Source organism: Facklamia languida CCUG 37842, assembly GCF_000245795.1.
In the GTDB taxonomy this organism is placed as follows: domain Bacteria; phylum Bacillota; class Bacilli; order Lactobacillales; family Aerococcaceae; genus Facklamia; species Facklamia languida.
This window is the reverse complement of sequence record NZ_JH601133.1, coordinates 1,071,387-1,129,057: the sequence shown is the minus strand read 5'-3', so window position 1 is coordinate 1,129,057 and position 57,671 is coordinate 1,071,387. Positions and strand designations below refer to the sequence as shown.

Annotated in this window: 55 protein-coding genes and 2 pseudogenes (1 of these 57 only partly in view); 17 read left to right on the top strand and 40 right to left on the bottom strand. The window is 39.2% G+C overall.

Annotation, left to right across the window (positions count from 1 at the left end; all coding sequences use genetic code 11):
- The 3 genes from HMPREF9708_RS05190 to HMPREF9708_RS05180 all read right to left on the bottom strand — a co-directional run.
- Positions 1–649, bottom strand: partial view of an ABC transporter ATP-binding protein gene (locus HMPREF9708_RS05190; protein ID WP_006309166.1) — the 5' portion only. 149 nt of this gene lie to the left of the window's left edge; 649 of the gene's 798 nt are visible here — the first part of the coding sequence; its start codon is at positions 647–649; its stop codon lies beyond the left edge, outside the window.
- A gap of 90 nt (positions 650–739) precedes the next feature.
- A complete protein-coding gene (locus tag HMPREF9708_RS05185; protein ID WP_006309164.1) occupies positions 740–1,789 on the bottom strand; it encodes an ABC transporter substrate-binding protein in 1,050 nt (349 codons plus the stop codon).
- A 156-nt stretch (positions 1,790–1,945) separates the two neighbouring features.
- Complete coding sequence (locus HMPREF9708_RS05180) at positions 1,946–3,064, bottom strand: acyl-CoA dehydrogenase family protein (protein WP_006309162.1); 1,119 nt, start codon at positions 3,062–3,064, stop codon at positions 1,946–1,948.
- Between the two features lie 362 nt (positions 3,065–3,426).
- Here HMPREF9708_RS05180 and HMPREF9708_RS05175 point away from each other — a divergent pair, with 362 nt between their 5' ends.
- Complete coding sequence (locus HMPREF9708_RS05175) at positions 3,427–4,236, top strand: phosphate/phosphite/phosphonate ABC transporter substrate-binding protein (protein ID WP_006309161.1); 810 nt, start codon at positions 3,427–3,429, stop codon at positions 4,234–4,236.
- A gap of 43 nt (positions 4,237–4,279) precedes the next feature.
- On the opposite strand, the gene HMPREF9708_RS05170 is transcribed toward HMPREF9708_RS05175, so the two are convergent.
- The 4 genes from HMPREF9708_RS05170 to HMPREF9708_RS05155 form a co-directional block, all read right to left on the bottom strand.
- A complete protein-coding gene (locus HMPREF9708_RS05170; protein WP_006309160.1) occupies positions 4,280–5,428 on the bottom strand; it encodes a trans-sulfuration enzyme family protein in 1,149 nt (382 codons plus the stop codon).
- A 13-nt stretch (positions 5,429–5,441) separates the two neighbouring features.
- On the bottom strand, positions 5,442–6,374 hold the full coding sequence (locus tag HMPREF9708_RS05165) for a PLP-dependent cysteine synthase family protein (protein ID WP_006309158.1): 933 nt from the start codon (positions 6,372–6,374) through the stop codon (positions 5,442–5,444).
- A 227-nt stretch (positions 6,375–6,601) separates the two neighbouring features.
- Positions 6,602–7,597, bottom strand: a complete 996-nt coding sequence (locus tag HMPREF9708_RS05160; protein WP_006309154.1) for an aromatic acid exporter family protein — start codon at positions 7,595–7,597, stop codon at positions 6,602–6,604.
- 39 nt (positions 7,598–7,636) lie between these two features.
- Positions 7,637–7,897: a glycine zipper family protein gene (locus HMPREF9708_RS05155; RefSeq protein WP_006309153.1), complete on the bottom strand. Its 261-nt coding sequence runs from the start codon at positions 7,895–7,897 to the stop codon at positions 7,637–7,639.
- Positions 7,898–8,244: 347 nt separating this feature from the next.
- On the opposite strand from HMPREF9708_RS05155, the gene HMPREF9708_RS05150 reads away from it, so the two are divergent.
- Positions 8,245–8,979 carry a MerR family transcriptional regulator gene (locus HMPREF9708_RS05150; protein WP_006309152.1) on the top strand — a complete coding sequence of 245 codons (735 nt, stop codon included), beginning with the start codon at positions 8,245–8,247 and terminating at the stop codon, positions 8,977–8,979.
- A gap of 383 nt (positions 8,980–9,362) precedes the next feature.
- Here HMPREF9708_RS05150 and HMPREF9708_RS05145 read toward each other — a convergent pair whose 3' ends face one another.
- The 9 genes from HMPREF9708_RS05145 to HMPREF9708_RS05105 form a co-directional block, all read right to left on the bottom strand.
- Complete coding sequence (locus HMPREF9708_RS05145; RefSeq protein WP_006309151.1) at positions 9,363–10,064, bottom strand: response regulator transcription factor; 702 nt, start codon at positions 10,062–10,064, stop codon at positions 9,363–9,365.
- Positions 10,057–12,759: a sensor histidine kinase gene (locus tag HMPREF9708_RS05140; protein WP_006309150.1), complete on the bottom strand. Its 2,703-nt coding sequence runs from the start codon at positions 12,757–12,759 to the stop codon at positions 10,057–10,059. Before HMPREF9708_RS05140 ends, HMPREF9708_RS05145 begins: the two co-directional genes overlap by 8 nt.
- Before the next feature lie 207 nt (positions 12,760–12,966).
- Positions 12,967–13,383, bottom strand: a complete 417-nt coding sequence (locus HMPREF9708_RS05135) for a CBS domain-containing protein (protein ID WP_006309149.1) — start codon at positions 13,381–13,383, stop codon at positions 12,967–12,969.
- Positions 13,384–13,642: 259 nt separating this feature from the next.
- The gene (locus HMPREF9708_RS05130; RefSeq protein ID WP_006309148.1) at positions 13,643–14,536 is read right to left on the bottom strand and encodes a hypothetical protein; all 894 of its coding nucleotides are present in this window, start codon (positions 14,534–14,536) and stop codon (positions 13,643–13,645) included.
- A gap of 33 nt (positions 14,537–14,569) precedes the next feature.
- Positions 14,570–15,232 carry a K(+)-transporting ATPase subunit C gene (kdpC, locus tag HMPREF9708_RS05125; protein WP_006309147.1) on the bottom strand — a complete coding sequence of 221 codons (663 nt, stop codon included), beginning with the start codon at positions 15,230–15,232 and terminating at the stop codon, positions 14,570–14,572.
- Between the two features lie 14 nt (positions 15,233–15,246).
- Positions 15,247–17,304 carry a potassium-transporting ATPase subunit KdpB gene (gene kdpB, locus HMPREF9708_RS05120; RefSeq protein ID WP_006309146.1) on the bottom strand — a complete coding sequence of 686 codons (2,058 nt, stop codon included), beginning with the start codon at positions 17,302–17,304 and terminating at the stop codon, positions 15,247–15,249.
- Positions 17,305–17,316: 12 nt separating this feature from the next.
- On the bottom strand, positions 17,317–19,080 hold the full coding sequence (locus tag HMPREF9708_RS05115; protein WP_006309145.1) for a potassium-transporting ATPase subunit KdpA: 1,764 nt from the start codon (positions 19,078–19,080) through the stop codon (positions 17,317–17,319).
- 17 nt (positions 19,081–19,097) lie between these two features.
- The gene (gene kdpF / locus HMPREF9708_RS08685; protein ID WP_083826862.1) at positions 19,098–19,178 is read right to left on the bottom strand and encodes a K(+)-transporting ATPase subunit F; all 81 of its coding nucleotides are present in this window, start codon (positions 19,176–19,178) and stop codon (positions 19,098–19,100) included.
- 635 nt (positions 19,179–19,813) lie between these two features.
- Positions 19,814–20,347, bottom strand: coding sequence for a GNAT family N-acetyltransferase (locus HMPREF9708_RS05105; RefSeq protein WP_006309142.1), 534 nt, complete (start codon positions 20,345–20,347; stop codon positions 19,814–19,816).
- Positions 20,348–20,745: 398 nt separating this feature from the next.
- Between HMPREF9708_RS05105 and HMPREF9708_RS05100 the strand changes: the two genes are divergently transcribed.
- The 8 genes from HMPREF9708_RS05100 (at position 20,746) to HMPREF9708_RS05065 (ending at position 26,467) form a co-directional block, all read left to right on the top strand.
- The gene (locus HMPREF9708_RS05100; RefSeq protein ID WP_006309141.1) at positions 20,746–21,147 is read left to right on the top strand and encodes a DUF2712 domain-containing protein; all 402 of its coding nucleotides are present in this window, start codon (positions 20,746–20,748) and stop codon (positions 21,145–21,147) included.
- 84 nt (positions 21,148–21,231) lie between these two features.
- Positions 21,232–22,038: a hypothetical protein gene (locus tag HMPREF9708_RS05095; protein ID WP_006309140.1), complete on the top strand. Its 807-nt coding sequence runs from the start codon at positions 21,232–21,234 to the stop codon at positions 22,036–22,038.
- A 15-nt stretch (positions 22,039–22,053) separates the two neighbouring features.
- Positions 22,054–22,695, top strand: a complete 642-nt coding sequence (locus tag HMPREF9708_RS05090) for an ABC transporter ATP-binding protein (protein WP_006309139.1) — start codon at positions 22,054–22,056, stop codon at positions 22,693–22,695.
- Positions 22,692–23,186: a hypothetical protein gene (locus tag HMPREF9708_RS05085; RefSeq protein WP_006309138.1), complete on the top strand. Its 495-nt coding sequence runs from the start codon at positions 22,692–22,694 to the stop codon at positions 23,184–23,186. Before HMPREF9708_RS05090 ends, HMPREF9708_RS05085 begins: the two co-directional genes overlap by 4 nt.
- The gene (locus HMPREF9708_RS05080) at positions 23,179–23,856 is read left to right on the top strand and encodes a hypothetical protein (RefSeq protein ID WP_006309137.1); all 678 of its coding nucleotides are present in this window, start codon (positions 23,179–23,181) and stop codon (positions 23,854–23,856) included. The genes HMPREF9708_RS05085 and HMPREF9708_RS05080 overlap by 8 nt, the downstream gene beginning before the upstream one ends.
- Before the next feature lie 40 nt (positions 23,857–23,896).
- Positions 23,897–24,580 carry a hypothetical protein gene (locus HMPREF9708_RS05075; protein WP_006309136.1) on the top strand — a complete coding sequence of 228 codons (684 nt, stop codon included), beginning with the start codon at positions 23,897–23,899 and terminating at the stop codon, positions 24,578–24,580.
- A 32-nt stretch (positions 24,581–24,612) separates the two neighbouring features.
- Entirely contained in the window at positions 24,613–25,410 is a 798-nt protein-coding gene (locus HMPREF9708_RS05070; RefSeq protein ID WP_006309135.1) for a hypothetical protein, read from the top strand.
- Positions 25,411–25,717: 307 nt separating this feature from the next.
- A complete protein-coding gene (locus HMPREF9708_RS05065) occupies positions 25,718–26,467 on the top strand; it encodes a hypothetical protein (RefSeq protein ID WP_006309134.1) in 750 nt (249 codons plus the stop codon).
- A gap of 502 nt (positions 26,468–26,969) precedes the next feature.
- On the opposite strand, the gene HMPREF9708_RS05060 is transcribed toward HMPREF9708_RS05065, so the two are convergent.
- From HMPREF9708_RS05060 to HMPREF9708_RS05040, 5 genes are all read right to left on the bottom strand, one after another.
- The gene (locus HMPREF9708_RS05060) at positions 26,970–27,515 is read right to left on the bottom strand and encodes a DUF1697 domain-containing protein (RefSeq protein ID WP_006309133.1); all 546 of its coding nucleotides are present in this window, start codon (positions 27,513–27,515) and stop codon (positions 26,970–26,972) included.
- A 396-nt stretch (positions 27,516–27,911) separates the two neighbouring features.
- Complete coding sequence (locus tag HMPREF9708_RS05055) at positions 27,912–28,220, bottom strand: putative quinol monooxygenase (protein ID WP_006309132.1); 309 nt, start codon at positions 28,218–28,220, stop codon at positions 27,912–27,914.
- Between the two features lie 163 nt (positions 28,221–28,383).
- On the bottom strand, positions 28,384–29,487 hold the full coding sequence (locus HMPREF9708_RS05050; protein WP_006309131.1) for a serine hydrolase domain-containing protein: 1,104 nt from the start codon (positions 29,485–29,487) through the stop codon (positions 28,384–28,386).
- A 3-nt stretch (positions 29,488–29,490) separates the two neighbouring features.
- Positions 29,491–30,078, bottom strand: a complete 588-nt coding sequence (locus tag HMPREF9708_RS05045) for a TetR/AcrR family transcriptional regulator (protein WP_006309130.1) — start codon at positions 30,076–30,078, stop codon at positions 29,491–29,493.
- 734 nt (positions 30,079–30,812) lie between these two features.
- Positions 30,813–31,274, bottom strand: coding sequence for an HIT family protein (locus HMPREF9708_RS05040; RefSeq protein ID WP_040448124.1), 462 nt, complete (start codon positions 31,272–31,274; stop codon positions 30,813–30,815).
- Between the two features lie 117 nt (positions 31,275–31,391).
- On the opposite strand from HMPREF9708_RS05040, the pseudogene HMPREF9708_RS05035 reads away from it, so the two are divergent.
- The 5 genes and pseudogenes from HMPREF9708_RS05035 to HMPREF9708_RS05015 all read left to right on the top strand — a co-directional run bounded on the left by HMPREF9708_RS05035 (position 31,392) and on the right by HMPREF9708_RS05015 (position 37,069).
- Positions 31,392–32,626 (top strand): annotated as a pseudogene (locus HMPREF9708_RS05035) (IS256 family transposase).
- 441 nt (positions 32,627–33,067) lie between these two features.
- Positions 33,068–35,200, top strand: coding sequence for an anaerobic ribonucleoside-triphosphate reductase (nrdD, locus tag HMPREF9708_RS05030; RefSeq protein ID WP_156798779.1), 2,133 nt, complete (start codon positions 33,068–33,070; stop codon positions 35,198–35,200).
- Positions 35,200–35,784, top strand: coding sequence for an anaerobic ribonucleoside-triphosphate reductase activating protein (gene nrdG, locus HMPREF9708_RS05025; RefSeq protein WP_006309126.1), 585 nt, complete (start codon positions 35,200–35,202; stop codon positions 35,782–35,784). The genes nrdD and nrdG overlap by 1 nt, the downstream gene beginning before the upstream one ends.
- A 720-nt stretch (positions 35,785–36,504) precedes the next feature.
- Positions 36,505–36,768 carry a type II toxin-antitoxin system Phd/YefM family antitoxin gene (locus tag HMPREF9708_RS05020; protein ID WP_006309125.1) on the top strand — a complete coding sequence of 88 codons (264 nt, stop codon included), beginning with the start codon at positions 36,505–36,507 and terminating at the stop codon, positions 36,766–36,768.
- Complete coding sequence (locus tag HMPREF9708_RS05015) at positions 36,761–37,069, top strand: type II toxin-antitoxin system RelE/ParE family toxin (RefSeq protein ID WP_006309124.1); 309 nt, start codon at positions 36,761–36,763, stop codon at positions 37,067–37,069. The genes HMPREF9708_RS05020 and HMPREF9708_RS05015 overlap by 8 nt, the downstream gene beginning before the upstream one ends.
- 129 nt (positions 37,070–37,198) lie before the next feature.
- On the opposite strand, the gene HMPREF9708_RS08420 is transcribed toward HMPREF9708_RS05015, so the two are convergent.
- From HMPREF9708_RS08420 to HMPREF9708_RS04980, 7 genes are all read right to left on the bottom strand, one after another.
- The gene (locus HMPREF9708_RS08420; RefSeq protein WP_198004232.1) at positions 37,199–37,342 is read right to left on the bottom strand and encodes a hypothetical protein; all 144 of its coding nucleotides are present in this window, start codon (positions 37,340–37,342) and stop codon (positions 37,199–37,201) included.
- A 459-nt stretch (positions 37,343–37,801) separates the two neighbouring features.
- Positions 37,802–39,646, bottom strand: a complete 1,845-nt coding sequence (locus tag HMPREF9708_RS05005; RefSeq protein ID WP_006309123.1) for a heavy metal translocating P-type ATPase — start codon at positions 39,644–39,646, stop codon at positions 37,802–37,804.
- Positions 39,647–39,661: 15 nt separating this feature from the next.
- Entirely contained in the window at positions 39,662–39,883 is a 222-nt protein-coding gene (locus tag HMPREF9708_RS08625) for a cation transporter (protein ID WP_006309122.1), read from the bottom strand.
- A 144-nt stretch (positions 39,884–40,027) separates the two neighbouring features.
- Positions 40,028–40,396, bottom strand: a complete 369-nt coding sequence (locus tag HMPREF9708_RS04995) for an ArsR/SmtB family transcription factor (RefSeq protein WP_006309121.1) — start codon at positions 40,394–40,396, stop codon at positions 40,028–40,030.
- A 1,163-nt stretch (positions 40,397–41,559) separates the two neighbouring features.
- Complete coding sequence (gene pcp / locus HMPREF9708_RS04990) at positions 41,560–42,201, bottom strand: pyroglutamyl-peptidase I (protein WP_006309120.1); 642 nt, start codon at positions 42,199–42,201, stop codon at positions 41,560–41,562.
- 16 nt (positions 42,202–42,217) lie between these two features.
- On the bottom strand, positions 42,218–43,213 hold the full coding sequence (locus tag HMPREF9708_RS04985) for a DUF979 domain-containing protein (protein ID WP_006309119.1): 996 nt from the start codon (positions 43,211–43,213) through the stop codon (positions 42,218–42,220).
- Positions 43,206–43,877, bottom strand: coding sequence for a DUF969 domain-containing protein (locus HMPREF9708_RS04980; RefSeq protein WP_006309118.1), 672 nt, complete (start codon positions 43,875–43,877; stop codon positions 43,206–43,208). Before HMPREF9708_RS04980 ends, HMPREF9708_RS04985 begins: the two co-directional genes overlap by 8 nt.
- 1,099 nt (positions 43,878–44,976) lie before the next feature.
- Here HMPREF9708_RS04980 and HMPREF9708_RS04975 point away from each other — a divergent pair.
- Positions 44,977–45,243 carry a hypothetical protein gene (locus tag HMPREF9708_RS04975; RefSeq protein WP_006309117.1) on the top strand — a complete coding sequence of 89 codons (267 nt, stop codon included), beginning with the start codon at positions 44,977–44,979 and terminating at the stop codon, positions 45,241–45,243.
- Positions 45,244–45,271: 28 nt separating this feature from the next.
- Here the strand turns inward: HMPREF9708_RS04975 and HMPREF9708_RS04970 are convergent, their stop codons facing one another.
- The 3 genes from HMPREF9708_RS04970 to HMPREF9708_RS04960 all read right to left on the bottom strand — a co-directional run bounded on the left by HMPREF9708_RS04970 (position 45,272) and on the right by HMPREF9708_RS04960 (position 48,030).
- Positions 45,272–45,859, bottom strand: a complete 588-nt coding sequence (locus HMPREF9708_RS04970; RefSeq protein WP_006309116.1) for a DJ-1/PfpI family protein — start codon at positions 45,857–45,859, stop codon at positions 45,272–45,274.
- Between the two features lie 195 nt (positions 45,860–46,054).
- Entirely contained in the window at positions 46,055–47,149 is a 1,095-nt protein-coding gene (locus HMPREF9708_RS04965; protein ID WP_006309115.1) for an IS30 family transposase, read from the bottom strand.
- A gap of 119 nt (positions 47,150–47,268) precedes the next feature.
- Complete coding sequence (locus HMPREF9708_RS04960; protein WP_006309114.1) at positions 47,269–48,030, bottom strand: GNAT family N-acetyltransferase; 762 nt, start codon at positions 48,028–48,030, stop codon at positions 47,269–47,271.
- A gap of 525 nt (positions 48,031–48,555) precedes the next feature.
- On the opposite strand from HMPREF9708_RS04960, the gene HMPREF9708_RS04955 reads away from it, so the two are divergent.
- Positions 48,556–49,854 carry an ISL3 family transposase gene (locus HMPREF9708_RS04955; protein ID WP_006309113.1) on the top strand — a complete coding sequence of 433 codons (1,299 nt, stop codon included), beginning with the start codon at positions 48,556–48,558 and terminating at the stop codon, positions 49,852–49,854.
- A gap of 57 nt (positions 49,855–49,911) precedes the next feature.
- Here the strand turns inward: HMPREF9708_RS04955 and HMPREF9708_RS04950 are convergent, their stop codons facing one another.
- From HMPREF9708_RS04950 to HMPREF9708_RS08145, 9 genes and pseudogenes are all read right to left on the bottom strand, one after another.
- Positions 49,912–51,900: an FtsX-like permease family protein gene (locus HMPREF9708_RS04950; protein WP_006309112.1), complete on the bottom strand. Its 1,989-nt coding sequence runs from the start codon at positions 51,898–51,900 to the stop codon at positions 49,912–49,914.
- Entirely contained in the window at positions 51,890–52,654 is a 765-nt protein-coding gene (locus tag HMPREF9708_RS04945) for an ABC transporter ATP-binding protein (RefSeq protein ID WP_006309111.1), read from the bottom strand. Before HMPREF9708_RS04945 ends, HMPREF9708_RS04950 begins: the two co-directional genes overlap by 11 nt.
- A gap of 1 nt (position 52,655) precedes the next feature.
- Complete coding sequence (locus HMPREF9708_RS08680) at positions 52,656–52,865, bottom strand: DUF3955 domain-containing protein (protein WP_040447788.1); 210 nt, start codon at positions 52,863–52,865, stop codon at positions 52,656–52,658.
- A 21-nt stretch (positions 52,866–52,886) separates the two neighbouring features.
- Positions 52,887–53,642, bottom strand: a complete 756-nt coding sequence (locus HMPREF9708_RS04935; protein ID WP_040447786.1) for a TraX family protein — start codon at positions 53,640–53,642, stop codon at positions 52,887–52,889.
- Between the two features lie 7 nt (positions 53,643–53,649).
- Positions 53,650–54,015, bottom strand: a complete 366-nt coding sequence (locus tag HMPREF9708_RS04930; protein WP_006309109.1) for a hypothetical protein — start codon at positions 54,013–54,015, stop codon at positions 53,650–53,652.
- Between the two features lie 192 nt (positions 54,016–54,207).
- Entirely contained in the window at positions 54,208–55,218 is a 1,011-nt protein-coding gene (locus HMPREF9708_RS04925; RefSeq protein ID WP_006309108.1) for a sensor histidine kinase, read from the bottom strand.
- A complete protein-coding gene (locus HMPREF9708_RS04920; protein WP_006309107.1) occupies positions 55,215–55,877 on the bottom strand; it encodes a response regulator transcription factor in 663 nt (220 codons plus the stop codon). The genes HMPREF9708_RS04925 and HMPREF9708_RS04920 overlap by 4 nt, the downstream gene beginning before the upstream one ends.
- A 168-nt stretch (positions 55,878–56,045) precedes the next feature.
- Entirely contained in the window at positions 56,046–56,645 is a 600-nt protein-coding gene (locus HMPREF9708_RS08525) for a hypothetical protein (protein WP_006309106.1), read from the bottom strand.
- A gap of 96 nt (positions 56,646–56,741) precedes the next feature.
- Positions 56,742–57,237: pseudogene (locus HMPREF9708_RS08145) on the bottom strand (CatA-like O-acetyltransferase); the annotation flags it as partial.
- Positions 57,238–57,671: the final 434 nt, after the last annotated feature.

Genomic DNA, 57,671 nt, shown 5'->3' with positions numbered 1-57,671 from the left:
TAGAGGGTTTCTGACCTAAGACGATTGTCCGGGTGCCAAGAAGAATTGCCTCATCAACATCATGAGTGACAAAGAAAACCGTCTTCTCTTGCTCAAATTCTTCCATCAGATCGAGCAACAAGTCTTGAAGTTTAGCGCGTGTAATAGCATCCAAAGCGCCGAATGGTTCATCCATAAGAAGTACAGGTGAATCGATACCCAAGGCACGAGCAATTGAACAACGTTGCTGCATTCCCCCTGATAATTCTTTCGGAAGCTTATGAGCGACTTCCTCTCCAAGTCCTACTTGTGATAATAAATGAAACATCCGCTTTTTAACCTCATCCTTTGAAAGTTTCGGAAACTTTTGTTTTAGAGCCAGTTCAATATTCTCGCCAGCCTTCATCCAAGGAAAGAGACCATAATTTTGAAACACAAAAGCACGATCTAAACTGGCAGACTTGATGTCTTGACCATTCATTTGAATACGACCTTGACTAGGAATTTGAAGTCCTGCTAAGAGCTTTAAGAGCGTGCTCTTACCGCATCCAGAAGGTCCAAGGATCGTTATGATCTCTCCCTTTTCCGCTGTAAAGTTAATATCTTTCAGGATAATTTCATCGCTTCCCTTGTAGGAGAACACGAGATTATCAACTTGAATATAACTCATATGTCACCTCTCATCATAAAATATCATAAACGAGCCAAAGAAATTGAATAAATCGATTCAATTTCTTTGGCTTTTCATCCGTTATCGCCATTAGTCTTGGTTGTTTTCCTCAAAGTATGCCATCTGTTCTTGATACCAAGCCTTTTGATCTTCAGGTACTTCATCGATTAACTCCGTCAAGGCTTGAAGGTAGACCTCATTATCTAAGTGATCTTCAATATTAACATCTTTAGATCGTGCATCTAGGATTCCTAATTGACCTAACCAATCCCAAGCTCGTAGGACAGGTTTTTTTAGTGGGTCTGGATGAATGATATAGTGCTCACTCTTAATATATGCCTCTACATATTCTCTGTTTGCACCTAATTTATCCATGGTCATTTGAACGACTTCATCTTTGTTTTCATAGAAATATTTTGTTGCTTTTAGTAGAGCCTTGTGTAGGTTTTTGAATTCTTCTTTATTGTCATTAAAGAAATCACGACGAGTCACCATGCGGCAGCAAGAATAGTTAGGGAGTACATCATCTAAATAAGCCATTACTTCAACTTCATTTGATAATGAGATAGCATAGTTTTGGTTGGTGCCGATTACACCATAATCTGCTTCTCCTGTTGCAACAGCCATTACTTTATCCTTGTCATCATCGAATTCTAACCAAGTGATTTCATTTGCTGGATCATATCCCTTATCAAGTAAAGGACCTGAGATGTAGTATCCAGTTGGACTTCCTGCTACTTTCTTACCTAATAAGTCTTCTACACCATTCCACTTAGTTCCTGCTGGTGCAATAATTGGCATCGCACCCGCCACCATGTGACCGCCAAAAATCATCAAATCATTTCCCGCAGAAATATTTTGAAGTGGAGCGTTTGTCCCTTCATTGGAGACAATATCACATTGACCGTTATTTAGAGCAGAAAAAGTATCTGACGGCCCTTCTAGTGGAATCTCTTGAATTTCGAGTCCATATTCATCAAAGTATCCCTGTTCTTTGGCAATCGTCACCATTGCATTACCACTCAAGCCTTGTGCCCAGCGAATCTTAAACTTTTCTTCCGCATGAATTTGATTGGGTGCAATCGTTACAACAATGTTTAACAAGATAACTGCTAAAATAAATTGACATGCTTTTTTCATCTTTATCCTCCTTAAATTTACAAAGCGTCTAACCGAATTATGTATTCCAAGTGACTATAGAGCAATCGTAATCATTTATATAACAATATAAACAGATCTTAAAGTGCTAATCTCGAAAAGATTTGTTACCAACAAGATTCTATGGATCCAACAGGTTTAGTCAATTCCTTTCAAGTAAGGTAAACCAACTAGCTGGCGACCAAGCCAAACTCTCAAGACATCATAGCCGGGCGCCATAACTTGAGCGCCTAAAGAATCCCGCATTAAGCGTTCCATTGGATTCTTACCCCGCACATATCCAATACCACCTACTAATCGCATCCCTTGACTACCATTTTTGACAGCAGCCGAAGTCGTTACAATGCGTGCAGCATTCACATTCTGAAAACCATCCTCAGCTCCAGATTGAACATTATAAGCCGCTGCAAAAAGTGTCTCTCTCGCTGCATAAGCACGGGCATAAAGCTCAGCTAAATTGGTTTCAACTGTTTCAATCTCTCCCAATGAACGTCCATTGGAGTAAGTTCGTTCTTTAACATAGCGAGTCGCTTCTCTAGCAATCGCCATCGCAATTCCAGCTGAAGATGAAGCTAAGCCTACTAAAAAGATTAATCGATCTCCATCACCATTTCCTTGGATCCGATAGAAGTGGTCAATTTTGGCATCCTTTAAAACCATTGGGTCTGATACATTTCCACGTAGACCCACTCCATCGTAATTAGATTCAAAAGATAGACCCTCTGTATTAGATGGTACAACCCATAAGTTCGTCGAACCATCTTCTACATTACGACTGATTGTCAAATAATAATCAGCCTCTCTAGCTGTTGTTACAAAGCTTTTGCGTCCATTTAAAATCGAATAGCCGTCCTCGGTTACTTCTTCCATTTCTGGTAAATAGAAGTGTGTCCCATTTCCTGTCTCTGAATAGGCTAAGGCTAAAATAGCTTCCCCTGAAGCTACTTTTGGCAAAATTTCCTGCTTTAACTTTTCTCCAGCATAGAGCGATAAACAATAGGCCCCTACATTCGACATCATATAGCAAAGAGAAGCCGAAGCATCCCATTCTGCTAGTGCCGTACAAACTTCTGCATGAGCACCGATATCTTGGCCTTGACCACCATAAGCTTCTGGTATCACCAAACCAAAATAACCATTCTCTCTAAGCGCTTGGATCGCTTCCCGTGGAAATGCACCCTTCTGGTCTGCCTCTCTAGCAAAAGGTGCGAGATACTTCTCACCGAAACTTCTGGCCTCGTCATAATACTTTGACAATCTTTTTCCTCCTTTAATCTTTTATAAGCTTGTCTCTAGGTTGACTCGCCAGTAAGGTTGGACCTATAGACAACAGCTTTATCCTACCTAGACAATGGTAAAGGGTCAACCGCATTTGATATTCGACCATAATATTTATTATCTTATTCAATCAATCAAAAATAACCTATTGGTTCATCCATGGTTTGTGATTAATTGATCAATCATCGGATGATAAGTTTTTTTTGCTGCTTAAAAAGTAGATATCTTTCATAATTCCCCTCTATTCATTTAAAAATTTCATAAATAAATCTCAAATTTACTTAGCTGAACCTTATTCTTTTGACTATGATAAGGTTAGATTGAATAAGGAGGTTTAAATTTTGAATAAACTAACGATTACAATGGATGCTTCAGCTGCTTATGTCGAGATCTTTGATGCTTATCTTGCTTACTTTGCTAAGAATGGACTTGAAATTGAGGTACTTCACCTCTCACCTGCTAATACCGCTTTAAATTATTTTCTCGATGGTAAAGCTGATCTCTTCTGGGGTGGTCCCTTAAATTATGCGATTATAAATCATCACCTTGATGGCAAACAACTAGCTCCGCTCGCTGAAGACACAGACATTGATTGCCATTCTGTTTTTATTACACGGTCTGACAGCCCTATCCAGTCAATTGAAGACCTCAGAGGGAAGACCATCTCGACTGGCCCCAAATATTCTGCTGAGTCTCGAATCATTCCAGCACAATATTTGCGAGAAGCTGGCTTAGAAATCAACAAAGACTATCAAGAAGTGAATTTTCCTACTCAAAACGAGGGGATACGTGCGATGTATGAAGGCCAAATTGACTGTGCAGTCTCTTTCTACCGTAACTTTTTAAAAGAGCTCGCTTTTGGTGTCTATATGGACTGGGAGCTAAAAGTTATTGGACGCACACCTGTCTGGGACCACTGTATCTTCCTTGGTCAACCCAATTTAGACAAAGAAAAATCTGAAGACTATCATAAGCTGATCGACTTAATGCTAAAAATGGATAAAGATGACCCCCTTGTTGCCAAAGAAATGCGGATGGAAGGGGTCAATAAATGGGTCGAGGGAAGACCTGATCGTTATCAGCTCTTATTAGATGGTGCAGATTACCTCAATATCTATGAAGCTTACAATCAAGAAATTCTCAAACGTTAAACAAAAAACTGCTCCAATCAAAGGAGCAGTTTTGTTTTTTTGACTAAATCTTGGCTGCTTCAAAGGCTTGTCTCAGATCTTCTTTCAGATCTTCAATTCCCTCGATACCGATCGCTATCCGCAAGAGGTTTGACTTAATTCCAATCTGATGGAGTAGCTCTGGCGCATAATCTTCGTGTGTCATCGTAGCTGGCAAACAAATTAAAGACTCAACTCCGCCTAAAGAAACTGCCAAATCAAAGACCTTCAGAGCTTTAAAGAAGGCTTCCAAATGATATGATTCATTGAGTTCAAAAGAGATTAATGAGCCAAATCCTTTTGCTTGTTTGACTTGGATTGCGTATGAATCCGATTCAGGGTCCAATCCAGTGTAATAGATACGGTCACAAGCGGGGTGATCCTTTAGAAAGGAAACAATCGCTTGAGTATTTGACTCTTGACGATCGATCCGCAGAGGCATTGTCTTAATCCCTCGACTTAACAAGAAACAGTCAAAAGGAGCAAGCGGTGATCCATAGAGCTTGCGTTGTTTCTTGTAAATGTCAAATAATGTTGAATCATTGAGCGCAATCAAACCTGCAATCAAATCAGAGTGCCCACCATAATACTTGGTTGCAGAATAAACGACCACATCTGCCCCCAACTTTAATGGCTCTTGAAGGTAAGCTGTCATAAATGTATTATCTACAATTACTTTGATCCCTTTTTGCTTAGCAGCCTGGGCAACATACGCAATATCCGTCACTTCGACCAAAGGATTTGAAGGTGTTTCGATGAAAACTGCTTTGACCGAAGGATCAAGCTCGTCAAATTGATAGACATTAAAGTCTGTTACTATCTCATAATGAACTCCTTTCTGCTTCAAGAAGTCAGAAACATAGGTCCAAGTCCCACCATAGACATTTGAATTCAACAGGATCTTATCTCCGGCCTGTAGGAAAGATAGGGCAATTGCGGTTGCGGCCATCCCAGATGAAGTAGCTAATACATGTTGGCAGTCCTCAATACTTGCCACTTGCTCTTCCAAGTGAGACCTGGTTGGGTTCCCTGAGCGAGAGTACATAAATTCACCAAAGCTATCGATACCCGCTTGGTTATAAGTTGAAGACAAATAAATTGGATAGGAAGGCCCCGGGTATTGGCTATCTTCTAAGCGGCCGCTGTGTATTGCGCGTGTTAAAAAATCATTCATAATATCCCTCTTTCTATTGATCATCCATCACATGGTTCGGCAACAATTCCATTGATAAGTAGCGCTCTCCTGAGTCAGGGCAAATCACGACTAAGTTCTGGTCACTTTCAAATTGATCAATCACCTGATTGACTGCGGCTATAGCAGCAGCAGAGGAGGCTCCTAGGAAGAGTCCTTCTTCCTGTGCTAACCGCTTAACCCAGTCGATTGCAGTTTCGGAATTAACCGTTAGTTCTTTATCAATCAGACTCTGATCCAGAATTCCAGGCAAAATAGACACCCCTATACCGGATATTTGGTGTTCACCATCCTCTCCACCCAATAAGACAGCAGCTTCACTCGGTTCAATCGCATAGACCTGGCAACTAGGATTACATTCTTTTAGATAACTTCCTGTACCTGTCAAGGTTCCACCCGTACCGACTCCTGCAAATAGTGCATCCGGAGCTTGGCCCAAATCTTTCACAATTTCCGGACCGGTTGATTCGTAGTGAGATCGAGGATTCTCCCTATTCCAGAATTGCGACATAAAAAAATATCCCTTGTCCTTAGCAATTTGTCGATAACGGTCGACATCTTCTGCAATTCCTCCTGGACTTGATGATAAAATCACCTGCCCCCCATAGGCCGAAATTAACTGCTGTCGCTCTCGACTAGCCTTCTTAGACATCACGATAATCACAGGATATCCCTTTAAAGCTCCAACCATGGCTAATCCAACTCCTGTATTCCCGGAGGTACACTCCAGGATCGTCTGACCTGGTTTTAATTCACCTGATTGTTCAGCGGCTTCAATCATCCTCAGAGCGACTCGATCTTTAACAGACCCTGCTGCATTGAACATTTCCAACTTGACGTAGACATTTGCCTGCTCTTGTTTAAATACGCGATTTAATTTCAGCAATGGCGTATTTCCAATAAGATCTATAGCAGAATTGTATTGCACTGATTACCCTTCTTTCTGGATCATACTTCTCCTTCCCTATTGTAGGAATGAGTCCTACCAGTCTTCAAATAAGGTTCTTCGATAAATAAATAGACAAAAAACGACCATCCTAACCTAAAGATGGTCTCTTCATTATTAACTGTTATCAGAAAATTTAATAATTAGCTTTCGAATGAACTAGAGAACACGATCCTTCTTCATCCACCTTCAGCTAGTTCGTAAGCCCTTTACTTCGTCTTAATCAACAACCCAGCCAGAATTCCTTTAGATTTTGCCTTTAGATTAATCCGATTGCTAATTTCGATGAACTGGTCCAGGTCACGGAAGACTTGGAAGATCGCAGCACGAATCGCAAATTCCTCATGAGTTTGAGGGAGTTGCATCATATGGAAGTGGTCTTTGAGATAGGCCACTCGGTCTTTCATCTTTTGAATATCGGCTTCCTTATTTAAGCTATTTGCCGTTTGAATGAGAATATCGGAGACCAGCTGACCATCCGAATATTCGGGTGGGATGGTTTTGAGATTATCATACATGTCCTGAAGAAGGTCGAGTTCCATCTCCCTCAAACGCAAGATATAGAGGAGGTCACTGCTATGCTCAATTAGGTTGTCCTGTTCAGTCACAGCCAAGACAATCGCATCCGATAGATCTTTCTCCAAGGTATCGATCAAGTCCTCATAGGCTTGGACATCCAAGGAATCCACTAAGGACTGACCATAGAGCTTAAGTAAGGATTCAATTTCTCGGTCAATTCCTTCAATCAAGCGGATCAACTCAGATTGACTATTGGGCGCATAATAATTGGTCAACATGGCAAATGACGTCCCAATGATGACGAGTCCCATTTCATTTAGAATAATTCCTAGGTTAATTTCGCCAAAGGCCAAAAGATGGGTCAAAAGGACACTTGAGGGACCCAGGCCGATTTCAACTTTTAATAAGAAGGAGACCGGAACAAAAATTAATAAATATAAGCCAAAGACCCAAGTATCATAGCCAATCAGCTCAAAGAGAACCCCTCCAACAAATAAAGCAATCACAGCCGACACAGTTCGCTTCAAGCCACCTTGCATCGTGGCTTTTCGGGTCTCAAAAATATTTAAGATCGCAATAATCCCCGCGGCTGACGAGAATTCAAGGCCTAGCCATTGGGCTAAAAAAATGGCCAAGAGGGCTGCTAGCGCAATCTTGACGGTTCGAATCATAATCGCTTTATTCATGTAGCATTCCTTTCACCTGTATCCATCATTCATCAACCTCTATTTAGGACGACTCATCCCCACAATCATGCCCAACAACATGCCAATGGACATGCCGATGGCGATATTCTCTGAGCCGAGTGCCACACCGACTGCTGTACCCAGACACATCCCAACTGCCATGCCTTCCGTCATGTGATTCTCTTCTTTTTGTTCTTCCTCACTTGATTTTGCTTTTCCCTTCTTCACTGTGTAATAGATGATATAAACAACAAGCACACAGATTAAAATTACAGGTAATAATACTCTTAGAAGATCCATTCCGATCCTACTCTCCTTTAATTAAAGGATGTAGATAGCTTCTGTTCTGACTTACACCCTTATTTTTTTATTTGATAACCACTATGAACTAGTCTTAACCATGCTACCATCCATTATCTTCATCAATTATACTCCAGGCAGTCGTCTTTTTCTAATCATAGGGGGAAACTCGACCAATCCAATGCCTATATCGACCTGGTTACTTGCCCTAAACAATAGTGTGCCCATTGGAAGCTATTTTATGGCTTTCATCACCCAGCTTGGTCAGTAGCGACACTTAAGTAAAAAGAAGGTTGACCCTCCCCTTACGTCATAGTTTATACTGAAAAATGTTAGGAGGAAATTGAATGTATCAGATTAAAGAAGTGAGTGAAATGAGTGGTGTATCGGTGCGCACTTTACACCATTATGATGCGATTGGCTTATTGTCTCCTCAGAAGAAGGAAAATGGCTACCGCTACTACTCTGAAGAAGACCTATCTTTTCTTCAGATGATCTTGTTCTACAAATACCTAGGCTTTCCCTTGAAGAAGATCAAAGTCCTGCTTAGAGAAGAGGATACAAAAGTACTCTCACACCTTCAAAATCAGCTTCAGTTAATGCTCAAAGAGAAAGAAAAACTCCTAACACTGATCGACACTTTAGAAAAAACGATCTCAGCTCATGAAAGGAGAATCACCATGTCCACTCAAGATAAGTTTGCTGGGTTTACTTACCAGGATCATTCAAAATATAAGCAGACGGCCATCGATCGCTACGGAAAAGAAGTGGTTGAACAAGCGTTTAAAAAGCAAGAAGGAAAAGAACAGGAAACAACAGATGAATTTAATGATGTTTTCTTTGCTTTCGCTCAAAATAAGACTGATGGATTCAATCCAACAAGTCAAGAAAACGTTGATTTGGCAGGAAGATTGCATCACTACTTATGCACTTACGCTTTTGACTGTAGCCTAGAAGTCTTCTCATCGATCGGTTACGGTTACATTCAAGACCCTGAGTTCAAAAAGAACATCGACCAATTCGGTGAAGGCACGGCTCAATATGTCTGCGATGCCATTCAAGCCTACGTCAAATGTCAATAAAGTAAAGATGCTTTAAAATAAAAAACAGTCGATCCATCAGCAGCCCCCTAAAAGGTCATTCAAAACCTTTAATCGGCAGCGAGTAGCGGATTGACTGTTTTTTGGTTAGTAGAAGCATGGCAGAGACCGGATGCCCTAATCGATCGGATCTCCTCGAATAAGATTGGAATGGGGCCATCCTACTCCAATCTTAAAGAGCACAACTCAGCCAACCAATCATAAGGTTCTAGTTTTCTTAAGCTTGCTCAAATTTTTTATAGCCCCAAATTAAAAAGCGTTTTGGGAAAAAATAGGAAATCATCCTAGCTTCAACTGATTCGGTGAATGACTAATTATAAATTCAGATAGGGTCACCTGAAAAACTTTCCTTAATATGGGAGCCATTATTCTACCTTCATCATGCGGTAGCCGACACCAATATGGGTTTGGATATATTGCGGCGAATTCGCCTGGTTTTCAATTTTTTTGCGCAGTGTGGCCATAAATACCCGCAAAGAAGCAATATCATTATCCCAACTTCTCCCCCAAATCGCTTGCGTAATAAAGGTATGCGTCAAGACCTTCCCAACATGTTTGGCCAGCAAGCAAAGTAATTTGTACTCAATCGGTGTCAAGTGCAATTCTTCTTCATTAAGGAAGACACATCCAGCGGCATAGTCTAATCGCAAGTCTCCATTCACAAAGACAGACGTTTCTTCTGAGGAACTCCGTTGCATTATGGGAAGACGTCTCTGAGTGACACGGATCCTGGCCAGTAATTCTTCCACAGAAAAAGGTTTTGTTAGATAGTCGTCCGCCCCTGCATCAAGTGCATTGATCTTATCACTATCCTCACTACGTGCACTGATCACGATAATTGGCATGTTCGACCAGGACCGAATCGTTTGAATAATTTCAACCCCATCCATATCGGGTAGACCTAGATCTAGCAAGACGATATCGGGATTGTGAGAAGAAGCTTCAGCGATTGCTGAGGAGCCATTATAGGCGGTCAAAAAACGATAATTATGCGCTTTGAGGGTTGTTGTGATCAAATTTCTCACTGATGTATCATCTTCTACAACTAGGATCAATGAGTTATTCATGAATTTGCACCTCCCCTGTGGGTAATGTAAAGGTAAACACTGTACCATGTGGCTGATTGTCCCTCACAAAGATTTCTCCACCATGAGCATTGACAATCGACTGACAAAGTGACAAGCCTAACCCAAGACTTCTGCGGCTATCAGCCAGAGTGTTCGATCCATTATAGAACCGGTCAAACACTCTTTTCTTACTTTCATCTGAGAGACCTTCACCATCATCTGCGATGGATATGACTGCTTTATCGCCGTGTTTTTCTGTTTTAATCACGATATGGGAATCTTTGGGCGTATATTTAATAGCATTATCCAAAATATTAATGATCACTTGTACAATCAATCGGATATCCATTTTAGCCAGTAGGTAATCTTCTTTGTGTTCAACTCGAATCGAGTGGCCTTCACTCTTTCGATTGATAAATTGAAGCGCTTCTGCGACTGCGTCCTCAACCAAATCCTCAGTGATTCGAAGGTTCATCCGCCCTTCTTCAATCCGAGTCACAGTCAGCAAGTTTTCAACCAGATTGATGAGCCACATGGAATCGTCATAAATATCTTTGTATAACTGCTTTTTCGTTTCATCATCAAAGCCTTCACTATTCGAAATCAGATTACTTGCATTTCCAGAAATAGAAGTTAGAGGTGTTCTCAAATCATGAGAGATGGTCCGAAGAATATTGGCTCGCAACTGCTCATTCTTGGCGAGAATCTTAGCAGCTTCTTTTTCCCTAGCATTGTGTTCATTCTCTAATGATAGAGCGAACTCACCTAAAAGAGAGAGTAGGATACTATTCTCAAAGGTGTCTAAAGGCTCTTCCCTCATCACAATACCCACTACACCATAGACCCGATCATTCACCCGGACGGCTAAATATCTGGCCAGAGCATTGGAGAAGGTCCTCGTCGTCGTTCCAGCATGCTTGTTATTTTTAAGGACCCAACTGGCGACCGCCTTTTCGTTATTCGATATCAATTCGGGAGTCACTGGCTTTTCCTGTAAGGAAAAAAACATCGGTGCCCCAAGCATGTTGTTATCTACTAAATAAATAATAATGTCTTTACCGAGTAATTTATTTAACTGGCTAGCCGCTGTTGATACAATTTCCTCCTTATCAGATGCCTTCTGGAGGAGTTGGTTGGTATCAAATAACACTTTGATCCGATAAGCAGCCTTAGCAGACTGCAAAGTGTTCCGCTGCAATTGTAGGGCTAAAGAGCTGGTTATAAAAGCAGCTAAAAACATAATGATAAAGGTTACCGGATAACCCTGGCCAGTGGCTTGAAAGGTATATTTGGGATCAGTGAAAAGGAAATTAAACAAGAGAACACTGACAACTGAGGAAATTAAACTGTAAACCCGATTCTTGGTGACCACCGAGATGAGGAGGACCCCAAGCACATACACAATGATAATGTTTGCTTCGACAAAGCCAAACCTCTGAAACACGAAGCCGATCAAGCTACTTGCTAATAAAATTACGACACTTTTAAGTAGGTCTAAAGGCGAAAAGTGAAGATCAACCTTCATTCTTATCTTTAATAGGCGATAAAAGGAATCAGCCGAAATGATGTCTGGAATAATATGAACATCCATATTGGGGACATCAGATATTAGTTTTTCGACCAGTGTTTTTTGGCCAAGAAATTTCTTTTTTATAGCGGCACTACGTCCGATGACAATCTGAGAGACACCGGATAGCCGGGCAAACTCTGCAATTTGAAAAGGAATGTCTTCCCCATAAACCGTCTCAATGGTAGCGCCTAGCTGTTCTGCCAGGTGCATATTGGCACGAAAGCGCTTTTGATTCTGATCACTCATATCAGCAAATTCAGGTGTTTCGACATAGAGCGCTGTAAAAATGCCTTTGAAAGCATTTGCCATGCGAGCAGCCGTTCGAATGACTTTGGCATTCGATGGTGAAGGCGACAGGCATACAAGGATATGCTCATCCGTATGATAATCCGAGAGGTTCGTGATATTGGCACTTTCGGTCAACCGATTGACCTTATCGGCACACCGCCGCATTGCGATTTCTCTTAAGGCAGTTAAATTCTTAATTGAAAAGAAATTTTGAAGAGCCTGTCTCGCCTGGTGTTCTTTATAGACGTCTCCCTCTTGAAAACGGTCAATCAAATCTTGGGGCTCAATATCGACCAATTCCACCTGGTCCGCACGGTCAAAAACAAAATCCGGTATTCGTTCTCGCACCCTGACACCTGTGATGGATGAGACCGTATCATTCAAACTTTCAATATGTTGAACATTAATGGTTGTATAAACATCGATGCCTGCATTTAATAATTCTTCAATATCTTGATACCGCTTCTCATGACGACAGCCAACCGCATTGGTATGAGCCAATTCATCGACAATCACAATTTCAGGTTTTCTTTGAAGTGCCGCATCTAGGTCAAATTCACGAAGGCGGATCCCATTGTAGGCTATCTGCAAATTGGGCAGCTGTTCGAGTCCTCGCAGGAGGGCCATAGTTTTGGGGCGGGTATGGGGTTCGATATACCCAATCACCACATCCATTCCACGCTCTTTTGCCAAATGAGCTGCTTCAAGCATTGCGTACGTCTTTCCAACTCCAGCAGCATAACCAAAAAAAATTTTTAACTGGCCCAGTTCTTTATTCTTTTCTTCCTCCTGAATAACCTTGAGCAATTGCTCTGGCGTATGATTCGAATGTTCCAAATAATCCCCCCCTAAAAAGCGATATGTGATGCCAATCTGTCATGACATTAAAACACTTGAGCCAACCCTTTAAATGCGACCTGCCTTATAAACCCATTTGAAAGATCACTTCACCAAAGCCTGTCACCCTCTTCAATCAAAGAAGCAAGATGAACCAAACAGAAAGCTCATTAAATAAAGCTTGTTTAGATAATTTGTCCCAGAGAATTAAAATTCATCCAGATATAAGGCTTCAATAAGAGACCTTCTCGTCACAATCCCACAAAAACTATTGCGATCATCGACAATTGGAATAAAATTTTGTTCGAAGGATACTGAAACCAGCTCATTGAGAGGGGCGTAAATAGGGAGAGGTTTACAAAAATCTTTTCGAAAGATTTCCCCTATCCGGTATTGCTCGTGACTCTTTAAATCGGACTTACCTGTTGTAAGAATATGGCGGAGAAAATCCCCCTCGGTCACGCTACCTAAGTAGCCCTCCTTGTCATCCACAACAGGTATGGCTGTGTATCCATGATAACGCATCACCTCTAACCCCTGGCGCACCGTATCATTTACATGTAACAAAGCAATTGAGACTTTTGGAATCATCATTTTAACGATATTAACTTGAGACGGCTTCACCTTTTGTCTCCTTTCTTTTAGACCTTTATTGTATACAGAATATCGACTCAATGATCCCTTTTCAAGCCAGTTACCATGAAATTCTACAGTTAAATGTCAAGGGACAGACCAAGGAGACTAATAAACGGAGAAAGTGGAAGGCAGGTAGAAAATATCCTTTTAACAAGGATTTCACTGGGAAATTCTTATTATTTTGAGACGATCATACACGTATTTGTCCCGTTTGCCTAGTCATGTTGTACCAACCTGGACAAGAGGTTTAATCATTGATTGGAAACAGAATTTTGATAAAAGCCCATTCAGCAGGTCGCTGGCTATTCGCACCGAAGTAGCATCTTTCACCTGTTTGGTCATAGAGCTCAAACTGATGATTTTGATTGGTCATATGAAAGCCTAGCTGCTTCATGGATTCATGCAAGGAGAGTTCCCATTCCATCCGGTTGTTTAGGCAATCTTGACCAATTGAATGTTGTAACCATTCAAACTCAGTAGTTTCGATGCCATCTCGCAAAAAACTCTTCCAAAGGTCTATCTTTTGGTTGAAGCTCAAAGACTCCAATAAATCTTTTGAATCAAGATAATTTTGCAAGCCCGCATAGCAAAAATAGGTGCGACTTTGGGGCAACAAGACCAAATCTTGCTGCTTAACAAAGTTTGTTTTTTCCCAACGCATAGCAGCAACACCTAGCGACCAGTTGAGCGTCTCAAGTAATTCCATCAGCCCCTCAGCAGTCTCTTTGTCATTGCAAAGGACTTGAAAACAAGGTGTCCAAACCACCTCCGACCGATTCCCAGAGATAGTCTGTTGTCCCAGTTCCAGAGATGATCCTACTAAGTCAGCAAATAATCGAATCGAGTCTTGACGGTCTGTTGTTCCAAAGACACATAAACCCCAAATCTGGTTAATCTTGGCCATTCGTAAGGCAAAGAGATCCCAAAAATCTGCAATGTCAAAGGCAACATCCCGATAAAAAATATAGAGCGTTGTCTCATCGGTCGATTCGCAGATACAAGCTTGTGTGTCGGTAATTCCTAGCCACTCATTGAAATCACATAAGATAGCCAATAGTTCCTGACCAGGGCTTATTGTATCATCTGCTCTCTTTATTTGAATCACCGTCTTAGAGGCTTCTTGATAGGGTCGCAACAACATCTCTTTCACCTCCTTTTTGGTCAAAGAATGCCTCTATTCATCCTGAATTAAGCCCATTTCCTTAGCAATCTCAATATTTACCTTCACGACATTGACACTTTCTTCTCCCATAACCCCTAATAATTTTTCATCTGTATGCTTCTTGATAATGTTTTGAACAAGTGCTTTGCTTAATCCAGAAGCCTCCACGATCCGAGGGATTTGAATCCTTGCTGATTCAGGTGAAATATGCGGATCTAGTCCAGACCCAGAAGCTGTCAACAGATCCGTCGGGATATCCTCAGGCTGAATCCCTTTGTTCTTATCTAGGAAGTCCTGCATATCTGCTTCAACGCGCTTGATTAAGTCAGGATTAGAAGGGGCATAGTTGTTCGATCCTGAAGCGATTCCCGGAAATTCACTCCCATCTTGATACCTTTTATCGCCTTCTTTATTTTCCGTATACACATTATAGTGGTAGGCCGACGGACGACTCCACATATAATAATCCTCCAAAAATTCTTGTCCCACATTTTCGGATGCAACAGCCTTATCTTTAACCTTCAATAGGCTTCCTTCTGCTTGGTAAGGGAAAAAGATTGCCGAAAGTCCTGTCAAAAGAATTGGGAAAAGAAATCCACAAATGACCATTAGGACAAGAGAGACCGAGAATGCTTGACGGCCCCCATGAAATAAAGTTTTAATTTTTTTATTCATCACGATTTCCTCCTTTACATACCCAATGAACCCAATAAGGGATAAAGGAGCATGTCGATTAATTTAATCCCGATAAATGGGGTAATGATCCCACCCACACCGAAAATCATCATGTTACGTAGTAGTAATTTGCCCGAAGACATAGGACGGTACTGAACACCCTTCATAGCCAATGGGATTAAGCAAGGAATGATCAAGGCATTAAAAATCAAAGCGGATAGTATCGCTGTGTTTGGAGTCGCAAGGTTCATGATATTCAAGACATTTAACTCCGGAATTGCTTGCATGAACATGGCAGGGATAATCGCAAAGTATTTTGCAATATCATTTGCAATCGAAAATGTCGTGAGACTGCCGCGGGTGATGAGCAACTGCTTACCGATTTCCACGACCTCCAGAATCTTAGTCGGATCCGAATCAAGATCGACCATATTGGCCGCTTCCTTAGCAGCTGTTGTTCCACTGTTCATGGCTAATCCGACATTGGCTTGAGCAAGTGCTGGAGCATCATTTGTCCCGTCTCCCGTCATGGCAACCACTTTGCCTTCTGCTTGTTCCTTCTTGATGACTTCAATCTTATCTTCCGGTTTACATTCTGCAATGAATCCATCAACACCCGCTTCTTTTGCTATTGTTGCAGCTGTTAAGGGATTATCACCCGTACACATAATGGTCTTTATTCCTATCGCATGTAGGCGTTCAAAGCGCTCTGCCATACCTTCTTTTACCGTATCCTTCAAATAAATGACACCTAAAACACGATTATTTTCACAAACGGTCAGTGGTGTACCACCTAAACTTGAAACTCTTTCGACCGCTTCTCTTAGATCATTTGGAAGCTTCCCTCCTAATTCCGTTACAAACTTTTCAATTGCATCCGAAGCCCCTTTACGAATTTTTGTTCCGTCAGGCAAGTCCACACCACTCATTCTTGTCTGAGCTGTAAATTCGATAAAGCGAGTCCCAGGAATTTCATTACTACTGTCTCCCATTCGACGAGCAAGTTCCAAGGTGGACTTTCCTTCTGGGGTATCATCATGAAAACAAGTTAAAGCTGCATGATGGATGAGTTCCTTACGGTCTGCACCCTCTACTGGAATAAAATCAGCCGCTAGACGATTCCCATAAGTAATGGTTCCAGTCTTATCCAGAATCATCGTGTCGACATCCCCACAAGCCTCTACTGCCTTTCCAGACATCGCGATGACATTGAAACGGGTCACTCGGTCCATCCCCGCAATCCCAATTGCCGAAAGTAAGCCACCGATCGTTGTTGGGATCAAGCAGACTGCTAAGGCAATCAAGGTCGAAACATAAAGCTGAACACCCGAGTACTGACCAATTGGATAAAGGGTCACAATAACAATTAAGAAAATAATCGTCAACGAAACCAGCAAAGTATTCAACGCAATTTCATTGGGTGTTTTCTTTCGAGAAGCGCCTTCAACCAGAGCAATCATCCGTTCCAAGAAACTGTTACCAGGATCAGATGTAATCCGAATTTTTAACCAGTCCGAGATCACCATCGTCCCTCCTGTAACTGAACTGAAGTCTCCTCCAGACTCTCTAACAACGGGAGCGGATTCACCTGTTATGGCGGATTCATCGACGGAAGCAATTCCTTCAATCACTTCACCATCACCCGGAATGATTTCGCCCGCAGAAACCATCACGAGGTCCCCTTTTTTCAATTCGCCTGAATGAATTTCACGCATCTTTCCATCTTCACCCAAGAGATGTGCAATGGTATCCTTTTGTGTTCTCTTCAAATTCGCTGCCTGGGCTTTTCCTCTTCCTTCTGCTACAGATTCTGCAAAATTAGCAAACAAGACTGTGACAAATAATACAGCGCAAACAATCATATTGTAGATTTGTTGATCATCCGTTGCCGCGTCACCAAATAGGCCTGGGAAGAAAGATAAAAGCAGGGTAATGAAACATCCTACTTCTACCACAAACATCACAGGATTCTTCATCATGTATCGCGGATTTAACTTTATAAAGGAGCCAATTATCGCCTGCTTCAAAATTTGGGGAGAAATCAACTTCTTATTGTGTTTTTTGGTCATCATAACTTTCCCTTCCTACATCCAAAGCGTTAAATGTTCTGCAATCGGTCCGAGTGCAAGCACTGGGAAGAACGTTAGTGCAGCAAAAATATAGACAACAACAACAAGTATCATTGGGAATGCCACTGTATCGGTATGCAGAGCCCCTACGGAGTCATTAACAAAATTCTTCTTCATCATGGATCCCGCTATCGCAAGCTGAATCACGATCGACAAATAACGTCCAAAGAACATAGCTAGACCGGTGGTAATATTCCAAAAGATTGTATTATCAGCCAATCCCTCAAAACCCGATCCGTTATTTGCAGCCGAAGATGAAAACTCATAAAGCACTTGGGAAAGTCCGTGGAAGCCCGAATTGGTAATGCCTTCTAAACCGCCCGTCGTGGCGATAGCCAAAGCAGAAAAAGCTAGAATTAAAAATGGATGAATGATGATACAGAGCGCAGTCAGTTTCATCTCACGTCCTTCAATCTTCTTACCAAGATATTCTGGTGTACGTCCTATCATCAGTCCACAAATGAAGACAGCCAGAACCGCATACATAATCATGTTCATCAAGCCGACTCCCTTGCCCCCGAATACCACATTGAGCATCATATGTAAAAGCGGAACCATCCCACCAATCGGTGTTAAAGTATCATGCATGTTATTGACTGTACCGGTTGTAAACGATGTCGTAGTGGTTGTAAATAAGGCTGATTGTGCGACTCCAAAACGGACTTCTTTCCCCTCCATGCTTCCCATCGATTGTGAAAGACCTAAATCAGCAAGTAACGGATTCCCTTGTGACTCTGCCCAAAAGCACACACCCAATCCAATTAGAAAGATCACTCCCATCGTTGCGAATATGGTCCGACCTTCACTTCCAAATAAACGAACCGTCAAACTTCTCTGTAAATCTTGTCTATCTGCTGATAAGAGACCACTCTTCAATTTCTTTTCTAATTTCCGGTCACGGACCATCTTACCGAAAGTAATCACACAAGCACCCGGCAGCAACATCATTGAATATAATTCGATTAAATTTGTCAGCATTGTTGGATTCTCGATCGGAGTTGAAGAATTCGCTCCAATGAACCCTCCACCATTCGTACCGAGATGTTTAATAATTTCAACAGCAGCAACTGGGCCCATTGCAATAACCTGTTTAGCCCCCTCTATCGTATCGACAATCACATTCCCATTAAAGTTTTGAGGCACTCCTTGCCAAACTAGCATTAATCCTCCAATCAATGAGAATGGAAGGAGTACGCGCGTTGTAATCCGTACAAGGTCTGAAAAAAAGTTCCCTACGTTGTACTTAGTCTTACCTGCAAGACCACGGATAAATGCAATACAAGCAGCATAACCACTCGCTGCTGAGACAAACATCATAAAAGTAATCACCAACATCTGAGAAAGATAGCTCAGACCCGATTCACCTGAGTAATGCTGTAAGTTGGTGTTTGTCATAAAACTAATAATCGTATTGAATGAAAGTGAGGCTTCCATCGCTCCAATCCCGTTAGGATTAAACAGCGAAATGCTTTGTATCCTTAAGACGATATATCCTAGCAGCACCATAACAGCATTGGTCCCAATGAGAGCTAGAGCATATTGACTCCAGTTCATTTCTTTACCCGGATCAATGCCACTCACCTTATAAATAAGACGGTCTATTCGATCAAAGACCGGGTCGAAAAATGTCTTTTTACCAGCTGCAATATGGTACAAATAAGACCCAACCGGAATCACCATCACCATATAAAACAAAAGAGTTAACGCAAGTTGTAACATGTTTCTTCTTCCTTTTTTTAGAATTTTTCAGGATGAACCAAAGCATAGATCAGGTAGACACCCAAAATTAAAACGACACCGCCAAGAACGTAAATCATTTTTAAACCCCTTTCTATTCTTTCGACTCGACTTGTTTATCGCACCAATCCACAAAAAGTAAAAGGATAGCGAAACAAATCACTAAAAGAATTAACATCACAATATCAGACATCATGACTTTTCCTCCTAACTTCATTTTTTGCTATTATAAATCGATTTATATTAAGACGGTCTAAGGGTTTAGACGACGGTATAAAGTTTGCATAAAGATGGTTAAAAACTTCCTTGCTTCTTCAGTCTTATCTAAATGAAATGAACTTCGCTCATTTGGATTGTTCTTCATGCAGCCAGTCATCATTATTCACAGACTGCTCTCTTTACATAAATAAACCAATAAAAAAAGAACCCTTTGGCAAGCAAAGGTGTTCTGTATTGATATGGTTGAAGGATCATTAGACGATCTTCAATCCAGTAATTCCATTCATTACGAAAAATGCCGAGTGGAACGATCAGTAAAAATCTGAACGACTTAAAGCCTTCTATTCACTTTATAAAACCGTCCTCTCCAACAGAAAGACTCGGTATAAGAGACTCGCCATTAACCGACTTGCCCTCAACAATCCCTTTTCCGAAAGAGGCAGATTGACCAAGAAAGCCTGCACGATGACCAAACCCCGCCAGGATCATAAGACCATTAAACGACTGACTGATCCGACAACCCATTGAAGTAGTCTTCCTTAGTCAAATAGAGATGGACAATCCCATCTTCCTCATGCCCTTCTTTAAAGCCATTTAATGTATGGAGATGGTAGGCTGCCTGTCTCCCTCTTTCAAAATGATTATGCAACAAGGAGAGGTGATTCACTTCAAAGGCTCTTTGTAAGAGTAATCTTAGACCTTGTTTGGCATAGCCCTTGCCCCGTTCTTCAGCTAAGATGACAATACCCATATCCCACCAATTGTCTTCCGGATTATAATGAAAATTAACATCCCCCACAAAAGCCTTGTCACGCGAACGCTGCAGGTAGGCATAAAAACGCTCAGGCTCTTGATTCACCCATCGTTCATACCATGGTGCCCATTTTTCTTTTGGAAAGGGAATGCATCCATTAGGCGGAAACCAAGGGGCATTGTAAGACATCGTATCCGGATCAAATAGACGCGATTGGTAAAAATCGAGCTCTTCCAATGTTGGGATATAGAGCTGTACGGCTTCTGGATTGTTCATTCTAACCCTCCTCAACTTCTGATCAAAACCAGGACTTTCAAGTAATGAATACCACTTCATTCATTGTTACTATGCTAATGCGATTCACTCAATGCGTCAAGAAGGAAACCATGTCGACCTTTAAGACATCTTATTCCTCTATCAGCTGATAGTAGATAAAAGTCACTAACTTTCAACCAAACTGACGATAAATTATCCGTTCTTCCTATAAAAATTCCTTTCGCGGCCAAAATTTGTGATTTGGCGGCCAATTTTCAAAAAACTATTGTCCCCCCCCCCAGTATTTAGTATAATGGAAGCGTAAACAAGATGGCTGTTCTAGTAAAGAAAGGAGAGATAATTAAACAAATAAATAGGATCCGTTGGCCGTTGCAGCATATTAGAAAGGAAGAGACATATTGAAAAATAAACTCATTAAATCTTTGTTAATTATTATTTCTCTCCTAGGTTTAGGTGCAACTAGTTTGGTATCTGCTAATAATCATAGCGATACTGGTTTCCATTTTGCTTTAGGAGGAATTAAACCTCAATATACGTACTCAAGACCCAAGACGGATGCAACCTCATCATACGTGAAAGTACTTAGTCTTCATAATATTAGTACTGTTACTTGCTTCATGGTAGGGCCCAACGGTCAAAATGTGAATTCTGCTTACGTTGATATTGGAGCAGGTCAATCCTCATATATTTCTCAATATATTAATGAGATGGGATATACCTCCTGTAAATTAGGTGTCAAAAATCCCTATTGGGTAAATAAATCAACTGTATCTGGTGTATGGAGTCCAGATAGTATTTAATAATAAAAATGTCAACGAGGAGGCTGTGCGTTCTAATTTTTAATTTTATCTGCGTATGGCCTCCTTCCTATTGAGGAGGAGTCGATGTCCGTGGCTTTATTTAAGGAAAATATGAAGCGCATGTTCCTGCAGCGAAATGGTCTTATTCTCTTAACTTATATTTTGGGGATCAGTGCCATTCAATTTTACACCTATAATCGACCTAATTATTTATTTGAACCGTCTGCCTTTGTGCGGTTACTCTGCTTTGACCATACGGGTTATGGCTCTGAAGTCTATGCGATCACCTTACCGATTATGGTCGCCTTCTTTGGAGCTGGCCTTTACCGAGAAGATGTAAGGCGGTCGATCATTCTCAACCAATCCGTCCGGTTTGGTCGGAAGTCTTACTATTATCAACAATTATTGACGGCCTTTATCGGTGGTGGGATAGCCGGGGTCAGTCCCTATCTAGTCAGTTCGGTGCTATTCTTCATGCTACACCCCATGACCTTACCCGATCCGATTGTCACTCAGCTGAATAGTCTTTCGCCAGGTTGGATGTATACCTTGTATTCCCTCCATCCTTTCACCTTATGGTTACTTCTCAGCCTGTGGATCTTTCTGATTTCGGGGATTTTAACCTGTTTAGGCCTGGTCGTCTCATACTTCATATCTTATAAGTATTTTGAATATTTCTTTGCTTTTGCTGTTATTTTTTTAACCCCCCTTGTCTTTGGCGTGTTTGGGATTTATTACTTGAACTTAGTTCCGATGATGCTCCTCTCTCATTTATCGATGCTGGATGGCCCTCTATGGATGCAGACACTTGCCTATTGGATCGTCATCGTGCTAGTGATTGGGATCTTATTTCATTGGAAGGTATCCGATCGCAACTTAGGTGTCGACTAGGAAGGAGTGAAGAAGATGGTTTTATTAGAAGTTAATAAAGTCTCCAAGTCTTTTGGTTCAAAGCAAGTCCTAGACCAAGTTGACCTGGTAGTGAACGAAGGTGAAGTGGTGGGCTTGGTTGGCCATAATGGATCAGGCAAGACAATGTTATTAAGAACGATTATCGCCAGCATGCGGTTGAATAGTGGCCAAGTTTATCTAAAAGACCACCCCGTTGTCTTTAACCAACCCTTGCCCATTGATGTCGGGGTTATTATTGAGAATCCTGATTTCATTCCTCATTTTACTGGCTTAGAGAATCTGAAATACCTTGCATCTATAAAAGATAATTACCAAGAAAACCAGGTCCTATCGTTGTTAAAAGACTTAGACCTCTACCAACACAAAGATATCAAAGTATCCAACTATTCCCTTGGCATGCGGCAAAAACTGGCCATCGTTCAAGCCCTCATGGAAGACCAAGCCTTGATCTTGCTTGATGAACCAACCAACGGTCTGGATAAGGATTCCGTCAAGGTCTTTATTGGTTTCGTCCAAAAGATTAAATCCCTCGGTAAAGGCTTCTTAATAGCTAGCCATGATGATCAACTGATTCAAGCAGTCTCCGACCATATCTACGAGATTGCGGATGGGCGGATTGTAGGAGGTCAACGATGAAAAAATATAAAATCATCTTGCCGATTCTACTTCTTGCCCTCGTCCTAACTCGGATCATTTATGTGAATCGAACACAATCCGGTGTGACCGCTCGTTTATATGCAGCAGATGAGATCATTACCCTGCAAGGGGACCCCTATCAGCTGCACTCAATTAGGCAATTAGATGAGCAGGAAACAGAACAGTTCCAAGAAGAATACGCTAGCTTTCTCAACCCAGGTGAAGATTTCATCTTCCAAGTAGAGCTAGAGGGCCCTCTCTCTAATACAAAAGAAAAGCATATGGGCTTTGGCCTCATATTTAACCGGCAATACCGGACCTTGCCGATCTTCTCAGCGAGTGAAGTCGATGGCGACAATTATCGTTTATACTTCGCCTTTCCTAAGGAGGCCTTTAAACCTGGTAAGAATGAATGGATTTTGTCCTTTAGTCACTTTATGATGGAAGACCTTCAACATGTTGGCTTCCGTGGGGAGTGGAATCATGACTAGGGTTATTTGCTACGATAAGATCCGAATCTGTTGGCAAAGAGGGCTTATTTTCTATACCTCTGTTGCTTTCTTGCTACTTGTTGGGGGTTATTTCAGTCTGAAAAATTCCCCCTTCAAACCCATCCCTTATCAAATTATTATTAATCAGCCCATGGATAGCAATTTTGTAAGATGGATTGCTGTCCCGACCTTATTAATCTTGGTCTATCTTTTTAGGGCTTATTATACAAATTTAGAACAAGTCCGCCTCTCAATTAAACGACAATGTCGGTATAAATGGATTATCCTCCTAATGAGTTTAGGTTTGATGTTTCTGTTGAGTGAGGTATCCGTGATATTGGATTTAATCTGGACAGACCAGGAATTTATCTTACTGGACATCTTATATTCATCCGTTCAACAGTTGCTCATCTTGACCCTCTATGGTGTCTTATGTCATTTAATGGAATCCTTAATGAACCATCGTTTATTAGCCCTCTTGATTAGTTTAGGCCTCAGCCCCTTATTATTAATCTTCATGTTCAACCCGGTTTTTTTGATCTTCATTGAAGAAAGTGATCCCCTGACTTGGAGGGGCTTAGTGTATCTCTTACTCAAGATAGGCTTTATTTTATATCCTGCTTACCAACTGGACCGGTACCTGATGCACCAACAACAATCGATCCTTTAAACGCACTGACTACTTTTCAATCAAATAAGGAAAGATCATTATGAAAGAATCACTCCACTATTTAAGCATGAATCGCTATCGCCTCTTCCAACTCCGTTATTTTATTGGAGTCTTGTTCGTCATTTACTTATTAAGTACCTTCTCCTTTATGATTGGCGAGGGAGGGGGTTGGGCTTATTTTTCTATCCACGATCGAAACGCCCTGACCAATAATATGCATTGGTTTAGCTTCAATATCTTCCCTTTATTGGTCCCGTTTAATTTCTTTGGACACGTCTTAGTCCAAGAAAGTCCCTTTGAATTTGTGCGGATTCGTCATCCTAGGCATTTGTTTGTCATAAGCTTAGTTTGGATGGCAATCTATAGCGCCTCCTATGTCTTCATATCGATTCTGTTTGCCCTATTCTTTCAAGCAGATAAAGGAGTGCCTCTTGCCTTTATTCTTTCCCTCTTCATCCATTTGGTAATCACGCTCTGGTCAATGTTGATCTTACAGACCACCATTCACTGCCTCGGTTATAGCATATTGGGACTTGTAGTAAATTTAGTCATCATTGTGCATAGTTTTTATAGTCAAGTTGGCTTTAAATGGATCATGACGGATCCCTCCACACAGATGACCGCTAGGACTTTACTGGTCAGATTCCTAATGATGGTCTTGATCACTGCATTAGCTTACAGTGCATATTGGTATCAGCCCCGCTTAAAAATGAAAGCAAATTAGTTTAGTTATATTCACAATAAGGAGTGACTGTAATGAAAAAAAGAACCTTACGCTATCTCTTGACCACCAGTCTGGTAGTCGCTATCCCACTAATAGCTTACGAAGGCTATGCCTTTTACCATGTCCAGGTTGACCAACAAACACAGCAAGAGACCATTGAAACGGTCCAACAAATTTCTGCCAACCAATCAAAAGAAGAACCCTATTTACAAAATCAGACCTACTTGTCCTATGTCTTGAGTATGGATGAGGATCGAGCCAAAGAGATGGACCCCACCATTCGACAAGTCGTTTTTGATGCTTTAATGACTTTTAATAAGGATCAAATGGATTATGCTTATGAGATGACCCATTTTGAAGGAGCTGAATCGGCCGCTATCTCGGGTAAGTTTGACAAAACCAAGGGATTATTCTATGAAATCTTACAAATGGGAAATACTGAATTTAATTACTATTTGGACGGTCAATATGTCCAAATGTCTGCACCCGAAATGGATCCCTATAAACAAAAAGGAGAAATGGCGGACTTGATCGAACCTCGCGGAATCTTCATGGACCTCTTAATTCGTATACCGGACTTAAAGGATCCCACCCTAAGCGAAGCAGAACAGACCTATCAGATCAAGGGGGAGATGCCTGAAGACCTATCCCCTTATAATCATGGCATTTGGACCTTTGAATTTGACAAGACCTCTCACCAGCTGATTTCCTATCAAGTCGAACAAGACAAGCAAATCATCCAATCCATCAAACAGGTCCATTACACTGATCAAGCAGACCTGACAGCAGAAGAAATTCAAGATTTAGCTAAAAGCTATCCAAATTTTTGATAGAAAGCGATAGGCAACAAATGGTGCCTGTTCGCTTGAAAGGGTCAATTAACAGACCCCTGTGGTTACATCTTCAGTAAAGTTTTGGGATCGTAGTGAAGGCCTCATGACACGCTATATAAATTTTGAATATTGTGATAACCTTCTAGCGATACTTAATCCGTTTTGCTTAATAAGTTCAATAAGCGGCAAGACCTAAGGGTTAACTGATTCTTAGCTTTCACCATGATATCTTCTTATTGGGAAGTTCACATGTCTCGATAAAAAAAGACCATCTTCTTATAATAAGCATAAGGAGATGATCACAATGAAAAGATTTTGGAAATATCTGACAGTCAGCCTACTTTCGATCTCTTTTACGACTCCCTTTATACCGAATAGTCAAGGCCCAAGAACCCTGCATGCTGCCGAAGAGACCGCTGTGGAAGCCCATGTTCAACAAGTACTCGACGAACTTCAAGCATACTTTCCTAACGAAGCCCTCCCTCATTTCATTCAAACCCCTGAAATGCCAGGCTACCTATCCGCTGCTACCACAGAAACGACTGATATAAACAACTTCAAAATCTTATATTACAGTGAAGAAGACCCGATTTCAGTCAATGATCCGATTCTGAACCAGAAGGTTCCGATCGCTTCCTTTCAGCGCATTGAATATGACAATAAAGAAATGGCTATCGCTGCCATCAAACAAATCAAAGATTTCAATGGTGAACCAATTGATCTGGGTTATGGCATCACAGGCTATCAAAGTGGAGCAATGGGGTCGTCTTATCTGGATTGGATGGAAGGCAATTGGAGCCTCAATATCCGAGCGGCTAACCAAGAGGGCAAGGATCCGACCCATTTAGGTAAAGAGGTTGTGAGCTACCTCGAGAAATTCCTGCTCCCTGCCCCCGAAACAGCGGGCCAAATCAATTTGAAGCTGAAAGATAATCAATCATTCGAAGAGAATGTGGCGGCTTGGCAAATTGGCAAGGTGGTTTATATCACCACCCATAAGGATCCCTTCACGCTGATTCAGATGACAACCTCCATTACTCAACCTTCTGAATAGTCCTCCTTTGTCTTGAATAACCCTCCTCAAAATCAGGCGACATTGCCGCTTAAAAGAACCAGACCCAGGAAATTTTCCTGGGCCTGGTTTCTTTTTTCTGCCTCAAGAGGAAAGGAAAGACTCCCGTCACCCCTTGAAGCTGGAAGCGATCAGCTTGTTTCGAACATAGATTCAAATATTGCTCATTATTTCCTTTATTCCTGCCCTTATTTAATGTCAAATTAGAACCCTTACCTGCAATGACTCACGTCGCTTCAGCTTGAATGGGACTTTATTTAGAGGAAGAACCCCATAATTGAGAGGATCTGCGCCTTGGTTTTATCTCTTTAAGAAGTTCGGACGTTACCACCGTACTTGTTGAGGGGACAATGGAATCAGGAGCGACCTGGGAGATTTAATAAATTTCTGAATATCCAAAGGTTCTTTATCGTACAAAAAAAGACCTACGATAAAGCTCGTAAGTCTCCTTTTAAATTTTGTGTTTTGCATGGTAAAGCAGAAATTATCTTCCATTCTCCAGAATTTCCGCTATCTTTTCAAATGTTTTGCCGTTTCGAATGGTTATTTCCTTATAGAAGTTTTGCTTCTTTAACTGTTTATGATAGGTGGATTTCAAATACTCCGCTTCGTCCTCTTTCCCCAAAAATACTGCATGTTTTCCGATATGCACCCGCTCATTATCAAAGGCGGTTTGATCGAAAAATTCAAGAATAGCTGACTTGTCCGAGTTATGCGAAAAGAATAACACATCTCTTCTTGCCAACTCGCCACCCCACCAGTCGGGTAATTCTTCTCTTGCTTGCAAATACGCTTCTTGGGTCAGTAAAGCAAAAGGAATCGCAAAAACGTAATGCTCTTCTAAGAGATTGCTTATCTTTGATAGGCAAGTCTCTCGACTTTCATCCGTACTGAAAAATAAATTACCGCTGTTGATGTAAGAGTCAACATCCTCAAAGCCAGTATTTAACAATAATTTTTTTAGGTCACTCATCGATACTTTATTCTTTCCACCCACATTGATGCCACGTAATAAAAGGATATAAAGCAAATCTTGGACCTCCTTAAATAAGACTTCTAATCGCTAACACTCTCCATACAATAGAGACCATCCACAAAACAGCTCTATTCTTGTATACCTTTAAAGCATTCAGCATGTTGCAATAAAACTAGCTCCGGCAATCTTATCGTATCGTTTCAATATTCAATTACACCTCATAAAGTTCAAATTGTTAGAGATACATCGATCATTAAAGATCCTCAACATCAGGCTTCATTAGCTTGATGCTTGGCTCTCTATTTGTTCTTATTAATTAAGATTGTGCTTGAATTCAATTAATCTGAGATATTAGTAAAGTTTGATGCATATGAATGCCAGTACGTAACGAAGGAGATGTTATCAGTATGCTGATCGCAATTAACATTTATATCGCACTAAAGGCTCTCTTTAGAAGCTTGCCTTGCCTCCAATAATTGTTAAGTTAGGATAGTCGTTCATTCCGGCAATAATTGGCTTGGCTTTCTCAATTAATTGCTGGAATACAGGCAGTTGCAACGAAGCCTGGTGAGCGTCTTGATTCTCCCACACTTCAAACACATAGACAGCATCTGGCTCTTCCTCGTGAATACCTACAATATAACAATAGCACGAATCTAAAGCTTCCATGCCGCGAGCAGCTTCTAATAAGTATCCTTGTAGTTCTTCACCTTTACCAGGTTGCGCAGTGATACTCCCATAGACTGAATATCTATTCATTATGAATCCCCCCTATATTTATCATCTAAATAATACTTTCATTATTTCTAAGTTTATTATATTCGAAATAGTTAAGAAGATGGTGAAAAATTGCTTGAGAATCTTCTATAACTCATATTATTCTTAATGCATCCCAAGCAAGAATAAAGTGCTCCCTGATGTATTATTTGTCTGCTATAGCATTGATATATTGATAAATCCACTTAAAGGGGTTTGCTTCATATTGATTTAAAGTTCCAACAACAAACAATTCTTTTTCTGGACAGTAATAGGAAAAACTACCCGAAAGCCCTGAATGGCCGATGATCTTCGGGGCCGCAACGATCGGGGACATCCAGGCTGGCATCGCAACAGACATCATGCCACCTCCATATTTAACAGGGAAAAACTGGATCCTGTAAAACTGGATATCTTCAATATGTGCTTTTGAGAAGAGGTCCCCTTGATAAAAAGCTTTGATAAAAGTCATCATATCTTCCACAGTAGAAACGAGTCCACCACATGCTAAAGCAGAAGAAATATAGTGGGTGCGATCCACCGGCTCCTTGTCCATGGATGCAAAAACATGGTTATTCTTTGTTATTATTTCTGTATTTTCCAAGCCTAGGGGCGTAAAAATATAGTCTTGATACAATTCAATTAAGGACTGATTGGATACTTGTTCAGCTATCAGACCCAAAAGGATGGCATTCACATTTGAATAATGGGCTTTGGGGTCCCCTGGTTCAAATTTTGCTTCTAACGTTCTGGTAAGGCGAATCGCATCCTTGTCGTTAATTGTAAAGTCTTCTTTCTTGAACCGTTTAATGACGGATTGGATTCCCTTAATGTCCATCTCATAATCCGGTAATCCCGAGGTCTGATTGATTAAATCCATCACTCGGATCTTTTGGCTATGCTCTTGCCCCTTAAATTGATGCAATCTCGTCCAGGATGATTCTGGTAGATAGTCTGATATCGGTTTATCTAAGTCAATAAGCCCTCTATCTGCCATGGCATAAATTAAGGCATGGGTATAAAGTTTTGTAATCGATGCGATGATGATTTTATCGGAAGGTTTTATATTATGGGTTACGAGATGGTTTTTATGACCTGATTGATCTTCAATGAGTAGTATCGAATTGTTAGTGGACCGCTGGAATTTTTTATCTAAATCTTTGAGTAATTTATCGGGGTCAGTATTTTTCAAATAGATCCGATTAGCGATTATGTATAGGGCTAATAGTAAAAGACAGCCTATTAGAATCATCAATATTATTTTTAACATGGTCTAGTCCTCCTCTCGGTATCTTAAAATATCAATAAACCATTCTGCTTCAGCCTTTGGACAACTCGAATCTTGTGCTTTATGTTGCGCATAGCCTTGAATCGCTGACCAAAAAGCGATCGATAATGCCTCTGGATCGCCATCACGAATGGTCTGATTCTCTTGTCCGATCCTTATCATGTCCCTTGTTCTCTTGATAAATGCTTGAGATTCTGCTAGTTCGCTCTTGGTCTCTTCAGGAATCATCTCTAGGTACTGGGCTTGGTCGACTAAAACAAATATTTTTGCGACCGCATTCTCTTCCTCAATTCGATTCAATAGCTCTTCAATAAATGCTTGTAAAGAATCCAGTGGATTTTTATGGTCGAATTCAATCTTTTGCTTCATGGCTTTGATCCCGATCGATACCAGCTCATGATACAAACTTGCTTTTGAAGGAAAATAATGAAAAAGCAAGCCATTGCTCATATGAACTTTTTCTGCAATATCTGTAATCTTTGTGGCCCCAAATCCTTTCTTTATAAAAATGTCTAACGCCGCAATCAAAATTTCTTGTCGTCTTTTTTCCTTTTGTTCTTTTCTAGTCATCATTCTAATTCCTTCTTTGTTGAATATAATTTCATTGAATTCATATTCATTGTATTCATAGCCTTATTTAAAGTCAATTTAAAACCCTTACACCTAATGAATCGCGTTTCTTTAGAATGAATGGACTGGGATTAAGTAACAAGGATCCCATCACTGAGTTAATCTGCGCCCTAGTTTCATCCCTTTAAGAAGTTCTGACGTTACCAACCTCCACCCCACTTGTGAGGACGCAATGGAATCATAAGCAACCTGGGAGACTTAATAACTTTCTGACTAGCCCAAGGTTCTTCATCATACAAAAAGACCTACGGTAAAGATCGTAAGTCTTCGATTAAGCGACTTTAAATACTCTTTTTTTCAGTGTAATGCACTTACTTTAACGTGCTTCTGTATTGTCTTGTTATGTATCCATGTATCTAAGCGCTGTTGTTCGATATCTCTTATGGTCATATCCCATTGCTTTACCAAAGCTATTCAAAGAACCACGCAATGACCATTTAAACGTAATACTCCCCACTATTAACAGAAACCGGTAGCCCAAAATACTCAGGCTTAAAATCATCATCAAAAAAGTAAGGCATTAGTATCTCAAATCCAAAGCGGCGAGGAAGAGCTTTAGATAGAACGTTAACTGGTGGCTAGCTTATACTTGAAATTTACGTCGAATTAATAAAATAAAAAATTGGCACCATTTTCAAATGCAACTTAAAAATGATGCCGAGACAAAACTAAATTATTTATTTAAATATTCTATTAAGTTCAGTTATTAGCTTCTCTTTTAATGCCATTAATTCAGTATCTGATGGACGATTCGAATCACTATACATTAATTCCATAGGATACCACCAAACTGGACCTTTTCCTTTATTACCATAGTTTTCTATATCACCCGCTACCCTTGGAAACAAATGCCAGTGTAGATGTGAATCTCCATTACCAAGTAGTTCATAGTTAATTTTATCTGCATTAAAACCTTTATATACAGCCTCCCCTACTAATGACATTTCTTCTAAGAATTTCAATTTAAAACTCTTTTCTAATTCAAAAAGTTCTGTCTTATGTTGTTTACATAAAAAAATCGTATATCCCTTAAAATGTTGATTGTCTCCTAACACAACATAACCGGTTTCTAATTCTTTTACGAAATATTGATTCTCATTATTTTTAATCATTTCTATTCTTTCACATATTAAGCACATCATTATTACCTCCATAGCGTAAAATATCTTGTGTAACCTCGAAGTCTCCCTAGAAAAAGAGACCTCCCTTTTGTAAGATTGTAATAACGACAAAACAATCACAAACAGGAGGCCCTTATGGAAGACTTTAACACAAAATTAATCACAGCACTAGCACAAGGTGAATCGATTCTTGAATTATTTCGTCAGGCCTTAGAAGACGCCATTAATCTATTGCTTGAAAGCGAAAGAATGGTCTTTCTTAATTATGAGAAGTGGGAAGTGAAAGGCTATAATACTGGTAATTCAAGAAATGGTTATTATTCTAGAACACTCACGACTGAATACGGTACGCTGCAGCTCAAAATACCACGTGATCGATTAGGTGTGTTTGATATTAAAACCCTTGAATGTATTCAACATGCTCCCGCCCATTTAGAAGAGATGATTATCCTAATGCATCAAAAAGGGGTGACGACACGCGAGATTTCTGATCTCATTGAAAAAATGTATGGTCATCATTATTCACCAACAACCCTATCCAACCTTTCAAAAACATTTGAAGAAGAATTAGCTGCTTACAGACAACGCCCTATTAAACAAGACTATGTGTGTCTATACTGCGATGCCACCTTTATCCCTGTAAGGCGCGGAAGTGTATCGAAAGAAGCTGTTCATACAATTATTGGAATTGATGATCAAGGCTATAAGGAAGTACTTGATTTTCAAGTCTATCCTACAGAGTCAGCCCTTCATTACCGTGAAATGCTTCAAGACTTAAAACAAAGAGGGCTCGAAAATGTTTTGCTTTTTGTGTCAGACGAATTAACCGGGTTAGCGGAGGCCTTGACTAATGAATTTCCGATGGTCCTTCACCAATCCTGTTGGACACACTTACTGAGACATTTTTCCATGAAAGTTCGTGTGAAGGACCGTCAAGAAGTGTTAGCATCACTAAAAAAGTTCCTAAAGCCAGTAGTATTGTCGAAGCCACTCGACTACTTAATGAATTCATCCAGACCTGGGGAGCGACTTATCCAAAGTTAATTGAACAATTGAGACGAAAGAAGAATCTTTTCTCATTTATGCATTTTCCCATGGAGATATGGGCATCCCCTTATACCAACAACTTGTCCGAGTCCTTTAAGAAACATTTGAAGAAAAGAACGAAAGTTAAGGAACAGTTTCCACATGAAGATTCCCTAGAAAAAATGGTCTATTGTTATGTTGCCGAGTATCAAGCAAGGTTTGGACAACGGATCCATAAAGGATTTGGGAAAGTTTCCTTTGAACTTCGAAATCTTTTGGATCAAAGAAGACCCGTCAACGAGACGAGATTAAGAGAAGGGAACACAGAGCCTCAAGTATCTTAATAACAAAACTAGCGCCCGTTGGTTGCTTCCCTCGCATTTTAGAAGAGCTTTCGACTTCCCTATAGCGCCTTATTGATTCGATAGTATCTTTAAGATCGATAGCTCTTCTAAAATGCGAGGTTATGGACGGAAATAGTTTAAGATTTGATATAACAATTACAATCTTACGATGTAGGTTACACAAGAAATTTGACACTACCAACGAATATCTAATTAATCGTTCTATTAAAGCGAATTGTATTTATTTAGAAGATCTATTAGAAAATGTAACACTTTGTGAAAGAATTTTGGAACGTTTGAATAAACCAGAATTAGCCTATATACTAAATTATTTTTTTATATTTTATTAATAAATAATTTTATGCAATCACTAGCTAAAACACTATATATATGGTACTATGTTAAATGTGAACACTACATATAGTATTTGGGGTGATGAGAATGGTAGTGGACCTAAATAAAAAACAAATTACTTTTGATAGTTTAATTGTACAAAAACGTGATGGCAGAAAAGAAAAATTCGATTTAAACAAAATGATTTTTAGTTTAAAACGTTCCGGCCATATTGATGCAGATGACAAAATTGTCGAGATATCATACCGTATTTTTCAGGCCAATGAAGATAGTATGATTAAGAGCAGTTCCATAAAGGAGATAATATCATCTGTAAATCAAACTGATTCTGAAGATAAGTTTGCTGAAAAGATGTCTGAAATTGAAGAAAAGGCTACTAATTTAGAGTATCAAGTTAACCAACTACGTTCTCGCAACACACAAATTGTGAACGAAAATGCTAATAAAGATAGTCGTGTCTTTAATACTCAAAGAGATTTAACAGCTGGTGTCCTCTCAAAAGTAGTCGGATTAGATTTATTGCCTGAAAAGGTCAAAAAGGCCCATTTAAAAGGTCAAATTCACTATCATGACTTAGATTATCATCCGTATTCACCGATGACTAATTGCTGTTTAATTGATTTTAAACAAATGTTTGAGAATGGTTTTCAAATCGGAAATGCTCAAGTAGAATCACCAAAATCAATTCAGACAGCGACTGCACAAATGGCACAAATTATTGCTAATGTGGCTAGCAGTCAATATGGTGGTACTAGTGTTAATCGTATCGATGAATTGTTAGAACAGTATGCAGAACTTAATTATAAAAAGCATCTTAAAACTGCTGCCGAGTGGATTGAAGATGAAGAGAAACAAAAAGAGTTCGCGGTTAAACAAACCAAAAAAGATATATATGATTCAATGCAAAGTTTAGAGTATGAAATCAATACTTTATATACCTCTCAAGGTCAAACACCTTTTACTACTTTAGGATTTGGACTAGGAACAACCTGGTACGCTCGTGAAATTCAAAAATCCATTCTTAAAGTTAGAATTTTAGGATTAGGTAAAGAAAGACGTACAGCTATTTTTCCTAAATTAGTTTTTACTTTAAAGGATGGAGTGAACCTAAAGCCTACTGACCCAAACTATGATATAAAGCAGTTAGCGTTAGAATGTTCTACTAAGCGGATGTATCCAGATGTGTTAATGTATGATAAAATTGTTGAATTTACAGGAAGTTTTAAAGCACCGATGGGGTGTCGTTCTTTTTTACAAGGATGGCAAGATAAAAATGGTAATGAGGTCAATGAGGGTCGAATGAATTTAGGTGTTGTGACCTTAAATTTACCTCGTATTGCGATTGAATCGATGCAATCGAAAGATCGTTTCTGGGAGCTATTAGATGAACGTCTGTCAATTTTAGAAGAGGCCCTAGTATATCGTGTTGAACGTGTAAAAGAAGCATTGCCTGAAAATGCACCAATCTTATATCAACATGGTGCTTTTGGTAAGCGTCTAACAACAAATGATTCAGTAGATGAAGTTTTTAAAAACCGTCGTGCGACCGTATCAATGGGTTATATTGGACTCTATGAAGCAGGGACTGTCTTTTATGGTCCTAACTGGGAAACGAACGCTATAGCCAAGCAATTTACAGTCGACATCTTAAAATATATGAAAGCATATGCAGATAAATTAGCCAAACAATATGGCTACCATTTTAGTATTTATGGCACACCTTCAGAAAGTTTAACCGATCGTTTTTGCCGGATGGATCAAGAGTTTTTTGGTATGATTCCCGATATAACAGATAAAGATTATTATACTAATTCCTTCCACTATGATGTTCGAAAACAACCAACACCTTTTGAAAAGCTAGATTTTGAAGCTGCTTATTTACCTTATACTTCAGGCGGATTTATTAATTATTGTGAGTATCCTAATATGCGTCAAAATCCTAAAGCTTTAGAAGCTGTTTGGGATTATGCGTATCAAAGAGTAGGCTATTTAGGTACCAATACACCGATTGATCATTGTTATGAATGTGGTTATGATGGTGATTTTAAACCAACCGAAAGAGGGTTTCAATGTCCTCAATGTGGTAATCGTAATCCTGAAACTTGTGACGTCGTAAAGAGAACATGTGGTTATTTAGGAAATCCACAGTTAAGACCAATGGTAAAAGGACGTCATAAAGAAATTTCTGCTCGTAAGAAACATATGAAGGGTTCGCTATAATGAAGAATCCACAACCAAAAGAATGGCGTTCAGAAGAATGGTCACAACATAAAATTGCCGATTATAAGCCTTATAACTTTGTCGATGGTGAAGGAGTTCGCTGTAGTTTATATGTTAGTGGTTGCTTATTTCAATGTGAGGGCTGTTATAATAAAATCATTCAAAACTTTAATTATGGAACTTATTATACTCAAGAATTAGAAGACCAAATTATTAAAGATTTAGGGGCTTCTTATTGCCAAGGCTTAACCTTGTTAGGAGGAGAACCTTTCTTGAACACGGAGGTACTATTACGTCTTTGTAAGCAATTAAGAAAAACTTATGGTGATACTAAAGATATTTGGTCGTGGTCTGGTTATACTTGGGAAGAATTACAGCAAGAAACAGATGATAAATTAGCATTACTTGATTATGTTGATGTCTTAGTGGATGGACGGTTTATTTTAGCAAAGTGTGATTTAACTTTACGTTTTCGTGGGAGTTCAAACCAACGTATAATTAATGTCAAAGAAAGCCAAAAAATGAATAAAGTGGTTTTATATTATCCAGAAGATGAGCTATTATCTACTGAATCAGAAGGATAATGGATACGCTAATAAGAAGAGTATGTTTTTTAGGGAGTGGGCAAGAAGTAGAAAATGAAATAATTTTCGCTTCGTCTGTTCACCCCCGCACACTTGAGTAGGCCTCAAACAAGTCAAAAGACGCAGGTTGAGGCCACTCAACCACTGCGCCGCTAATTAATGAACAATAATCTTAACTAAATTTATCAAGTTTATACCCAGCCTCTTCCTCTAATTGGTCCCATCTCCTTATAATCATAAGGAATAGACTGCCCATCAATTTTAATGTCTTTTTCATTTGACATTCACCCGTCTACAGTATAGCAAAATAAGAGACACACAACTATGCTATACCGCTACAGCAATATCTCTAGAGTTGCGAACATACCTAAATAAACTGAAATATCTTGGCAATGCTGGTTGTGGTAACTCTGATTCTTCAATAGTCCCATTATAATAACGATACGAATTGAAAATGAAATTTTTGCGGGTGATGCATTTATGCGTCATCCGATTTTATATATAAGCGTCTTGAGAGTAACTCAATCAGGGTTTGTCTCCAATCTGAAAGCCCCTTGAGCAGCTTTAAAAAATCACTGACAGTGAACTGACCCCTAAAAGTTAGATTTTTGGTCCAACTTTTTGGTGGCACTACACATACGTGGGGGGTATTTTTTATGAACGATTGAATTATTGATAGTTTAATGATAAAATTATGATAACAAAAAAGGAGGTCTTCTTATGAATATTCGGCCTGTTTCAGATCTAAGAAATAAGTTTCCTGAAGTCGAAGAAGAAGTCATTGAATCTGGGCGCCCTGTCTTTTTAACTAAAAATGGTTATGGCACGATGGTATTAATGAGCATCGATCAATACGAATTGATGACCCAAGACATTGAAAGCAAACTTGATGAAGCAGATCACTTCGCAGCTTCCACTGAGACAAGGTATATCCTCGATGAGGTGATTGAACGAGTCAAGGAGCGCATTAACCAGCATGGCTAACTATCGAATTCGTATTCTTCCTAGCTTTGAGGAAGATTTGAATCAAATTGTCGATTATATCGCTTTAACGCTGTCCAATCCATCTGCAGCAATGAATCTTGTAGAAAACGTTCATAAAGCAATTGAGGGGCGAGCTAACTATCCTCTTAACTTCCAACCCTTCTTAAGTCAAAAAAAGAGAAAACATCCGTATTATGTCATCCGAGTTGGAAATTACTCTATTTTCTATGTGGTAATTGATTCCGTCATGGAAATCCGCCGTATACTTTACACCAAACGACGCCTTGATTCTCAGCTATAAAAACAAAGCTCCTATCGTTAGGATAAGAGCTTTTTTCATTAGTTAGGAACTTCCATTTTTTTATAAGGCTCGTTTATGAATTTTGAAGCAGTTCTGTAAACTATAACCCATATCTAAAGCAATCTGTTCTTAAGTGATGAAGCAGACGTAAAGCTTCTCTAGAATGGTCTTTTCTTCCTCGTTCTCTAGTGCCATGGTGGCCTCATTGATTTCTTTTTTTAAATCCACCACTCGATCAATATAGAGATTGATTTGTTCCGATAGGTCTAGCATTTTTTCAGGGTATCTTCTGTCGTTGAAGACAGCGTTTTTGTTTAGGAAAAGGACTTAAATTGGATGTGACCTTCATCGCTAGATTTCTTAAAGAATCGATAGGGTGTAGCTTGTTATTAATCTGCTGATCTAGGATGAAGGCTTGTAAAAAAGGTGCAACTCATTCTCTTACCCACCAAATTCACCCCCACATGCTGCAGAAGAGCAGGGGGCCTTGAAGGTCACGGTCAACGACAATTCATTGAACCTCAAGCCGACTTTCCTAAGGAAGCTCTCCTCCCTTCAGTCAAAGCTCGAAACATCTTAAACAAATAGATCCCGGCAGAAGCCTAGGCTAGAAGCACTTAAGAGCGGCGACCCTTCATCTTGCGTTTAATCATCGTTATTTAATTCGAATACCCCATGATGGAGTCGCCAAATATCGATCGACTTCACTCATGGGGTATATCGGAGAAAGATTTATAGATTCTTTACGTTCAAAGCTCTAAATGCATTTAATACTGCAAGGATCGTGACACCGACATCGGCAAAGATCGCTGCCCACATGGTCGTTAATCCTAAAGCACTCAAAATAAGGACCAATATTTTTACACCAATGGCCAATATTATATTTTGATTGGCAATTTTTAGTGTTTTTTTAGAAATTTTTATGGCGGTCGCAATTTTTGATGGCTCATCCGTCATAATGACTATATCCGCAGCTTCAATGGCTGCATCAGAACCCAATCCCCCCATCGCAATTCCAATGTCTGCACGCGCTAATACAGGAGCATCATTGATACCGTCTCCAGCAAAGGCAAGTTTACCCTTCTGGGATTTTTGCGCAAATAATTCTTCTACTTTTTCAACTTTATCTGCTGGTAATAGTCCGGCATAAAACTTATCAAGCCCCAGCTCTTTAGCAACTTTGGCCCCAACACTTTGATTATCACCAGTCAACATGACTAATTGTTTAATATCCGCATCCTTAAGTTCCTTGATGGCCTGTTTGGCATCTGGTTTTAACTCATCGGCTATGACAATGTAACCAATATATTTGTTATCAACAGCCACATGCACGACCGTCCCAACTAATTCTCCCTCAAAATAAGGGATATCCATCTTCTTCATCAATTTGATATTTCCTGCTACCACCTTTCGGCCATCGACGGTTGCCGTCACACCATGTCCTGATAGCTCTTCGACCTCAGAAATACGTTGATTGTCTATGTCCTTACCATATGCTTCTTTCAGAGAAAGTGAAATCGGATGATTCGAATAGCTCTCGGCATACGCCGTTAATTCAAGTAGCTCTTCCTTGGAAACTCCTTGTGGATGAATTTCCTGTACGTTAAAGACGCCTTTCGTGAGAGTCCCTGTTTTGTCAAAGACAGCAATCTCAGTTTGAGATAAGGCTTCGAGGTAGTTACTCCCTTTAACCAAAATCCCTTCTTTTGAGGCTCCACCGATTCCGCCGAAGAAACTTAAAGGAATCGAAATCACTAAAGCGCACGGACAAGATATGACAAGGAATGCGAGTGCTCGATAGATCCATTCACTAAAGGTCGCACCGCTTATCACAAGAGGTGGTATAATCGCTAGCAATACGGCCATGATCACCACCGCCGGTGTGTAATATCTCGCAAACTTGGTAATAAATTGTTCCGAATTGGATTTTTTACTGCTTGCATTCTCAACTAAATCAAGAATTTTGCTAACTGTCGATTCTTCAAATTCCTTGGTAACTTCGGCTGTAATGACGCCATTTATATTGATAGAACCACTCAGGATATCGCTTCCTACTTCGACCTCACGAGGAACCGATTCTCCAGTCAGAGCTGACGTATCAAGCATTGAACTTCCTTCAATGACCTTACCATCAAGAGGAACTTTTTCTCCTGCTGTGATGACAATCATATCTCCAATTTGTACTTCATCAGGATCAACTTTGATGATTTCATCGCCCTTTTTGACATTGGCATAATCGGGTCGAATTTCCATCAAGCTAGCGATTGAATTTCTCGATTTGCCTACTGCATAGCTTTGAAAGAGTTCTCCCACTTGATAAAAGAGCATCACTGCCACAGCTTCAGGAAACTCACTGATGAGCATGGCTCCAATGGTTGCGACACTCATTAGAAAGTTCTCGTCAAAAACTTGACCTCGATTCATATTTTTTACCGCTCTTTTTAAGACATCTCCGCCGACTACAATGTAACTTATCACAAAGAGAGCGATCTGTAGCCATTCATTATTAAAATCCATCAACAGTGCGACCGTAAATAACAAAGCACCGATGATGATTCGCCAGAGTCGCTTTTTCATCCTTAATGACCTCCCTTACGCCTTCTTCATTCTTGTGTCCGGTTCAAATTTTTTAACGATTTTTTCGGCTTCTGCTAGGATAGCTGGCATTTTTTCCTCCTCACCCTCAATGACCAGTTTTGTGGTCATAAAGTTAACGGTCACTTTATTGACGCCATCAAGTTCATTGATAGCTTGCTCCATCTTTGCAGCACAATTTGCACAATCTAAACCTTCTAGTATAAATTTCTTTTTCATTGTTATAGCCTCCTAGATATTATTTATTATTTTATTTTGAATACTTTCCGTCTTGTTCGAAATCCCCTGACACATGAATCATTGACTATAAAGCCTTCAATTCTTGACCAATGAATTTCCAAGAATGTTTTCTTCGTCCCCTGATTACTTCTCGGAAGTATGGATGAGCCCTTGGTCAAAGATTTCTCTTACATGATCATCAACGAGTGAGTAATAAACCACTTTGCCTTCTTTTCTGTTTTTCACTAAATTAGCTTGTTTCAAGACCCTCAGCTGATGGGATATGGCCGATTGTGTCATGTTAAGTAATACGGCGATATCACAAACACACATTTCAGCTTCATGTAAAGCCCATAAGATCCTGATTCGCGTTAAATCTCCAAATACTTTAAATAATTCTGCTAGGTCAGAAAGGCTTTCTTGTTGAGGCATTTTATCGTTCACTTGATTGATAATATCTTCGTGAATGGTGTTACTTTCACATTTTTCAATGAAAGTAAGTTTTTCAGTCATCGAATCCCCCCTTCTTGATGATTTCATCTGGACAATTGAACAATCGTTCATGCGTCCTAAGGGTAGTATATTATTTTTTATAAATGGTGTCAATCGATAATTGAATATTTGTTCAAATGTTTTTATATTCTTTTGAATTCTCGCAAAAGATCGATGCAGGCAATAATAGTAGCCTCTTTCGATCCCATCTTGCCTAACAATTCTATGAACAAATGGTCAAAAATAAGGACTTGGTCTTCGGATAAATCTCAGTTTCTTAATCGCTTCATCGGATAAGTTATTCCCTCCCCCCTACGGTCAAGCCCTGATTCATCACCCTATTAATAATATGATTGAGGATCTCAAAGATATTATTCCTGTCAACGATGATACAAAAAAATGCCCATCAAGAGCGTCTAACTCTTAATGGGCGGGTTTTATATTCGTATAAAGTCCTACTGCCTTTTCAAAGGCTGCTTGAAAGTCTCTTAGGGAGGGGAAATCTTAACGGGGGCTCATTCGAGCCTCGCAGTCAGAGTGTGTATTGATATTTAGTCTTAGCCAAGCTTATCTTCTTCAAGATAACGCATGCCTCGCCAGTACGCTGTTCCCGCTTGTCTGCGTCACTTCGCTCCCTGACAAGTGAGACATAAGGAAGCTCTGGTCTTATCGTCGCAGACCGACTGCGCGTCTAAACATGTGTTGTTTTTAATAACTATTTTGAATTCTTGATAATGATTAGAAATGCTAGATTTCATTAGTACTTTAATGATCATCAATACTCATTAAAAATCGTAAATTTCAAGTATAAGTTAGCCACCTGGTTAACTTATACTTGAAATTTACGTGGCTTTTTTATTTTTTATGGTGGCTAAGTTGATTATAAAATCCGCCAAAATAAGAATTTTACAAAATTAATCCATAAAAACAGTAGAAAATCCAACAAGATTTTCTTCCTCTTACAAATCAGGTTTTCAGGACGGCCTGTCCTGAATCGTTTGGAAGGTAAGGAAGAGGGGATTTCAAGGGGAGAACGTTAGAAACCATACGACAAGGTTTCTTAGTCCTCCCTTTGGTTAAATGGGAAAGTGGATTAGAAATAATAAGGTCGTAGGGCATTGCCCTGCATAACAATGCCGCAAGGCAAAAAAAAGAAGGAAAGCTCTCGCTTTCCTCCCCTTCCTTTAATGTGTCTTTCCACCAGTAACTTTTATATCTGAATCATTTTCCACAATTGCTTCAATTGCAAGTTCTAGCGCTTTAACAATTGTATCCAGTGCCATTGATGGCATGTTCTTCTTATCAGTAACTTGTTCTGGTAAGAATGGAATGTGGATAAAACCAGTTCTCATGTTCGGATATTTTGTTGCTTGAATATGAGCAACTCCATATAGAACGTGGTTACAGATAAATGTTCCTGCAGTGTTTGAAACTGATGCCGGAATTTTACCTTCTTTAATATGTTCAACCATTGCCTTTATTGGTAGTGTTGAGAAATATGCCGCTGGACCGTCTTCCGAAACCTTTTCGTCAATTGGTTGATTACCTTCGTTATCTTTGATTCTACAGTCGTCACAGTTTATTCCAACTCTTTCCACTGTAATGTCAGGTCTTCCCCCTGCTTGTCCAATGGATAGAACTACATCGGGATTAACTTCTTCAATCTTTTTTCTAATCTTATCAACAGATTTTCCAATTACCGTAGGAATTTCTAACTTAACTATTTCCACTCCCTTAATTTCATCCGGTAATTTCTTTACCGATTCAATTGCAGGGTTAATAGATTCGCCACCAAATGGGTCAAAACCAGTTACTAAAATTTTCATTAAATCACTCCTTAAATTAAAATCCAAATACTAACATCAAAATAATGTGAACAACAATTAAAGTTAACGCCACAGGTGCTTGAGCCTTCATAATTGTGTACTCATTCTCTGTTTCAAGAATAGCCCCTGGAACAATGTTGAAGTTTGCAGCCATTGGAGTCATAAGAGTACCACAGTAGCCGCATGTCATACCAAGGGCACCAATTACAGCAGGGTTTGCACCATTTGCAATTACAAATGGAATACCGACACCAAGAGTAATAACGGTAAATGCTGCAAATGCATTACCCATGATCATTGTAAATATAACCATGCCTAGGCAATATGCAACCACACCTAGAACCTTTGCTCCCGGTGGCACAACAGCAGTTACACCAGAACCAATAACTTCACCAACGCCTGCAGCTGCAAAAACAGTACCAAGAGCACCTAGAAGTTGTGGTAGTAGTGATGAACTACCAATGGTCATAAGCATCTTTGCAGTATCTTCCTTAGTTTCATGATACTTAGCCTTTGTAAAAACAAGGGCGATGATTATAGCTATTATAGATGATATACCCAAAGTTTGTGCTGCTGAAAACTCAAAAAAAATTGGGCCTTCTTCTCCAGTACCAACAGGAATTTTTAAACTCTTTGCTTGAGCCATAAACATGGCAATAATACCAATAGCAAGAGCAGGAATAAATATCTTATTTCCAACCCTTTTGCCATACTCTACCTTTTGTTCTTCACTTTGGTTTTCAAACTCGCCAACTTGAACTTGCTTTGTCAAAGTTAAAGCACCAAGCACAAGTAAAAGTCCACCAACAATCGCTCCACCATATTCTAGTTTGTCAACTAAAAACTTTCCAGTGCAAAATAAAATACCAAGTAAAGTCCAAAAGACAAAAGTTCCCATCCTAGCTTTTTTATTTCTAAGACCAGTAATACCAGTCATAATACAAATCAGTCCACATAAAATATAGATGATTTCATCAATTATAATACTGTTATCAGCTATAAATTTAAACATGCTTCATGTCCTTTCGTAATCTTCTCTCATATAGATAGCATTGTACTAGAGCTAAAATAACCATGGAAACCCCAGCTAAAATAGAACTCCTCGCTATCTCGCCATTAGTAACATCGTAACCAGCTTGGTTAAGAGTACCTTGAATTAAAAGTACACCAGAAGCTACAGGGAAAATATTTTGCCCAAAAAAGTTTCCGTAGTTTTCAGCAGCCCCAGCAAGACCCTTTAATTCCTCAAGCCTCTTGTCAGAAAGCTCAACCTTCTTATTAGCAGCACCCTCAGCCATCGGTAAAATTAATGGTCTAACAAATTGAACGTGACCACCAAGACGTAGAGATAGTGCAGCCGCTGCCCATCTAATTAAGATGTAAAGCCCAACAACACCACCAGCACTGGCTGACTTCATCTTTTGAATAGCTTCCGCCGCCCTGTCCTTAAGACCATATCTTTCCATGATAGCAATTAGAGGTAGACTCAAGAAGAAAAGTGACATGTATCTGTTGTCCACAAATCCCTTTCCAATTACATCTAAAACTTCAACAATTGGCATGTCAGCGATAAGACCAGTAACCAATCCGGATATAAGCACTACTGCAACAACATCAAGCTTTAAAGCAAAGCCTATAACGATTATCAGTACGCCTATTAAAACCCAATAGTTCATATAGAATCTCCTTAATTATTAAAATAAAAAAAAATCACGATACAGTTATGGCAAAAAAATAATAAAAGCACCGTGTTTTTTAATTTTAACATATGAAATTATATGTAGCAATTAGAAGTGAGAGAAGAATCTCGCATTTGATATCAAACGTGAGATTCTACGACTCAATTTTTTTAATTTTAGGTTAAATTTACAGGGCGGAAACTAAAAAGAGTACCCTTTCGAATCCTTTCATTATTTGTTTCGTTTTGCTTCTAAGTCTCTTTTAAATAGATCTCTAGGAATAGTTGGCATCAATTTTACTTGAAAATCAGCGTATGAAATATTCTGCAAGACCAATAATTCATCTTTAATATTCAGTTCTTTCACTATCCCTATAATTTTAATTTGTCGCTCTACTACAAACCTTTGACATCAATACTACACTTTCGGCGGTTCGCTGTTACCGCATCATTTCTTCACTTCGTTCCTCATTCTGCGACAGCTATCGCATAAATCATTCATAATTGATGACTACGTCGTTAATCACTCCTTGTCATCAAAACGACTGATTCAACATGGAACGAGCGAACACTAAATATGTCATGTTAACCTGTTCGTATGCGGAAACATATCCATAAACCTTTTAACGATAGTCTATGAATAAGCCTTTATTTTCTACACTTTATCTACTTATTGGGTGCAACTCTTGACATCAATACGACACACTCCACATGACAATACATGCTGTGAAAGTTTCTTTCGTCATATGAAACACGAGTGCATCAACCGAAAACATTCCGCAATCAGGACGATCTGCATCTATACTGCTTTGAATACATCAATCGTTACAATTCTAGGCATCCTCATTCTTCGCCTGGAGATTAGACTCCCAATGAAATAGAGGAGTTCTATATAAAGAGGCAGGAATAATTCTGTCTTTCTATGAAAATATATTTAAAAAGTATGCCCATTTGCTTGACTATGTTGCATTGTTTTTATCATTTTTAATAACAATCACATCTATTTTTCACCATAAAGTTTATAACTCTTTACATAAACAGTCGGTCTTATACAGCCAGCAAATTTTCTATTTTTTAGAAAATCGACTAACATTTGGGTGAGTTTTCGACCTTTTGCCATTGAATGTGACTTTTTAGAAGATTTAAGTGATTTTGAAAATATTGAAGTTATTGGAAAGGTTTTTAGAACTCCAGTAAAAGAAGCTTGTATGAAAGATGGAAAAGTTGATGTTGATGCCTTAGAGGCAATAGCTTTTGATCCTTACACCAGTGGTTATTATAAGGTTGGCGGTAGGGTTGGAACTGCCTTTAAAGATAGTTTAAAGCTAAAATACATTTTATTTAAAAAGAAGAAATCCAGCTGAAGGATTGTTTCCTAAAGCTGGATTTTCATTATTGTCTACTAAAGGGATCAAAGTTTTGATCTTCGTTCCAAATATATTCTATTTTATTAGAAATTTCTCTTGCCTCATCATAGCCAAGGAGATCAGAAACGAAGCTCAGAGCCATGTCCATACCTGCTGAAATTCCAGACGCTGTATAGAACTTTCCGTCTTTAACCCATCTGGCTTTTTTCTTCCACTTAACCTTTGGGGCAGTTTCTCTAACCCAATCTAAGGCTCTTTTATTTGAAGTGGCTTCTTTTCCATCTAATTGCCCTGTCATTCCCACTAAGGCTGAGCCTGTGCATACTGTTAGAACATATTTTGCCGACTTGCTTAAGATCAATAATTTATCCAAAAAGGCCTGATCTTTAACTAAGGTTCTAGTGGCAAAGCCTCCAGGTATTAGTAAAACAGAGTTTGGCTCTAAAACTGGACTAAGTTCTGCTGAGACTTTAAAGCCATGGGCACTAGTTACTTCCTTTGAAGTTAAAGAAATATAATGAAGTCTTGTACTTTCAAGTTGACCTAAGATTTCAACAGGTCCAAAAAGGTCTAAAGTTTCAAATCCATCAAATAACAAAAAATAAATATCCACTCTAAACACCTACCTTTCTTTTAAAATGATTTATTCGTAAATTTCAAGTATAAGTTAGCCACCTGATTAACGTTCTATCTAAAGCTATTCCACTCTTTTAGTAACGGCTTGACAATGAGCTGAGGCATGGTAGTTTGGCTCACAGGTTATGAGTCAACCCCGTAACAAGAAGACCATGCCGAAGGAGGCTCGTTGTCAAGCCGGAACGAGTGTTTGAGATCGTCTTTCTTTATGTAAACAGCGTACAAAGACTTCATAAGGGGTCTCATCGTCTAAAATTTTGCGTGGATAGTTGTTCATCCATTGTCGAATTCGGCGACAATCCGCTTCTGTTATATCTTTCATTGATGTTTCTTTGGGTAAGAAGCGTCGAATGAATCCATGTTGATTTTCACTCGTCCCTCTTTCCCAAGAGGCATAAGGATGGGCAAAGTAGACCGCTATTTGTTCAGCTACTGCTTGACTTAACGTCGCAAACTCTAAGCCATTATCAGCAGTCATACTCTTGAAGAGTAACGATAAATGATCGCCTACGAGTCCTTGTAACTTTCTTAGGGCGACCTCCACCGCTTGTGCAGTCTTATTCTTTATCTTTAGAATAACTTCAAATCGACTGAATCGTTCAGCTAAGGTTAACAAGACGGGTTCATCTTTACCTTTCTTGCCAATGACCGTATCAATTTCCCAGTGGCCAAAAGTGTTCCGCTCATTGATTTCCTCAGGGCGCTCGTCGATGGAAGTTCCCAAGACTTTCTTATGGGGGCGGGTTTTCGGTACTCTAGCTTTAGTATTACGACGAAGTTTTTCAAGTAAATCAATATTTCGAGTCTTCATAATCTGACAATCAATCCAATAATAGAGGGTGGTGGTACAAGGAATCAGTCGATGGTCGATATCAAGGACTTCTTTGGCTCGGTTGACAACGACATCAGGCGACCATTTATCATCTAACATCCGCTGATCAGCCCAATCAATAAAGTCGCTTGAGTAGGACCAGAGAGGTTTGCGCCCACAATTTTGACGCTGATGCTCATATTTTTTTTGGCCGACTTCAGCGACATACTTAGAATAGTACCATTTATAAACCTTGCCGTTTTGCTTTTGTTGTCGGATTTGTTTAATGGTACCACGTTTAATTTCGTTATGGATTGTCTGTGGCGCACGTTTGAGTATGCGAGCATTGGCTCTATTAGAATGCCCTTGTTCTTTCAAAAGCTCAATTTGGCTCCGTTCTTTGAACGATAAGTGTTTTGATTTCCGATCAGATATGGTAGAGTGTGTTTGCGTCATGTAAATTCATTCTCCTTATATTTTTTGTGTGGTAGCTAAAATATAACATGAATTTACATGGCTTTTTTATTTTTTATGGTGGCTAAGTTGATTATAAAATCCGCCATCAGAAAATTTTATTATTTCCACTCAAATGCCTGATAGTCGAAGGCGACCGAATAGCCAAACTTTTTGGAAAAATCTCGTGAGATAGCTGTATGGGCATCCCAGGACGGGTACCATTCACGATCTAAACAGGCATTGATTAAATAACTCACCCCTATGGTGGCTAATCCCTGCCCCTGATAGCGAGGATGCGTATCTACTTCAATCTCGATGCCATTTGCTAAGGACAAGAAAGTACTGGCCCCAGAAATGATTTTTCCTTGATTAAGGACAACAAATCCCATCGCCTGCTGACAGAAATCCTGATAGTTATCAAAATTACTGACTAAATCTTTAGACCATGACTCTTCTAGACATTGATTAAACAGCTGCTGATTGATGACAGAAATCGAATAGGAATCTGCTAAAGATTGCTTCATTTGATTGATTCTCTGCCTATTAAATTTTTGCGGTGCTTGCATAGCATAGCGGATAAAGGGACTGACTTCGTGTTGCTTGATGGTCATTAAATAATTAGACCAGGCGGAACTTTGTGGTACCATGATCAAGTCGCCTTTCGGGAGATGCATCCATAAGTCCTCGTTTACCTGTCCCCCCAAAAAAGCAAAGGGAGCCCCCTTTCCGACGATAGCAAGCGCCGATTGGGGTGAGGTCGACCGGTCCACCAAAACGCTACCTTGAAAACCACTTAAAACCGAATCTAAAATATGATTCCAAGGGGGATTAAATAAATTCTTGCATGATTGGTTTATGTCATTGGATTCCTGATAAATCATCTTTCCATCTCCTCAATAATTAATCATTTCCGTACAAAATCATCCGTCAATGGCGTAATTGATAAAGTCTTCTGCTGTCAATTCATAATCGACTGCCGATTGAAACTCTCCCATTCATGATGCCCCTACCTAGTCAATTTTTTTCGTTGCATAATGTACATGTTATTGGCACGATTTTCGCACGATTAGCTACTTTCAAATCATTATACCAAAAAGAGAAACTTAGAACTATTCACCAGTAAGCCTTTGCGAAGGAACTAAATAAGCTTTTCTTTCAAACTCCTGAACAGAAGCAACTGAACGGATTCTATAATAAATGAAAACAAAAAACCTAGAGCCATCTTCTGTAAAAGAAGATCCTCTAGGTTTTAGACTTATGATGAAAACTGGTTCTATAATTTAGGTTCTATAATTTATAGGGTTGATGGAAGAAAAAATCTTCCTTCAACCCTATTTTTGAATACACAAAAACACAGAAGTCCGATATATTTAAAGTGCTAACCAAAAACAGAAAGGACCCTGTGCATGACTAATGATATAAGAAAACTCCTTAATATTAAAGACCTAAATATCCAGTTTTCCCCAGATTCTGTTCAAGAACAAGACAATAAGCTCTATATCCACTGTTCACTCACCTATCCTGTTCATACCTGTCCAAAGTGTCACCATGAAGGTTGTGTCGTTAAGAATGGTTTCCGTCCTTCTAAAGTTACCTACCTCGAATCCGCTGGCCAAGCGAGTTATCTCATTCTCAATAAACAGCGCTTCCTCTGTAAACAATGTCACTATTCATTCACTGCACAGACACAACTTGTGGAGAGGAACTGCTCCATCTCAAGAGCCACCAAACAAAAGATTGCTAGCTTAGCCACCAGAACCTATTCAGAAAAGTCGATCGCCGATCAAACGTATGTTTCAATTCATACAGTCCGTCGGGTGGTGGATACATTCTCTTCCGCAGTCCGTAAAAGGCCAACGACACTCCCCAAACATCTTTGTTTTGATGAATTTAAGTCCACACGAACGGTGAATGGGGCCATGAGTTTTATCTTCTGTGATGCCACCGACCACCAAGTCATTGATGTCGTAGAGGATCGACGTTTAAGATACTTGAAGGCCTACTTTTACCGTTATAGTCGCAAAGAACGAAAAAAGGTCCAAACCATTTGTATCGATATGTACACTCCCTACATCGAATTGATCCGTCAACTCTTTCCTAATGCCTCCATTATTATTGATTGCTTCCACATCGTTCAATCCCTTAATCTTGAATTAAATCGGTATCGTATCCATTGGATGTATCAGGTCAAATACCACGATCGGTGGCTCTATAATAAGCTGAAGCGGTATTGGAAACTGTTTTTAAAGAAGGAGACAGACCTTGACCACACACATTACAGGCGGTTTACCCTCTTTGATTCTTTAACGAATACTGGTCATATCGTCGATTATCTCTTAGATCAAAATCAAGTCTTTAAAGAATCGTATCGGATGGTTCAAGACCTTCGTTGTGCCCTAGAAAAGTCTGATTACGATCAGTTTATGATGTCGCTTCATCAAGCACCTAACCAGCATCTCGCGCCTGGATTAAGAAGGGTTTTAAGAACCTTTAGGAAATTCCAGCCTTATATTTCCAACACCTTTGACCATCCAACCATTACCAATGGCCCAATCGAAGGGATTAATAATAAAATTAAAGTCCTTAAACGCAATGCCTATGGCTACCGTAAGGATACTCATTTCAAGAACCGCATTCTTTTAATATCGCGACTGTATGTGTCAGGAAGAAAAGAAAAAGAGACCAAGCAACAACTTGTTGCTTAGTCTACTTTCAATACCATCAACCCTATTTGACAAAGAGCCCATATATCTGCCTTACTACTATCCTTTGTTAATAACGCTTTTACTTCCCACATATGTCAGCAGGAAATAGCTTCCATACACTAATACAATAAATACCGATGTTGCAAAGATCGTGGATGCTACATTCATATCTCCAAACACCTTGATAACTTCACGGCTTGCCACCGTCAAGCCAACAACTGAATGAATAACTGCCAGTAAAAGCGGAAGCAGAAAATAACTAAGAATTTGGATGAATAGTGCATGATTCAGTTCACGTCGTTCTACACCCAGTTTTTTTAGTAGATTGTATCGTTCTACATTATCAGAAGCTTCAGATAGCTGCTGAATAGCAAGAATTGCTGCACAGGCTATCATAAATACAATACCAAGGTAAATTGCCAGAAATGCTATGATTGCCTTTGTAGTAACCGAAGATTTATATAACTGCTGCTTACCTATATAATGCACAAAGGCAGATTCTCTTTCGCTCTTTTTGCTATAATTATCCAGCAATGTACCAAATTCTTTTGCTGCATCTTCATTCACACACTGTACATTCCATATCATCGTATCGACATTCATATTTTTCATCCATTTATCTGCGACTACAAATATGATTTGACCCATGCCACTATTTGACATGGTAAATTCTTCAGCTTCTTTCGCCGGAGAAAGTACATTTTCGTCAATAGTAAGATTGATATTTTTATCATAAAATTGTTCTGCAAGTCCAGGGACATTTTCTTTATCATATAAGATTCTATAGTTATTTTCTGATAAATCAACCTCATCCATGCCTTGTAATTTTCGTAAACCATTATAATCCGACAGACTTACAAATGTCAGGGGTAAATCTCCATATCCATATGCAGACGGCGTTTCTGGTATCTTAACATCGTAATCCTTATAATATGCCTTTCCCTCTGCCATAGTACCTTCCACGCATTCATAGCTGTCCTTAATCATGCTGCTGTCCTTGATTTCAGACGGCAGTCGGCTTAAAATCGTATCCGATTCGCCATTATTATAGTCTATAACACTATACTCATATGGTATTTCCGCACGCAGCTGTGTTGACAAAATGTTCTGCATACTGTACCCGGTGGAAAAGATTCCGATGACCAGCAGCAGAACTATGCAGACAACAGAAAGCGATACAAAATTCGTATTAATCTTACTGGAAAACTGACGCACAACAAACATATTGAGCTGTTTAAAATAAAGTCTTTTGTTCCGCTGCATAACCTTTACGAGAATACCGGATAGAGACCAAAAGAACAGCAGCGTCCCTACGGTTCCCAAAATAATTGAGAGTGAAAAATACAGATTGACATGAATGATTCCATTATTCAGAATGAGTACATATGCGACAGCAAGGCATAGTATGGAGGCTGCAAATACCATCATTGCAGTTTTCATGTTCTTCATTCTTATAGTCTCATTTTTTCTTCCACCATATAGCAAATCAATCAGCTTGTATTTTCCAATTGCGATTGTATTTAAGAGCATAACCACTAAAAATATTACACCAAAATTGATCACAATTTTAACTGCGGCATCGGGTGCAAATACAAATCGATATGCAGAAAGATCAGCCTCAAATATTTTTGCGGTAAAAACAGACATCATCTGAGAGCCAAATATTCCAAGCAACAGCCCTATTACTAATGCCATACATGCCATGAACGATGTTTCCAACATAAGAATCATAGAAATATTTCGTTTACTCATTCCCAACGTCATATAAACACCAAGTTCTTTTTTACGTCGCCGTACAAAAAAATTGTTAGCATAAACAATCAAAAATCCTAAAACAACAGCTACAAAAACAGAAATATATGACAGTATCTGCCTCAATGTTTTCATGGACTCAACAGTTGTTTCCGTAACTACCATGATGTCCTTCTGTTCATAAATAGAATTAAACATGTAAAAAATGCAGACAGCAAGAACCAGGGTAAAGAAATATACTGCATAGTCCCTGATGCTTTTTGATGCATTTTTAAAAGCCAGTTTACTCAGCATTCAGGTCACCTCCCAAAAGGGCGATTACTTCCATAATTTTGTCAAAAAACTCCTTGCGGCTTTCTGTGCCACGGATCAGTTCATTGAAGATTTTTCCATCTTTGATAAATAGAATTCTCTTGCAGTAACTTGCTGTGAAAGCATCGTGAGTTACCATAAGAATCGTTGCATGTATTTCCTCGTTCAGTTTTCGGAATCTCTCCAAAAGCATACGAGCAGACTTGGAATCCAGAGCACCGGTCGGTTCATCTGCCAAAATCATAGAAGGATTTGTAACGATTGCTCTGGCAGAAGCGACACGTTGTCTTTGCCCTCCAGACATCTGATACGGATGTTTGGAAAGTACATCGGTGATATTCAGAAGTTCAGCCACTTTCTGTACTCTTGTCTCAATCTCTTTTGCCGGAACTTTCATAATAGTAAGTGCAAGTGCGATATTTTCAAATGCTGTTAGCGTATCCAAAAGATTAAAGTCCTGAAAAATAAAACCTAATTTTTCTCTACGGAACTGTTCCAGCTGTGCAGATTTCAGTGTTGTAATATCTTCTCCCTCAAGATAAATATGTCCTGCCGTAGCACTGTCAATGGTTGAAATACAGTTCAAAAGTGTGGTTTTTCCACTACCGGATGCTCCCATGATGCCGATGAATTCACCCTCTGCAACATCAAAGCTGATGTCGTCAATGGCACGTGTAATGTTGCCTTTATTTCCATAATATTTTTCAAGATGTTCTACTTTCAATATATTTGTCATTTTATTTCTGGTCCTTCTTTGTTTTTCTAACCTTAAAAATGAATGTGACTACAAACGAGAGGATAGATGCAACTGCGAATATCCACCCGAGCGGAATCAGGAAAAACGGCTCCTGTAATGTTCCATCCGCAAGAACTCTGGCACCGCCCATTAGACGATATCCTATAACACAAACTATAGCCAATATAGCAAAACTAATTGAACAAACCATCTTTTCATAACAACTTCCTCCTCAAACAGTCACAAAATATCCTATTAATGCTAATATCCACAAATGTGCCGGATAGAACACATAGAAAAAGTATTTACTGAATTTTGTTTTTGGTCCTCGTTCACCATTGTATAATTGCATAAATAAAAGTGCTGTGAAAACCAACCAGTCACTGTTGAACATCATCATCTTTATGGTTGTGTCCATAGATGGATAAATCTCAAAAGTTGTAATGAACAGCAATACAGACAACACACAAATAGCAATATTTCGAATATTTACTTTATTACGCAAAAAATAACAAATGAACATAAATGGAACGACAACCTGGCCGCCTTCACATGCTACACATGCATAAACAGTAATCGGAACTGCAATCAGAATACGCAATGCTAATATTACTTTCGGACTGATCTTCTCACTTTTGACAGGATAGCACCATACGTTTAATGCAAGCACTCCCATCGCCAATGTAAAGAAAATATTATTATAAATTGTCAGTGAATCTACATTTAACAGATGGTTCACTCCAAAGTTACCCGAAAACATAATGCCTGCCCACAAAAACAGACGCCCATTGTATTTCAGTCTGTTTCGGGTATTAAGAAAGCCTTCGACTGCCATGTAACCAAAAAACGGTGCAACACATCTTGTTATGACATGAAAGCTTTCTGCCCACCATGGTGGTAAAAGTCCCGGAATATGATCTAAATGATCAAGAACCATAAGCATTGCCATAAATAGTTTCAATTGAAATCCATTAAACCGTTTCACCATATTCCCCCTACCTGTTAACATTGTTCAAAATAATATCTTTTGTCTGTTTATTGTATATCACTGCGAATGATAAGATTTCATCCTTTTTATCCGGACGGTTATTCATTGCAGAAACCGAAATAACATTCTGATATTGATTTTCTTGAACGGTATCATTATCCAGATCCACAAACTCATTTTCTGACAGTTGCTTACCAACGGAATACAAGTATTTGCTCTCGTCGATTTCTATTTTGTACTTTTCCCCCACTATAGAATTTGCAGCCTTAATGGCTTCTTGCTCAGCCTTGCTGTATTTTTCTACTTTTCCACATCCGTTCAATGCAACAATACACAACACAACGCATGAAATAATTGTAATTTTACTTTTCATGACATTACCTCCAAAATAAATATAAGAATATGAAAGACCCGTTACTTCACAACCGTATCATCAGTTATAGTATATTGGAGTTCACGATAAGTTAAAATCGTTTTATCTTACATAAAACGAACAAAATTGTCACATTAAGATTGTAAGAAAGCGGACCCACTATGGTAGTCCGCTAATATTGTTTACACTTTCTTATTCTAAAAGCAATCTTGAATCCGTTGGAAAAGTAATCTGTATAGTTGTGCCCTGCCCGTTGGCAGAGGACGCAGAAATAGACAAATGCATCTTATTACAGAGCTTCCTACACAGATACAAGCCGATTCCGGTGGTTTTTGCATAACTTCTTCCGTTTGTTCCGGTAAATCCCTTTTCAAATATACGTGGCAATTCACTTTCCTGAATACCTATACCGTCATCCGAAACATACAACAGAACATGATCCTGTTCCTCACATGCAGAAAATGTCAGCATAAGCGTATCCTTTTTGTATTTTATGCTGTTGGCGATTAACTGCCCCAGAACGAATTCCAGCCATTTCGCATCACCGTATACTGTTTGAGAAAGGTTATCAAAGGTCGGAGTCGCTTTTGCGGCAATGAGTTGCTTGGAATATTTTTTGAGCGTTCCCTTTACCAGATTATCCAGATTGATTTCTCTAATCATGTAATCTTTTTCCAAATTGGTGCTACGAGCATAATAAAGAGCCTGCTCCACATAGTCATCGATTCTGGAAAGCTCCTCTTTCACACCGGAAGCCATTTCCCCCTTATTGTTTTCACAAATCAGATCAATACAGGAAATCGGAATCTTAATTTCATGTATCCATGTTTCAATATAATCCTGATATTCAGTATTCATCCGACGATAGGAGGCGATTTCATCATTCATGGATTTTGTTGTCTGTTTCAGCACATCTATCAGGAGCGCACCCTCTGTAAAACCCGCTTCCTCTATCACGGAAGAAATATAATGTTTTTTCTCCATCGCATCCAGATTCTGATACAGCTGTCTGTAAAAGCAATTCTTTTGAAGATACTCCAATATAAGCGAAACAACAGTTATAAAGCAAAAACAAATGCAAACAAGAGCGATAGCTGCGTTGCTAATTTTCATTGTATTCAGGAGCAATGCCAAAAACAGGATAATTGCTGTCTGCGATAAAAGAAAAATCCACTTATCTTTCAAAAATATCGAGAGTTTCATATCAAATACCCCATACCACGTTTTGTTGTGATAAAATTTTTTGCACCGATGTATTCAAGCTTTTTTCGCAGGCGGTTCACATTCACTGTCAATGTGTTGTCATCCACAAATTCATCTGACTGCCATAATTCGTTTATTAGCTCATCTCGTGAAACAATCTTACCTATATTCTTAAGCAGCACAGATAAAATCTTCATTTCGTTCTTAGTAAGTTCTGAACTGTTGCCTTCAAAAGTAATGATGCCTTTTGCCTGCTGAAATGTTACGCCATTGTACTCTGTAGATTGCAAAGCAGTAGTAGCTACACTGCGTTTTAAAAGTGCAGCAATATGGGCAATTAGTATTTGTGTGTTATATGGCTTGGTAACAAAATCATCTGCACCAAGATTCATGCTCATCAACTCATCCATATCAGTGCTGTGGCTAGTAACAACAATGATCGGAACTTCTGATTGCTTGCGTATCTCCCGACAGATATGAAATCCATCAAATAGTGGCAGGTTAATATCCAGAAGTATCAGATCAGGAGATTCCTGCAATGCTAACTGTATGATATTCTGCCAGTCATCACTATAAGCACATTCATAGCCATATGAATTCAGTAATTTCATTAATTCTGTTCTAAGGACTTTGTCGTCCTCAATAATATATATTTTCATTGAATTCTATGCCCTCCTTAATAAATGATAAATTTGATTTTTTCTCTCTACCATGGATTCAAATACTTAATCGGATTCTGTACCGACTAATTTAACTTCAGTCCGGCTATCGACTTTCCAATGTAGAACTCTTCATTCTCATCCAACGGAAATCCCTGCTCATATTTTTCATCCACAAAAAAATAATCTATTTTCAGTTTTCAGTGTAAGAACAATATCCTGTCTTGGAAGCCTGTCCTTTGCCTCTTTACAAACAAACCACTCTGATGGCTTATACACAGCCACAATCAGTAAATTATAAACACAGAAAACATACTCAATTGTCTTTACTTTTTCTTTTGATGCCCTCCCGACACCAAGAACAGCATCATATAATACCTTCTCATCCATGCCTCTGTGGTAAATCCTGTTTATTTTTATAACAAGAATTCTGTGCTTGATGTCTTTTACTTCAAGTTCAACAGCACCATTTATTCTTTCATACTCATCAACCATTAAGGCCTCTGATGAATGATGCCTAGCACCAATGTTTGTAAGTCCTGTATCACTAACATAGTTGAATACATTGATCAGGGATGCCTCTGCCGCAAACTCCTCTTCTGCGGTTAAGTTTGAATTTATAATTATCTTTTCAACTTCAAGTCCAACTTCCTTGATATATACGATAGTCTTCAGTTTTAACTTCTCACTATCAGGACTACCTAGGCTTTCTTTTTCATGTTCAAATACTCTGTTCGACATGGCACGAGGCAATGGAATGAATATCATATCGCCTTTTTTAATACCAGTTCGTCTAAGGGAACATATCCATGGTGTTTTTTCGCTTTATTGCAAACGGGAACATACCCACAGACAAATAGGATTCTAATTATTTATCATTTCCTGTAATTTATTAACAAAACAACAAATGTGAAATCCATCGCATACTGCATGGTGAACTTGAATTGATAATGGAAGAATAATTCTTTGGTTTTCTTCGTAATACTCTCCCATTGTAAATATAGGCTTCAAGTAATCGTATACTTTTTGTAAATTTAAGTTAAACCCTTCAAAGGTTGTCCACGGTATTATTGACACAGGAAAAGAATTTTCCGGAGCATTCTGTCCAAATATTTGAAAATGTTTCGGTATCTTTATGGAAAATCGTATAGCAAGGTATCAGTTCATCGTATATGCCCTATTCTCTATCATTATTGAATGACATTCTAAATTCAGAATGACGATTCACAATGGTTGTTAAATAATAAAGCATTGTAAGATATAAGTCCAATTTCTTTTCTTTGATTTAAGTTATATCTAATTTTAAAGTCATACTATATGTGCAGGGAACAGCTATAATATAATGTTCAAAATACTCTTTACATAACTAATTATCTCTATAGATTTTTTCAAAATTCATTTTTCATTTATCCCCATAATTGAAATCATTCTATTTCTTCTTAGTCAAAAGCGAAACAAATTCCATTACTATAATACCTAACAGGAAACAAATTAATCATAACAAATAAATGCTAATTCACTCTACCTAAAATATCTATCCTATCCACTCACCCCTACGTTTTTTGGTATTAATATGTTCCCACAAGATGTTTTTTAATGAAAAAATTGATTTTAAAACATCTTTCAAAATTGCTACCAACCATCGATTTCAACGGTTTTATAGCCTATTATCTTATTTCCTCGACATCAATACGACACTCTCAGCGGTTCGCTGTCTCGAATCATTTCGTAGTTTCACTCCTCATTCTTCGACAGCTATCGCACAGGTCTCCGTAATTGCTTACTTCGTCACTT

Bases quoted from the DNA above. Each gene is read 5' to 3' on its own strand.
- HMPREF9708_RS05185 (WP_006309164.1), bottom strand. From the start codon at position 1,789: ATGAAAAAAGCATGTCAATTTATTTTAGCAGTTATCTTGTTAAACATT.
- HMPREF9708_RS05170 (WP_006309160.1), bottom strand. From the start codon at position 5,428: ATGAATGATTTTTTAACACGCGCAATACACAGCGGCCGCTTAGAAGAT.
- HMPREF9708_RS05160 (WP_006309154.1), bottom strand. From the start codon at position 7,597: ATGAATAAAGCGATTATGATTCGAACCGTCAAGATTGCGCTAGCAGCC.
- HMPREF9708_RS05155 (WP_006309153.1), bottom strand. From the start codon at position 7,897: ATGGATCTTCTAAGAGTATTATTACCTGTAATTTTAATCTGTGTGCTT.
- HMPREF9708_RS05150 (WP_006309152.1), top strand. From the start codon at position 8,245: ATGTATCAGATTAAAGAAGTGAGTGAAATGAGTGGTGTATCGGTGCGC.
- HMPREF9708_RS05145 (WP_006309151.1), bottom strand. From the start codon at position 10,064: ATGAATAACTCATTGATCCTAGTTGTAGAAGATGATACATCAGTGAGA.
- HMPREF9708_RS05130 (WP_006309148.1), bottom strand. From the start codon at position 14,536: ATGTTGTTGCGACCCTATCAAGAAGCCTCTAAGACGGTGATTCAAATA.
- kdpC (WP_006309147.1), bottom strand. From the start codon at position 15,232: ATGAATAAAAAAATTAAAACTTTATTTCATGGGGGCCGTCAAGCATTC.
- kdpB (WP_006309146.1), bottom strand. From the start codon at position 17,304: ATGATGACCAAAAAACACAATAAGAAGTTGATTTCTCCCCAAATTTTG.
- HMPREF9708_RS05115 (WP_006309145.1), bottom strand. From the start codon at position 19,080: ATGTTACAACTTGCGTTAACTCTTTTGTTTTATATGGTGATGGTGATT.
- kdpF (WP_083826862.1), bottom strand. From the start codon at position 19,178: ATGATTTACGTTCTTGGCGGTGTCGTTTTAATTTTGGGTGTCTACCTG.
- HMPREF9708_RS05105 (WP_006309142.1), bottom strand. From the start codon at position 20,347: ATGAACAATCCAGAAGCCGTACAGCTCTATATCCCAACATTGGAAGAG.
- HMPREF9708_RS05095 (WP_006309140.1), top strand. From the start codon at position 21,232: ATGTCCGTGGCTTTATTTAAGGAAAATATGAAGCGCATGTTCCTGCAG.
- HMPREF9708_RS05090 (WP_006309139.1), top strand. From the start codon at position 22,054: ATGGTTTTATTAGAAGTTAATAAAGTCTCCAAGTCTTTTGGTTCAAAG.
- HMPREF9708_RS05085 (WP_006309138.1), top strand. From the start codon at position 22,692: ATGAAAAAATATAAAATCATCTTGCCGATTCTACTTCTTGCCCTCGTC.
- HMPREF9708_RS05080 (WP_006309137.1), top strand. From the start codon at position 23,179: ATGACTAGGGTTATTTGCTACGATAAGATCCGAATCTGTTGGCAAAGA.
- HMPREF9708_RS05075 (WP_006309136.1), top strand. From the start codon at position 23,897: ATGAAAGAATCACTCCACTATTTAAGCATGAATCGCTATCGCCTCTTC.
- HMPREF9708_RS05070 (WP_006309135.1), top strand. From the start codon at position 24,613: ATGAAAAAAAGAACCTTACGCTATCTCTTGACCACCAGTCTGGTAGTC.
- HMPREF9708_RS05065 (WP_006309134.1), top strand. From the start codon at position 25,718: ATGAAAAGATTTTGGAAATATCTGACAGTCAGCCTACTTTCGATCTCT.
- HMPREF9708_RS05055 (WP_006309132.1), bottom strand. From the start codon at position 28,220: ATGAATAGATATTCAGTCTATGGGAGTATCACTGCGCAACCTGGTAAA.
- HMPREF9708_RS05050 (WP_006309131.1), bottom strand. From the start codon at position 29,487: ATGTTAAAAATAATATTGATGATTCTAATAGGCTGTCTTTTACTATTA.
- HMPREF9708_RS05045 (WP_006309130.1), bottom strand. From the start codon at position 30,078: ATGATGACTAGAAAAGAACAAAAGGAAAAAAGACGACAAGAAATTTTG.
- HMPREF9708_RS05040 (WP_040448124.1), bottom strand. From the start codon at position 31,274: ATGTGCTTAATATGTGAAAGAATAGAAATGATTAAAAATAATGAGAAT.
- nrdD (WP_156798779.1), top strand. From the start codon at position 33,068: ATGGTAGTGGACCTAAATAAAAAACAAATTACTTTTGATAGTTTAATT.
- nrdG (WP_006309126.1), top strand. From the start codon at position 35,200: ATGAAGAATCCACAACCAAAAGAATGGCGTTCAGAAGAATGGTCACAA.
- HMPREF9708_RS05020 (WP_006309125.1), top strand. From the start codon at position 36,505: ATGAATATTCGGCCTGTTTCAGATCTAAGAAATAAGTTTCCTGAAGTC.
- HMPREF9708_RS05015 (WP_006309124.1), top strand. From the start codon at position 36,761: ATGGCTAACTATCGAATTCGTATTCTTCCTAGCTTTGAGGAAGATTTG.
- HMPREF9708_RS08420 (WP_198004232.1), bottom strand. From the start codon at position 37,342: ATGCTAGACCTATCGGAACAAATCAATCTCTATATTGATCGAGTGGTG.
- HMPREF9708_RS05005 (WP_006309123.1), bottom strand. From the start codon at position 39,646: ATGAAAAAGCGACTCTGGCGAATCATCATCGGTGCTTTGTTATTTACG.
- HMPREF9708_RS08625 (WP_006309122.1), bottom strand. From the start codon at position 39,883: ATGAAAAAGAAATTTATACTAGAAGGTTTAGATTGTGCAAATTGTGCT.
- HMPREF9708_RS04995 (WP_006309121.1), bottom strand. From the start codon at position 40,396: ATGACTGAAAAACTTACTTTCATTGAAAAATGTGAAAGTAACACCATT.
- pcp (WP_006309120.1), bottom strand. From the start codon at position 42,201: ATGAAAATTTTAGTAACTGGTTTTGACCCATTTGGTGGCGAATCTATT.
- HMPREF9708_RS04985 (WP_006309119.1), bottom strand. From the start codon at position 43,213: ATGTTTAAATTTATAGCTGATAACAGTATTATAATTGATGAAATCATC.
- HMPREF9708_RS04980 (WP_006309118.1), bottom strand. From the start codon at position 43,877: ATGAACTATTGGGTTTTAATAGGCGTACTGATAATCGTTATAGGCTTT.
- HMPREF9708_RS04965 (WP_006309115.1), bottom strand. From the start codon at position 47,149: ATGACGCAAACACACTCTACCATATCTGATCGGAAATCAAAACACTTA.
- HMPREF9708_RS04960 (WP_006309114.1), bottom strand. From the start codon at position 48,030: ATGATTTATCAGGAATCCAATGACATAAACCAATCATGCAAGAATTTA.
- HMPREF9708_RS04955 (WP_006309113.1), top strand. From the start codon at position 48,556: ATGACTAATGATATAAGAAAACTCCTTAATATTAAAGACCTAAATATC.
- HMPREF9708_RS04950 (WP_006309112.1), bottom strand. From the start codon at position 51,900: ATGCTGAGTAAACTGGCTTTTAAAAATGCATCAAAAAGCATCAGGGAC.
- HMPREF9708_RS04945 (WP_006309111.1), bottom strand. From the start codon at position 52,654: ATGACAAATATATTGAAAGTAGAACATCTTGAAAAATATTATGGAAAT.
- HMPREF9708_RS08680 (WP_040447788.1), bottom strand. From the start codon at position 52,865: ATGGTTTGTTCAATTAGTTTTGCTATATTGGCTATAGTTTGTGTTATA.
- HMPREF9708_RS04935 (WP_040447786.1), bottom strand. From the start codon at position 53,642: ATGGTGAAACGGTTTAATGGATTTCAATTGAAACTATTTATGGCAATG.
- HMPREF9708_RS04930 (WP_006309109.1), bottom strand. From the start codon at position 54,015: ATGAAAAGTAAAATTACAATTATTTCATGCGTTGTGTTGTGTATTGTT.
- HMPREF9708_RS04925 (WP_006309108.1), bottom strand. From the start codon at position 55,218: ATGAAACTCTCGATATTTTTGAAAGATAAGTGGATTTTTCTTTTATCG.
- HMPREF9708_RS04920 (WP_006309107.1), bottom strand. From the start codon at position 55,877: ATGAAAATATATATTATTGAGGACGACAAAGTCCTTAGAACAGAATTA.
- HMPREF9708_RS08525 (WP_006309106.1), bottom strand. From the start codon at position 56,645: ATGATATTCATTCCATTGCCTCGTGCCATGTCGAACAGAGTATTTGAA.